Raw genomic sequence first — 57043 nt, forward strand, 5'->3', positions numbered from 1 at the left:
CTTCCAGCTCCGCTTCCAGCTCCGCTTCCAGCGATTGGAAGGTATCGAGAATTTTTACAATTTCTTGTTGTATCTCAATCGGAGGGCATGGTGTCATCACTTTTGACATTGCTGCTGAAGAAATACGACGAACTTTTGTTCCGGTAATCCAGCGTTCGATTGATCGATGGAAAAGTGAACTATTAAAGAAGTATGAAACAAACTTTGGATTCATACTGTGTCGGAAGATATAACCGTCTCCGCTTGTAACAATCTCCTCAGTGCCCAGCCAAGCCGTGGCTTTGCCCAAATCTTCATCGTTTTCAGAAGTGGTAGCGATAAAAACGTCACCAGGCAGCATCTTCCGCTTCTTCGCAGCGAAGTCATCGCTGACAAATGACTTAGTTTCCGTAGCCCAGATTCCGTAGTGGGTATAAATCTGGCCGTAGTGAATACAGCCGACACCGCTTTCGGTGAAGTCTTTCTTCTGGAGTCCGCCACCACGACTGAAAGTGCCAACCTCGCCCAGCGGTTTGTACTCCACACCATTCGGGCAGAGTTCCTCGATGAGTTTTTCGATCTGGTTCACTTCTGCTCCTTCGGTGGTTGCTGGATCTGCTTCTGAACTGCAGTGATTTCCTTGAGATAGTCCCGTTCCACACCACTCGGTTGGGTATCAATCACTGATTTGTACTTCTCGTATTCCGCATGGGCCTTCTGTATCGCTTGGCGGTGGGAAACCGTTCCTGCTCCCTCCAAGGACTTGCCACCCATGGCCGCAATCATTGTGGTGAGGTGATCCATCCAGTCCGCCATATACGTCGGCTGGTGCATCTGGGCACGGAACTCTGCCGCATCGAAGTAGGCAGAAACCAAGGTATTCAGGCGTTTTAGCTCGTCCTCGGCAAGGTAGTTTTTGGCAATCTCCACCTCAGCCTTGGTGATGCGCTCGCCCTTCCAATTGGTCAACCCCATGTTTGGCTTTGTGGCATCCGAACGCTCGAAAACCACCTCGGCTGCCGTGTGGCCGTGAGCACCAAAATGAAGTTTATTCTGGACCGTCGCAAAGAACTGCTTACTCACAGCGGCCCGCGGATCGTAATCCACGCTGGTGGCGTACAAATCTAGAACCTGGCGATGAATGACCTTCGCACTAGAGCGAATATCGCGGATGCGCTCCAGCAATTCACGCCAGTATGTTCCGCCACCGCCCTCTTTCAGGCGCTCATCGTCCATGGCGAAGCCCTTAATCAGGTATTCGCGCAAAACGCCTAGCGCCCACTGTCGGAACTGAGTACCCCGCAAGGACCTCACTCGGTAGCCCACGGAGATAATCACGTCGAGGTTGTAGTGCTCCCGCTCGCGCGAAACTTCCCTTGAGCCTTCGAGTCGAACTGTTCGGAATTTCCGAACAGTTGCCTCTGACCTGGGCAGCTCGCCTTCCGCAAACACATTCCTAATATGTTCGGAGACATTCGCCTTCGACGACTGAAACAGCTCCACCATTTGGGCCTGGGTGAGCCAGACGGTTTCGTCGACAAGCCGTACCTCAATGCGAGTAGCGCCGTCGTCCGTGCGGAACATCACCAGCTCGCCCGCAGACGCCATGCTCATGTCGCCGTTCGTGTCAGACATCGGTGCGGGTTCCCTCAAGATCTGCCACAATCTCATCGATTGCCTCGCGCAGCTGGCGCTGGCGCTCCACGATGCCAACAATCTGCTTATTCAGCTCTACGATGTCAATGACCTCGCGGGTGTCCTCGGGCTCGACATAGGAGGAAACTGCGATGTTGTAGTCGTTTTCTGCAATCTCCTCAGCGGGCACCAGCTTGGTGAAATACTCCACATCCTCGCGGGCAGTGAAGGCATCCAGAATCTTCTTCTGGTTCTTGTCATTCAGTCGGTTCTTGTTGCCACTGCGCTCAAACTCTGCGGAGGCATCAATGAAGAGAACCGAATTGTCCTTCTTCGACTTCTTCAACACGATGATGCAGGTCGCGATGGTGGTGCCGAAGAAAAGATCCGGCGGCAGCTGAATAACCGTATCCACATAATTGTTATCCACCAGGTACTTGCGGATCTTCTTCTCCGCGCCGCCACGGTAAAGCACACCGGGGAACTCAACAATTGCGGCTGTTCCATTCGTCGCAAGCCACGAGAGAATATGCATCGTGAACGCCAAGTCGGCCTTCGACTTTGGCGCAAGGACGCCTGCCGGTGCGTAGCGCGGATCGTTAATCAGCAGAGGATTATTATCGCCTTCCCACTTTATGGAGTAGGGCGGGTTGGACACAATCGCCTCAAACGGCTGATTGTCCCAGTGCGCAGGTTCAGTGAGCGTATTGCCCAGCGCAATGTCGAAATTGTTGAAGTTCACATCGTGCAAGAACATGTTGATGCGCGCAAGGTTATACGTGGTCAGGTTGATTTCCTGGCCGTAGTAGCCCTCGCGGACGCCGCCTTCGCCAAGCACTTTCTTGAACTTCAACAGCAACGAACCGGAGCCAACAGCCGGGTCGTACACCCTGTTCACGCTATCCTTGCCCACCACAGTGATCCGGGTCAGCAGCTCAGAGACCTCCTGCGGCGTGTAGTACTCGCCACCGGACTTGCCTGCCTGAGAGGCATACATGCCCATCAAGTACTCGTAGGCATCGCCGAATAGGTCGATGGAGTTGTCATCGGCTTTAACGGTGAGAGGCATATTGCCGATATGCCTCATCAGCTCGTAAATCTTGTTATTGCGTTCGATGACCGAGTTGCCAAGCTTGTTGCTGTCCAGGTTGATGTCGTCGAAAAGCCCTTGAAGATCGCTTTCGCTAGCGGTGCCTTTTGCAGATGCTTCGATATTTTTGAATACCTGCTGCAGTCGCTCATTGAGGTTCTCGCGGTAATGTTCGTCAGCCGCCTGCTTGCAGACATTCGTAAACAACTCAGAGGGCAAAATGAAGTAGCCCTTTTCCTCGACGATACTGGTGCGTCCCCACTCAGCATCCTTGTCAGAAAGGGAAGCGTAATCCGCGTCCTCATTTCCGGCGTCACGTTCGCCGTCATCGATGTACTCGGAGAGCTTCTCTGAGATGAAGCGGTAGAACATCATGCCGAGCACATAAGACTTAAAATCCCAACCGTCCACGCTGCCACGCAAGTCGTTGGCGATGTTCCAAATAGTCCTGTGCAGCTGTGCCCGGTCCGCGTCGCTCATAGTGAAAATCCCCGCTCAATCAGTAAAAATGCTTGAGCTCCCAGTCTAGTGGCAGACGATACGAAGTCAGGGGAGCACGCTCCGAGAGAAACTGGCCCCCTACCGCTTCCGCAGCACCAGCACCAGGTTCGACACCGCGAACTCGCGCAGCCCCGGTACGTGCACCATCCACCAGGCCCACCACGGGTGGTAACGCGGAAACGCGGCTAGCAGTTCACAGTCGCCAGCCTCCGCCGCAGCGCGCGCCCACTTCAACCCTTCACCGCAACCGACCTTGAACAGGGACTCGCCAAAGTAGTTCTTCGGTCGCTTGCCGTGCTTCTTCTCATACATGCGCCGCGCGCGGTCGCCGCCCAGGTAATGTGTCATCCCCATCTCGTGACCACCGAATGGGCCGTACCAAATGGTGTAGGAGTAGACGACCAGCCCGCCCGGCTTGGTCACACGCAGCATTTCCTCGCCCATCGTCCATGGCTCGGGCACATGCTCGGCAACGTTCGATGAGTATGTCAGGTCAAAAGCATCATCGCGAAACGGCAGTTCCAGCCCCGATCCGCGTACCGATGACTCCAGCTTGATACCCGCCGCCGCCATCTCGCCCACATCTGGTTCACAGGTGTAATATTCCACGCCACGCTGGGCAAATGCTCGGCCAAAGTACCCGGGTCCGCCGCCGACATCAAGGATGCGCTTGCCACGCAGTGCGGTATTCGTCGTAACGCTTGACGACGTGCCCCCTGCGCCCGGCGACTCCGCCGTACCGACGGTGCCCGTCGCATCCACCGCGCCCACTGAACCATCCGCGCCAGCCGCGATGCCTTCTAGGAGGCCGATGGTGTCTTCGGCAAGGTGCCCGTAGAAGATATCGGGATCGGTTTGCTCGTATTTGAAGTCGTTGAGCAGCCCAAATGAGCGCGACAGCGTAGCAAAGCTGCGCAGCTCTTTCAGAGCGGGCGGGACGATAAAAGCGGGAAAGCGAAAGCTGGTCACGTCAAACAATCTAATGGACTGGTTGGGTTTGGGAGTATGGATTTGAGCTAAAGCGGCAACGAAAGCCGCGCCGAGCGTTAGGCTCATATTGTTATGAAAATCTTACTGTTGTGTTGGCGCGACACTGGTCATCCCGAAGGTGGAGGTAGTGAGCGCTATTTGGAGCGCGTCGCAGGTTACCTTGCCGACCAAGGTCACACCGTGGTGTTCCGCACGGCCAACTACCCAGGCGCACCAGCCCATTCGCGTCGTGATGGCGTGACGTTCTCCCGCGCTGGTGGAAACTTCTCCGTCTACGTGCGCTCCTGGACTGCGATGCTGGGGGCGCGATTTGGTGTGGGGCCAATTGCCAAGGTGCTCGGCGGCAAGCCGGATGTCGTGGTCGATACCCAAAACGGTGTCCCCTTTTTCGCGCGGATTTTCTCCGGCGCACCGACGGTGCTGCTAACACATCACTGCCACCGCGAACAGTGGCCAGTGGCAGGGCCGATTATTAGCAAGCTTGGGTGGTTCATCGAGTCGCGTCTGTCGCCGATGATTCACCGCCGCTGCCGCTACATTACAGTTTCCGAGCCAAGTGCCGCTGAACTGGTAGAACTCGGAGTGTCGCCGGGGCGCATCGCGGTAATCCGCAATGGTGTGGACCCGATTCCGGAGGAGTTGCAGTCGACCGAAATCATGGCGGACCTATCCGAGTGCGACGGTCCAGCACCGCATTTAGTGACGCTGTCGCGATTGGTTCCGCATAAGCAGATTGAGCACGCCATCGATGTGCTTGCAGATCTTGTACAAGATCGTCCAGGTGCGATTCTCGATGTTATTGGTTCGGGGTGGTGGCACGACAACCTCGTGGAATATGCCCGTGACAAGGGCGTTTCGGACCACGTCGTCTTCCACGGCCAGGTCACCGAGGCGGATAAACACCGCATCCTCTCCAAGGCGTGTCTGCACCTGATGCCTTCGCGCAAGGAGGGTTGGGGGCTCGCCGTCATCGAATCAGCGCAGCACGGCGTGCCGACGGTCGGTTACCGCTCCTCGGCGGGCTTGCGCGATTCGGTCAACGACGGTGAAACTGGCCTGCTGGCCAGCGATGAAGCTGACCTGATTGCCAAGACACGACAGATTCTCGATAACGGCGAACTGCATCGCGCAATGTCCAAGGCCTGCGTCGCCCGTGCCGCGGAATTTGGCTGGGACAAGACCGGTGAGGCAGTTCTGAATGTCTTGGAAAACCCAACACTGGATAAGTTGCTACCTGCGGCGGGGCAGTAGCGCTTCCATTACTCCAGTCAGTAGCCCCGCCAGCAGCCCAGCGAGTAGGCAAAGAGTCCAGATTCCAAAGGCTGTCCACGCAGCTGCATAGGCCCCCTGGCTTGGTTGTGTGGCCGGCTCGATAACGCCGGGGACATGGTATAGCTGCAGGTCAGGTGTTTCATAGACGGGGTCTAACGCTGCCACAATGTCAGCGGAGTCGCCGAAGTTGCCGGGCGAATTCTCCACTAGGACCCAGCCAACGCCTTGGTCTCGAAGACTCTGGAGCGCAGACTCAAGCTCCTCGTGTCTCTTCGCACCACCGAGCAGCGTGCGCTCAACGGTTGTGGCTCCCTCGCCAGACACCGACTGCCCAGAGACAATCAGTTCGCCAGAGCTCACCACCGGAGCGGGCAAAATCTTCGTAGCCGGGTCGAGGACAGGACGCCCATTAATAATGCGGTAAGAACCGGCAGGTAGAACCGCAACGCGATCGTCGTCAAGCGCGACCACGCCGGAAACCGCCGACCAGCCCTCCCATGACGGAATGGGGCGAAGTGGAGCGACATCGGCGGGCAGCGTGGGGACAGCGGCGATGATGATGAGCGCGCTGACGCCAGTAGCCAACCACTGGCCGATATTGGCGGTGGCCCCGCGAGCGCGGCGTGCCAGGTATTCCGCACCGCTTGCGGCGAGGATGACATAGGCGGGGACGGCGAGCGCGATCCACTTTTGCGTATCACGAAGCAGGCCCGCGCCCGGGATGTGCTCCAGCGCCCAACCCATCATCAAAATGCCCGGCGTTGTTGCGGCGAGAGCGACGAGCATGATGGCTGTGGCGCCAGTGATAATCAGCCCCCGCCAGCGCTCTTGCGAATGCCAGGCACGACGGAATCCCAGACCCATAAGCACCAGGAGTGCCAGCACCATAATCGCCGAAAAACCAACCTCGCGCGTCAGTGGCACAGCCTGCTTATTCCAGATGCCACCCAATCCCAACAGGCTGCCGAGCGTGCCGACGTGTGCCTCTGCTCTGGCCGCAAATGCGGCAGCGCCAGCCGCATCGGAGGACCCAGCTGCACTCGGGTTCAGCAAAGATGCCACTAGCCACGGTGAACTGACCGCTACTGTTGTGGCCACAATCCAAGCGCGGTCGCGGTTATTGCGAGCGGTAACAATGCCGGTGATACCAGCTAAAAGGGCACCGGTCGGTGTGAGACCCGCAGCAGCAATGGCACTGGTGCGCCACAAGGCACTACCCATCTGCGTTGCCAGAACAACTGCCGGAAGTAGCAATACGGCGATGACCAGTGACCACTGTCCCTGGAGTAAACGCTCGACCACGAACGGGTTCCAGAGCAGCATCGTCGGTGCAATCAGCTGGCTGGCCAAGCTCGGAGTCATGGGTACAAGGCCCGCACCGGATGCGCTACTGGTGCCCGAGCCGTGGCGAGTGAACCTGCGGGCGAGCTCAGCAGCTGCAAGACCACCAATCAAACAGGCGCCCACCATGCCGAAGCGCACCCAATGGCTGGCATCCACAAAGTAGCCCAGTGCCCACAGTGCGGTGTCCTGCGGAACAGCTCGTGCCGCAGCGGGGCCGAGTCCCAGGGCCGCGTCGGTAAGCGGTGGGTGATTGGGGATGACCATGTCGCGCAGCAGAAACATCGGTGCCCCAAAGCGACCATCAGCCGGGGCCTTGTGAGGCACAAAGAGAGGCCAGCACACGGCAGTGGTCAGCAAGAGAATCCACGACAACACAAAAACCCAGGCGACTCGCTCCGAATGAGAGCGAGCCGACTGGGTCAGAGTAGTGCGGAAACGTTTTGTCACGTGCCCTATATTAAATTATTTTTCGCTTTCCTCAGTGAAACTTAGGGTAAGCGAGAGCCTGTGGCACCGTAGTTTCGCGTCTTAGGCGGACTTGCTGCGAACACGGAAGCCAATCACGATGAGAACCAGGCCGAGGATACCGAGAATCCACGGTGCGACAGTGCCACCGATAGTCAGCGACTTACGGGCTTCCTTAGCGCGGTCCATCTGGCGGCCCTTGGAGCCTTCGTCCCACTGAGCGGTGTACTTCATTGCGGTACGGTTCTGCTCCTTGGCCTCCTTTTCACGGCCAGCCTTGGAAGCAATTTCTTCCGCTTCCTTGTCGTCCTTGGCGTAGAACATGAACATCTCTTCAGTACCGTTGACGATCACGCCAGAGGTCGGCTCGACGCGGACAGTACGGACGTTGGTGTAGTAACGATCCAGCTCGACGTCGTCGTCACCCTCCAGGCCCCACTTGTGAGCCGGGAAGCTCAGGCGCATGGAAGCCAGCGAGGACTTGTCAGCCTCGGTGAGCTTGCGGCCGTCGCGAGTGAAGTGTTCGGTCAGGGACTCGTAGAGGTTCTGCGGCGGAATGGTCATGGAGTACTTGTAGACCTTGACGCCATCCTGAGTTTCCTCACCGACAAAGTCAATCTCGAAGTTACGCATCGCCTGGACGTCGTAGTACGGGTAGGACTTCTTCTCAGCGCCAAACGGGAACTGGTACTGGATGCCCGGACGGGTGAATGTCGGCGGCTTGGTGTCCGAACCACCCTGCGGTGCGTTAATAGCAACGCTGGAGATCGGGTCATCTACCGGGTACGCAGTGCTGCGGTCGACGGTGATGCGGTCGAGGGTCGCATTGATGAGGTTCTTCGGCTCTTCGCGGTCATCGCGCAGCAGAGTGGTACCGACCTGGAGGGTTGCAATCTTGTCGTCAGCCGGCTCCTCAATCTCAACGTGGCGCTTCGACTGCATCGGAGTCTTGTCGTTGATGAAGCAGTGGACCGGGAGGTCGCGCTTCTCTTCGTCCGTCTCTGCCTTGCAGCGCGGGTCATTCTTGCGGTTTGGCGTTGGCTCATTCTTGCCCAGCTGGCTGGAGTCCAACAGGGTGCCGTCGCGCACCTCCGTGATGGTGTCGCTCACAGTGTCAAGTGGGATGACCCGGAGGCGAGGCACCAGGAAGGTTGGCAGAAGGACGGCAATGACAATCAATGCAGCACCGATGATAATCAGTGCATGTCCGAGAGTTCTCTTCATCAGCGGATAGTCCTTTAACTGTACGTAACTTTCTGCTGCAAAACCTAGCAGGAAGTTAGGAGTTATGTGGTGTGTTTTTTAAAAATAACTTGTCGGGAAAACAAAAGAGTTTTGGAAAAACCGGCCTGAACAGGACTTATTTCATAATAAAATACAAGTGATTTTACTCATTCCGGTATCCGTGTAAGAAAGTACTATGACGTCCAAGGCATATGCGGCAGCGCCAAACGCTGGGCAAGACACAGTGTCGAGCTCTGTGCCGAACTCTACGCCGAACACTGCATCCAGCTCGGGATCCAACACTGCATCGAGCTCTGCCACCACATTCCGCCCAGGCTTCCTGCCTTCGCTGGAGGGCCTGCGAGCTGTGGCTTCGATGGGCATCATCGGCACGCACGTCGCATTCCAGACCGGGCATGATGTGGGAGCCCTGTGGGAGCGCATCCTCGGCCGCTTCGACTTCTTCGTGGCCGTATTCTTCGTGCTGTCCGGATTCCTGTTGTGGCGTTCTCACCGCTCGGGTTACGGCGGAATTCCCCGTCGTAAAGCATTGTCCGATGCCGACGGCGGACGGAAGAAGAGCTGGGCGAAGTACTACAAGAAGCGCGTCGCGCGCATTATGCCCGCGTACTGGGTGCTAGTGCTTATTGTGCTCATCGCACTGCCGGTGGGGCGCGGCGCGGATCTCAAGATTTGGCTAACAAATCTGACGCTGACACAGGTGTATTTCTCCGGCTCGCTGCACGGTGGGTTGACGCACCTGTGGTCGTTGTCGGTGGAGGTCGCGTTCTACATCTCGCTGCCGCTGTTTGCCATTGGGCTTAGCCGGTTGGACCCGCATCGCCAGCAGGGGTGGCGCATAGTGGCGATTTCCCTGCTCGCGATCTTGAGCTTCGGCTGGCCCTACCTGCCACTGCCGTACCCAGAAGGCGTTAACCCACATATTCAGCCGATTGCCTACTTTTCCTGGTTCGCAGCTGGCATGATTCTTGCCGAGCTGGAATCGCTCCAGGGCGTCGATACCGATGCCGCCCGCGCGAAGGTGGAGACCATGCAGCGCTGGGCACGCCGCCGTTCGCTGTGGCTGGCAATCGCCGTTGGTGCGCTGGTTCTGGCTTCCTACCTGGGGCCCGAAGGGCTAGTCGAGCTCACCAACTGGGAATTCACCCGCCGCCTGCTGTGCGGTCTGGTCTTCGGTGCCGCCATCATCGGCCCCTGGACGATAGCGCCGGAGTCTCGCTTCCTCGAACACCCCATCATGCAGGCGCTAGGGCGCTGGTCGTACGGTATCTTCCTCTGGCACGTGGCGATGCTCTCCATTGCATTCCCGCTGCTTGGCGTGAAGCTGTTCACCGGACATCTGCTCAGTGTCACCATTGTCACGGTCGCACTGTCGATTCCGGTGGCCGCCGCCTCCTACGCGCTCGTCGAGGAACCTGCCCGCCGCTTCTTCGCACGCGTCTGGGTCAACCGCTAACGGCTTTTAATCAGCGGTGTTGTCGGTGTCGTCATCAGCACCGCCACCGGAAAGCATCGAGCAGCACGCCACGATCGTCAGCGCCGCCGTCAGCAGTAACTGAAGCGGCCAGCCGGCACCGGCGTAGTCATCCTTTGGCCATGGGTTCGCCGCCAGCACCAAGCCCGCAATCGACATCGTCGCAGCAAGCGCCACAATTAGTGCATTTCGCACGTTCAGCCATGGCTTGACGACGTCCCCACGCTTCCGTGCCCAGAAAACCGCACCAAGGGTAGCGGCAACCACCACGAGGGCAACGACCACGCCAGGCCAGCTGGATACCAGGGTCACTGTCGCGGCAGCCGCAATGCCAATAGCCGCCCGCGGCAAGTCATTGCCCAGCGAAGATGCGGAAATCGGGGCGGTGAGAGCGAAGCGTCGCCAAGCGAAAGCCAGCCCCACAGCGACCAGCGCGTACACGGCTGCGAGTGCGCCGCCTGCGAGGATTCCAGTACGCCAAGTCTGCTGCGGTGGGTAGGTCAGCTCGACTGCACCGCCAATTCCAGCCGGAATTGTCCAACCCTGCTGCCAACCAGAGACCGTTACCGGCTTCATGGCGGCACCTCCGACACGAAGCTCGTGGCCGGCATTGACAGAGATTGGCAGCCACACGATGCGATCGTGGTCGGCAGCGTCAATCGGATTGTTCAGATCGATTGGCGTGACTTTCTGCTGCTCGGCTGACGGCGCAAAGTAGTCAGTCGAGGTGAGCGACACCCAATCGGACTTGGCGTCGATGCGCCATGGCCCCGGCGAGAGCTCAATCTCTTCACCACAGGTCAGCTCGCGGTGATCAGAACCGTCACCTCGTTGGAGGCTGGCCCACGGGTCTCCGATGCTGCTGCGGCAGGTATCAGCATCGACCTTCACCTTTACCGGCTTCGGAACGGTGAACAGGCGCACCAGCGTGCCCTCGTGAATCTCCTGGCCAAAGACCCAACGCTGAGCCAGCGACGAGGAATTCGGTACCACCGGGACACGAACCGGCGTGAGGTCCTCTGCTATATCCTCGGCGGAAAGTTCCGCCTCTTCATCGGAATCGGGGTTGCTGGATTCGAATGCGTCGAAGCCAGTGTCCCGCTTTGGAATCACCAGTCCTAGCTCGGAGATAGCAAAGCCCACAGGAGCAATCTTTGCTGTGATGCGCACAGATGTGGTCTTGCCGCCGGGCAGCGGAATGCGAGTCGTCTCACCCGGGACCAACTGTACGGAGCTGGAAGCCGTATCGGTCTGGATGCGCAGTTGCGCCGGAACGCGAGCACCGGTCAGGCTGAGCACTGCGTTGTCGGTCGGTTCCTTCCACGACAACTTGACCCACTCAGCCTGACTCTTGCCCGCCAGGGGTTCCCACCAGGTGGAGGTGTCGCCGTCGAGCATTGCGTTGACTGAGTGGTCAGCCGATGCACCACCGACGTTGTATGGCTCAGAGGCCGACGATGAAACCTCAATTGTGGCGCGACCCGTTGCTGTCTGCGTCAGTGGCAGTCCCGCGACGGGGTAGTCCGGAACGAGGTTGCGGACATATGAGTCCTCGTCTTCGGCCAGGATTGCCGACTCCGCTCCGACGACTTCACCATAGTTGCGGCCGCGGCGTGCGGGAGTGTCGGTGACAGTGCCGGCGTTCTTACCGGACAGGATGCGCACCGGGGCATCGGAATCGACCTCATCAAGCCGCGGGAGCACTTCAGGACCACCGGCGACCAGCGGCACCTGTGTAGTGTCCACCAACCGCGGCGAAAGGGCGTGATTGCGCAGCTCCTTCGGGCCCGCGCCCCAAATCTGGATAGCGGTATGGCCGTCCTCGTCCGTGAACTCCGCCACCTTTTCCATGGTCGGGGAGTCCTGCAGCGTGGAGGTGATGGCGCGCAGCGAATCGCCCCTCGAGGTAACTCTCAAGTCGTGGCGGACCAGCACATAGCCGATGCCATTGTTGCGCAGGGTGGCATCCAGTGCCGGTACCTCGCGGCCCCGAGTCAGCGAATTGCGCAGACCATCGAGGCCGCGAATCGCCTCTGGGGGTACTAGCGGCACGGTATCGCGGACGGCCCAGGGCACGTCGGCAAGCGGCTGGAGCGGTTCGTCGCGAGTATTGCCCCATGTCTGATCAGCAAACGGAGATGACGGCATCACCAGCGTGCGGGTGTCCTCGCCCTGCTCATTCAGCCAGTCGGCCGCTTCGTGCCAGTAGCCCGGAACCTCGGAAAAACCGCCTGCCGGAGCGAGACGGGCGCTCCACGCAGGTGCGGTGGCACTGGCGATAACCACCAGAACCAGCATCGATGCGATAGCGCGCGGGTGCTTCTCAGGGTGCAGCCACTGCTGCCAGCCAGTGGCTGCTGAATCGCTCGCCGTCTCGTTCTTGTGCTCGTTCGCCGGCTCTCGCCACGGCCATGGCAGCTGGGCTGTCGCATGAGCGAAGCCGATAACAAGTGGCAGGCGCACAATTGTGTCGAATTTGTGCAGGTTGCGTACTGCTGCGAGCGTGGAATCGAGCACCTCTCGAGCCGATTCCCACACCAGCCCGAATGGCTCCGTCCAGGCCGCCACGATGACAAGCCCGATCAGCAGCATCATCAGCCACATCCGACGCAGCGGCAGTGAGCGCATGACCAAGCCAAGCAGACCAATCGCCGCCACAGCCAGAGTGGCGTAAATGAGGATGGGCTCCGCGACCAGAGCATTTCCGCCGACTCGCTCGAAAGAGACAAACGGGGTCCACGAAGTGGAGCCGCGGAGCGTTTCGCCGAGACTCAACCAACGAGTGGTCACGCCGGAGGACTCAATGTAGTCCGTAAACGGTGGCGAGTACTTGCCCAGCAGTAGTAGAGGCACAATCCACCACATGCTGACCGCTGCACACGCAGCCAGCCAACCGCCGAGCATCGCCCACGCACGCCCGCGACGAGGCCCCGTAAAAGCGAAGAAGAGCAGCATTAGACCTGCGGGGATGCAAGCCGCCGCTGTACTGACCGCATTGACCGCGCCAGTGCACAGTACCGCTAGACCGGACAGCAATACGGCGCGGGCAGTCGCGCGCCAGGGCAGTTCCTCGCGCCGGGCCGCGACCCGCAGGAGCGGAAGCAGAATCCACGGTGCCAGCGCTACGGGCCAGGTCTCGGACGAAATCGCGCCCAACGTCGTAATCACCCGCGGCGACAACGAGTACAACAACGCCGCCAGTACGCGAGAGGTATGCGTGCCGACGCTTATAGCTTCAGCCACGCGATATGCGCCGGTAAAAGCCAAGCAGAGAGTAAGACTCCACCACAGCGCCTGGATGATCCAGCCGGGCGCTAATACATCGGGCAGCAAACTGAACAGGGCGAAGAATGCGCCCTGTGGAAAGAGATAGCCATATGCCTGGTTTTGAAGCTGTCCCAGCGGCATGGTGTCTGACCACATGTTGAGCGAGGCGGACAAAAACCCGATGGGGTCTTCTGTCAGGTCGTGCTTTGTGTCAGCGACAGTCTTGCCGGGGGACTGGATGAATGCCAGCAGGCACAGCAAAACCCACCAAGGTACAAGCACGCGCTTACGCGCTCGAACAAAGGTGGGCATAGCGTTAAAGGAGGGTTAGCGTTAAAGACTTAACGCTGACCGTACTCGACACCGCCAAGCAGAGCGTCATCGGTGGAAACAGCCTGTGCTTCCGGAATTCGGTCTTCGGTCAGAGCCTGGCCGATGCCGAAGATAGCGGCACCACCGAGAAGGGCGCCAATGAGCGCCGAGGCCAGGGCAGGGCCAACGCTACGACGCTGCTCGGAATCAGTTTCGTATGCCATGTTGAGGACTCCTCGTGTGCATTAAGTCAATACTGTTTATAAAACTACACTCTGTGACATCTGTAAACCAGTGAAACAGCTGGGAATCTCTCCCTGCCTTGAATTTTGGGTGGTTTCAGCGGTCATTGAGTTTCTTAGTTGAGAGATTAACCCATTTTCTATCAGCTAAGTAAGTTTTTAAAAATTTTCTAGAAATTATTCCTTTTCCCCGGGAACGACGAGGACCGGGCGGCCAGCATTCTTCAGCAACGCGTCAGAGGTCGAGGCGGTAAACAGACCACGCAAGCCAGTCACACCGCGAGTGCCGGAGATAATCACGCCCGCATCGAGGTCGTGAGCTGCATCGACGATGGCCGACCAGATAGTAGTTTCAGTCTCTACCAAGTAGGGCTCCGCGACGAAGCCGGCCTCAGCGGCAATCTGCACACCCTCACGGCAAATACGGACGGCCTCGTCGTGAGCGGGATCGCCGTCTTCAGTAGTGGCGTCCCAGTCGGGCTGCATCATGCCAGAGGCGCCAGCAGTGCGTGCTGCAGCACGCTGTAGAGGCTCCCAGGCCGTCAGAATGTAGGCCTTCTTAACGCGCAGCAGTTTTCCGGCGTAGGCCAGCGCCCGCTTGGCTTCGTCGGAGCCGTCGTAGGCAATGAGCATGGAATCAGAAATCGGTTCAACCATTTTCGAGTTCAATCCTTACGTCAGAGATAGCCGAAAAACTGTCAATAGATACAGAAAAAGAGATGTCGCTGTAATCCAGGATAGGACAACAGCGACATCGAGTACGTCAATCTTTAAAGCTACTCCGAACGAGCGGCTTGAATCAGCTAGAGAGTCATTAACAGGAAGCGGTAACGTCCATTGTTATGGCAGCAGAACAAAATCCAGGGCAACCTCAACCAAAAGCTTCTGGGGCCTCGAAGAATGTCATCGCGCTCAGCGTTCCCGTTCTTGTTATCGCCGTAATCGTTGCGGCGCTGAACTTGCGCCCGAGTATTGCGTCGATTGGTCCGGTGCTCGATCAGCTCCTCTCCGACCTCGGCGCATCCTCCGCCTTTGGTGGTCTGATTACGGCCATTCCGGGGCTCGCGTTTTTCGCGATTGGGTTGTCCGCGGTGTCCGTCGGCAAGCGGATGGGCTTAAGCGGCGCGCTTACACTGTCTGCGACGTTGCTATTCGTCGGCCTTGCGGTGCGCCCGTGGGTGAGCAGCATCTGGCTATTCCTGTTGTTTACCGCGTTGTCGGTTGCGGGCATTGCACTGGGAAATGTGCTGCTACCTGCGTGGATTAAGGTGCACGGCGGTCGCCAAACGGTCGTGCTGATGATGCTGTACTCCAGCATGCTTGCCCTCGGCGGTGGACTGGGGCCGGCGACGGCATTTTTGATTAGCGATTCTCCCGAGACATCTGCAGGTGGTATCGAAATGTGGCGCTGGGCGCTTGCCGCATGGGCAATCACCGCCCTGGTGCAGCTCGTCGTGTGGTTGCCGCTGTGTGCACGCATCGGATTCGACTACCCGAAGGCGCCGGTCAGTGCCTCGGCAAGCACACCAATCTGGAAGTCACCGACAGCCATTGCGCTGGCAGTTTTCTTCGGCGTGCAGTCGATGAACGCCTACGTGCTCATGGGCTGGATGCCGAAAATGCTTATCGACGCAGGCATCAGCGTAAACATAGCCACTGCAGCGTCCATGATTGTTCAAGGGCTGGGCATCATCGGCGGTTTGCTGATGCCGCCGCTGATTGCACGGCTCCGCACCATGTCCTACGTCGCCTTTGGTCTCGGCTGCCTTTTCTTCCTCGGCTATGTGTTGATGATTTTGATTGACCAGCGGGGAACGGCGGAAACTGGTGCTGGATACGCGATTGGGGCTGCGTTCCTGCTGGGTGTGGGTGGTTTTTGTTTCCCCATGGCCATCGCACTGATTCCGGGCCGCACGCGCAGCCACGAGCTGACCGCGCGACTGTCCGGCTTCGTGCAGCCAATCGGCTACATCTTCTCCGCAGTCGGCCCCTTCCTGGTAGGCGTGGCCGCCGGAACCGCGGAAACATGGACACCGATTCTGGTCGTGCTGCTTGGCACCACGGTGGTGCTAGCAGTGCTTGGGTTGATTGTCGGTCGGCCAACGTACATTGATGACGAACTGGCCGACCGTGGTATCGGCGAAAAGAAGCCGGGACGTATTCAGCTCGACTGAATTTAGGGGAGTTAGCTCCACTGTATTTGGACACGGGCCAACTTAGCTTTGAAACTATGACAAAGAAAAAGAATTTAATCGCGCTGGCCTGGAGTTTTATTCTCGGACTGCTGTTCATTCCGGGATTGATTGTCTCCGCTTTTCTTCTGCCCTGGATTCCGCTCATTGGCCGCGGTGCCGATTGGCTCTCCCGGTGGGCAGCATCGTGGTCCGGCACCCCAATCGCCAACCGCGTGACCAATCGCTGGTTCGACATCCGCAACTTCGTCAACCTGCTCGTGCAGTTGGCCATTGGCTTTGTCACCTTCACAGCGTGGGTCGGCGGCGGGTTCACTGTCGGAGTGCTCTTCGCTGCACCATTCCTGGTTGATGAAGTGCAGTTTTTCAGCTGGACTCTGACTGACCCCACACAGAAAATCGGGGTTGCCTGGGTTTTCGCCATCGTCTTTTTGGTGCTGACCATCGCCATCAACCTCGGTGCTGGCCTGCTGTCCATTTGGCTCTCTCGCGTCATCCTCGCACCATCCAGTGAGGAAGTCAGCCAGTCCCGCGATGTGCTCATCGACTCTTTCTCAGGCGAGCGCCGTCGCATTGAGCGCGAGCTTCACGACGGTCCACAGCAACACCTGACCGCCTTGAAACTCAACATCGCTGCTGCTCGCATGGGTAAGACTGAAGAAGAAGTAGCCGAGGCACTCTCCGCCGCCGACCGCAATGCAACGCAGGCTCTTGCGCAGCTGCGCTCCGTGGTGCTTGGCGTTGCCCCGCCAGTGCTTTTCGAAAATGGCCTAGTCGCAGCAGTAGAGGAATTGGCAGCGCACTCTGGCATGGAGGTTTCTGTTCGTGAGGACGGTGTCTCCGACTTCGGCCCGATTGATGAAACCACAGCGCTGCTCGCTTACCACTGCGCAGCGGAGGGGCTGACCAACGCCACCAAGCATGGCCATGCCGATCGAGCTGATATCACTCTCGCGGTTCAGACTCCGAAGAAGGCGCTCGTGTCCCATCTGGGTACGCTTACGGTCACTGTGCGCGACAATGGCGAAGGCCTGGAAAAACCAACGAGTGCAGACGCTGTAGACGTCGTAAAGCATGACAGTGGAACCGGCATTGCGGGCCTGCGCGAACGGGCGGCAGCGCTCGGCGGAACCGTATCGCTCGCCAACGCAGATAGTGGTGCCGAATTGCGGCTGGAACTGCCCGTTCGCCAAGGAAGGACACGATGAAAGTACTGCTGGCAGAGGACTCCGTACTCCTGCGCGAGGGGCTGACCGGTCTGCTGCGAGCGCTGGGGCACGAGGTCGTCGCCGTCGGCGATGCAGATCAGCTGCTCGCCACCGCCGAAGAGCAAGCGTTCGATGTCATCGTCACCGATGTTCGGATGCCGCCGAACATGCGTGACGACGGACTGCTCGCGGTCTCCACACTTCGCCAGGACAACCCTGACCAGCCGGTTGTGGTACTCAGTCAATACGTGGCGGCCAGTTACCTGGATCGCCTGCTGCAGCATGGTGGCTTTGGGTACCTGCTGAAAGAACGTGTCTCGGATGTCGAGCACTTTGTCTCAGCACTGGAAGAGGTACGAAGTGGCGGTACCGTAGTTGACCCTGAGGTGGTTGCGACTCTGCTTACTGCAAAGCAGGACGGGATCGCTGCGCTGACCCCGCGCGAGCGCGAAGTGCTCGACCTGATGGCGCAGGGGCTCAGTAATAAGGAAATGGAAAAGCGCCTGGTGCTAACCGCTGGTGCAGTGAGTAAACATGTGGCGAATGTGTTCTTGAAGCTTGGCTTCCAACCGGAAGATAACAACCGTCGTGTCAAAGCCGTGTTGCGGTGGCTGAGGTACACCGCGCCGTCGCCATCCTCGTAAACCGCGACCACGTAAAAGCCCCACGCCAACTCCTCCGAAACGGGAGTCGGCGTGGGGATTATGGGTAATTGGTGCTACTCGGATATAAGAAAGGCGAGGGTGGAAGCCTCGTCATCGACGAGACGCAGGCTCCGACCGTGCGGTTGATCTACCAGCTGTTCCTTGATGGGATAGCGATCAGTGAGATTAAAACCGAGCTCGCTGCCCGCAAGATTCTCACCCCGCGCGGGAAAGAAGTGTGGTCAACCTCGACAGTGTGCTCCATCCTGTCCAACGAAAAATACAAGGACGACGCCCTGCTGCAAAAGACGTTCACCACCGATTTCCTTACTAAGAAGATGAAGGTCAACGAAGGCGAAGTACCCCAATACTATGTATCAGGTAATCATGAGCCGATTACCGAACCGCGTATCTGGGATCAGATGCAATACGAACTCGCCACCAGGCATGGCAACATATAGTCAGCGAAAGTCGGGTTGTTCTCCACCCGGCTGGAATGTGCTCGGTGTGGGGCGTGGTATGGGCGTAAAACGTGGGCGTCGAACACGAAATGCAAAGACGCAGTTTGGCAATGCAACCATAAATACACAGACGAACATCCCTGCAGCAGCGCGACGGTGAAAGACGAGCAGATCGAAGCGCTGATTGCGGAAAACCAGCGGTGTGCGCTCGACCAGGACGCCTGCCAATCCGCGTACGCCGAACTCGATACTACCTACCGTAAGACGCTCGCACGTAGAACAAGCCTGGAAAAAGATATCGCAGCGAACACCGCCAAGCACGCCGCCATCACCACAACCCTGAATGATCTGACAGGGGAACCTGTGAGCGAGTTTCACCCCGCACAATGGAGCGCACTTATCGACCACGCCATTGTCACCGAGGACGCGATCCGGTTCGTGTTCCGCACCGGTGAACAGGTGAGGATTGCCCTGAAAGGGTGATGTTCGTATCAGTTGACGTGCACAGTAGACACACCTCCCAGAAATATAGTAAGGTTAGGCATGCCTAAGAAGGATGGTGCTTACGTGAACGAAAGTGCAACGGATCAGGTTGTTGAAGGCGAGTATGGGTCGGCGAAGGAAAAATCAGTCGCTGGCCAGAACGCGATCCGTCAGCTATCGCAGCCGGTGAAAGGCAAACTGTTTATCGCGCAGGCCTTAACGTTCGCCTCTGGGGTGTTGGCTATCGCACCCTATGTGGCTTTGGTGGAGCTGGGAGCTGCGCTGATGCAAGACCGGGTGGACCCGGCGCGGGTGAACTGGATCGTGATGCTCCTTGTTTCTGCTTACATGGCGCGGTTGACTTTGTATTTTGTTGCGTTGGGCGTGACGCATTTTATTGACCTGTCGTTGCGTAATCAGATGCGTCGGCAAATTGCCGCCCGAATGTCGACTGCTCCGCTGTCGTGGTTTACCCGCGAGGGCGAAGGGAAGATCCGCAAGACCATTCAGGATGATACGGCCACGGTGCACACAGTGATCGCACACGGGCCGATCGAGAAACTGAACGCAATCGTCTCCCCGCTCGCCTTGTTGGCCTATGCGTTCGTGGTGGATTGGCGGCTCGCTCTGCTGTCGATTGCAACGATTCCGGTTTATGTGGGCATGTATGGCATGTCGATGCGAGGGATGAATGAGAAGACCGCGGAAATGGACACCAAGCTCGCTCAGGTTTCGGCAACGATGGCCGAGTTCGTTGCCGGTATCTCAGTGGTGAAAGCGTTCGGCAAGGTCGGCCAAGCACATAAAGCCTATTTAGATGCAGCTAACGAGTTTTCTAAGTTCTACCGGGCGTGGTGTATGCCGCTGGTGTCGATGTCGGTCGCCTCATTTTCGTGGGTGTCGATCCCGGTGCTGTTGATCGTGAACCTTGGCGGTGGCGCGTTGATGATGAACGCCGGTTGGGTGAGCATCTACGAGGTGATAACGACGACGTTGATCGCCTTGGTGCTGCCGGGAGCGTTGATGGCAGTCGCAACCATCGCCTGGTCTTATCAGCTCGCAGGTTCAGCGGCAGTACGGCTGGTGAATGTCATGGAGCTACCGGCGTTGAGTCAGCCCGATGCGCCACAGACACCACACGGTCATGATATCGAGATTCGGGGTGTGTCGTATGCCTATGACGACACCCAGGCATTAGACGAGGTGAGCCTGAGCATTCCGGCAGGCACGGTGACCGCGCTGGTTGGCCCGTCGGGTGCGGGGAAGTCGACGTTGGCGAGTTTAATTGCCCGCTTCGATGACCCGGACGCTGGCACGATCACCATCGGCGGGGTTGATCTAAAGAGCATTTCCCAGGATGTGTTGTATTCGACGGTCGCATTCGTCCTGCAAGATGCACAGCTTATTCGCGACACCATCCACAACAACATTGCCCTGGGCGCGCGAGACGCAACCTTGGAGCAGGTGCGGCAGGCAGCGAGAGCAGCGCAGATCGACGAGTTCATCATGAGCCTGCCCGATGGTTACGACACTGTGTTGGGGGAGGACACCCACGTTTCGGGCGGGCAGGCAGCCCGTATCGCGATCGCCCGGGCGCTCATGGTTGATGCCCCAGTGTTGGTGCTGGACGAGGCGACGGCGATGGCGGACCCGGAATCGGAATCGAAAATCCAACAAGCTCTCTCGACTCTTGCCAAAGGCAGAACCGTGATTGTGATCGCCCACCGACTGGCCTCGATCAGAGGGGCAGACCAAATTGTCGTCATGGAACGCGGGGGCATTGCTGTGGTCGGTAAACACGACGAGCTGTTGGGTAATGCGCACTATCAGGCACTTCTTGCCCAAGGTGCATGCGAGGAGATGAAACGATGAATCAACTATTGCTGCCACGCTTTAAGCGTTTGATGGAACCCACCTCGTGGCGAGACCTCTCGGTCGGTCAAGCGTGGGGTGCGGTCTCAGGACTGTGTCACGGCTTTGCCCTGCTCGCGCTACTCCCTGCAGCAAGCGCCTTGGCGACCGGAATGCCGGTGTGGGGGCTGTCGTTTTGGGGCTGGCTCATCGCCTTGGCGGTGTTCGCGGTGCTGGGCGTGGGCACGGAGTTTTATGGCATGCGCACCGGCTATATCGGCGCGCTTGGATTCATTCACGACGTCCACCAGGCAGTAGGTAACAAAGTAGCCCGCCTACCACTGGGAGTGTTCGATTCGGGTAGCTCTGGCCGACTGTCGCGCATGGTCACCAAGGAAATGATGGACTTGGGCGAGTCGGCGGCACATTTCATTTTCTCCCTCGTCCAAAAACTCTCAGCCGTGCTCGTAGTCACTGTGGGAACCTGGTTCTGGGATTGGCGGCTGGGACTGACCTTGACGATCGCGTTCCCGATCATGCTTGCCTTCCTCCATATCTCCCGTGTGCTTCTCGATAAGGGCAAGAAGGTTTCCGAACCAGCCGAGTCAGAGTTGGCGGCTCGCATGGTCGAATTCGCCACCTGCCAAGGTGCATTGCGTTCCTGTCACGTCGCCGACGACTACCCGGCCCTTGATCAGGCTTTCGACCAGGCTGACCGCAAGGGCCGCAAAGCATTGTGGTTCGAAACACTAGCGAACCTGATTAATGGGATGTTCGTCCAAGCGCTCATTGTGGTGATGATCTGGCTCACCGCCCAACTCACCCTCGGCGGGCAGATGAATGCGCTGAACGCCTTGGTGACAATCGGCATGTGCCTGCGGTTCACCACCATGCTCCAAGACATTGGCGGAAATATATCTGGGCTGGAAGAACGCCGCCAGCAGATGAACCACGTCGACAAGGTCATGGACGCTCCCGAACTGTCCGAACCTGTCACCTCCACACCGGTGAGCGCTCCTGGTGATGTTCGCTTCGATGATGTGACCTTCGGCTACGATCCGGACACCCCGGTTCTCCGTGATTTTTCCTTCTATGTCCCGCAAGGCGGCATGTGTGCCCTGGTTGGTCCATCTGGGTGCGGGAAGACGACGATCGCCCGGTTGGTTGCACGTTTCTGGGATGTGCAGTCCGGCAGCGTGCGCGTTGGCGGGGTTGATGTGCGTGAGCAGACCACCGAAGATTTGATGCGCCAGATATCCCTGGTCTTCCAAGACGTCTACTTATTCAATGACACGCTTGAGGCCAACATTCGCCTTGGCAACCCAGAAGCTACCGATGAAGAAATCAGGTGGGCCGCTGACCTGTCGGGCGTGACGGAAATCGTCAACCGCCTCCCAGATGGCTGGAATTCATTGGCGGGCGCTGGCGGGCGTGCACTGTCAGGTGGGGAACGCCAACGAGTGTCCATCGCTCGCGCCTTGGTGAAGAAGGCCCCGATCGTGCTGTTCGATGAGGCCACCAGCGCATTGGACGCGGAAAATGAAGCCAACATTGTTGCGGCGATGAACGAGCTACGCAAGCACTCCACGCTGATCGTGATCGCCCACAAACTGGAAACCATTCGCCAAGCTGACCAAATTATTGTGCTCTCCCACGGTGGGCGTATCGCCCAGCGCGGGCCTCACGACGAGCTGGTCAACCAGCCGGGTCAATACCGCGATTTCTGGCAAGAGCGCATCAACGCAGGCGGATGGCAACTCGTCTAAACACAGCGCATATCAGCACATAAAAGGAAAAACTATGTCCACACGCACATCCTCGCGCCTCAACACGCGCGACTTCATCAACATCGGCGTCTTCACTGCCTTGATGTTCGTCATCGTGTTTGCATTCGGAATGCTCGGGTTCATCCCCGTCGCCATGTATGCCGGCTTCTTGCTTTCTATCCTCGTTAACGGCATCGTCTTTGCGCTGTTCACAGCACGCACTCCGAAGATGGGGGCATTGACCATCATGCTGATCCTCATCGAAATCCTCTTCTTCGTGACCGGCCACTGGGTGGGCGGCATCGCGATCGCCGCTGTATTCGGCCTGCTCGCCGACCTAGTCATCACCAAGGGGCCGAAGAGCGTGAAGGTTCGCGTTCCGCTGGCATACGCACTGTTTATTCTGCCGATCTACGTGTCACCGTGGATGCCGCTATTTATGAACCAAGAGGCATATATGTCGCAGATCGCCGAACAAATGGGCGCCGAGTATGCCGCGAAGATGGCCCAGGTTGTCACTATCCCGATTCTGTTGGGCTTCTTCGTCGTGATGCTCATCGTTGGCTGGCTTGCTGGTCTGTTGGGAACCAGGGTCGCGCGCAAACACTTTGAACGGGCCGGTCTTGTCTAAACTTCCCGACCCGCGCACGATTATCGTAGCGCTCGTCATCGTCTCCACCACGATCTACAGTTCCTACTCGCCGTGGTTCGTGTGTGCTCTGGGCGGATTCGCTGCCGTGATGCTGGCGAGCGCCTCGATCAACCCCAACACGCTCGTGCGCCCGAGCTGGGTGGCCGTCTACCTGGCCACGTTTGCGGTCCTCGGTGGGCTCGTTTATGTGATACCCCTGGTCTGGAAATCAACAGCCAGCGCATTCCTCGTGCTGTTTCTGCAGTGGATGTGGCGATTCAGCGTCAGCGCAGGCATGGGCGCATACGCGATCGGTGTAATCCGACCTGCCACCTTGCAAAAAGCACTAGCCAGCTCACGAATCCCGACTTGTTTGACGATCCCTATCTCAGTCGCGTTACGGGTGCTGCCCGTGATCGGCCACGAGGTTAAAGCGATCTCAGATGCGATGAAGCTTCGCGGGATGTCCGCGCTTTCCCTGCGCGCGGCCCAGTACTTCACGATCCCGCTGCTATCGACCGTGGTGCGAAGCGGGGACGAACTGGCATCTGCTGCCCTTGTACGCGGACTGGGCGGAACCGCAAAGCCTACCTCAGTCACGGTCGTGAAATTCCGGGTGGTCGACGCGGTCATTCTGCTCATCGTTATCGGCTTCGCGATATGGAGAATCACCCTATGACAACAGCCCAAGCCACCGGCGTCACCTTCACCTATCGGGGAGCAGACCACCCCTCAATCACAGACGCAACCATCACCATCACACCTGGAACCGTCACCTTGCTGTGCGGCGCGTCTGGGTCAGGGAAAACTACCGCGCTACGGCTGTTTAACGGGCTGATCCCGCACTTCCACGACGGCGACCTTACCGGAAGCGTCACAGTCGACGACATTGACGTGGCACGAGTAGATCTATCAGAGCTTGCCCACCACTGTTCGACAGTGTTTCAAAACCCGCGCACCCAGTTCTACACCACTCACGTGCGCCAAGAACTCGCCTTCGGCCCAGAAAATCTCGGCCGCGACCCGCAGGAGATTAGTGCCCGCATTGACGAGGTTGCCGCCGAGTTAGGTATCGCCGACCAGTTGGAATCCCGCGTCACACAACTGTCGGGTGGGCAGATGCAACGCGTGGCCTGCGCCGTCGCCATGTGCAACAACACGTCGCTGATCGTCTTTGACGAGCCGACCGCGAACTTGTCCGCTGACGTTATCGACCAACTCGCCACGCTCATCGCCCGGCTCAAAAAAGACGGGCACACCATCATCATCGCTGAACACCGGCTGAGTTTCCTCGCCGGGATTGTCGACCGCGTCTACTGCTTCGACAAAGGCAATATCGCCCTCACCGCAACCGGCGAAGAGTTCTACGCTACCTCGGATGAGGAGCGCAAACAGCTTGGACTGCGATCCCTTGTGCCCGTGCCCATGCCGCGGCTACCGCAACCGGCAGGAGATGGGCTCACGATCGACAACCTCACCTTCGCCTACCGCCACGGAAACACAGTCCTCAACATCGACCATGTGCTCTTCCCGGAAGGGAAAATCACTGCACTGTTGGGCCCGTGCGGGTCGGGCAAATCAACACTGGCACGGATCGTCTGCGGACTTGAAAAGGCCAAGCATACATCCATCACACTCAATGGACAGAAATTCACCAGCCGTGACTCCTACCTTGTGATGCAAGACCCTACCCGACAGTTGTTCTCGGACACAGTCATTGACGAAGTCACGCTCGGCACGACCAAAGCCGAAAAGCAACGCATCGATGCCCACGCGATCCTTGAAGAACTCGACCTTGCCGACCACGAGGCTGATCATCCCCAAGCACTCTCTGGCGGGCAACGCCAACGCCTGGTTATTGCTACAGCGCTTGCTGCGAACAAGAAAGTTTACATCTTCGACGAGCCCACGTCCGGTGTTGGCTACAAGCACCTTGTCGCGATTTCCCGGGTAATGCGTAAACTCGCTGACACTGGTGCCGTCGTCATTGTCATCACCCACGACGCTGAACTCGTTACCGAGGTCGCCGACCATAGCGTCCGCCTCGACCAAATCAACGCCTGCTAACGCAAACGCCTACTTATCATTTTCGACGTCATAGTGGAGCCGATGACGGGAATCGAACCCGCGCCGCCTGCTTGGGAAGCAGGAGTTCTACCATTGAACTACATCGGCACACAGTAGGCGGAATGATTAAAAGCACGCCACGAGATTGGCACAGTAGATGTGACATGCAGGCAATCAGTCGCCCTCTGTAACTTCAATGTAGCACTCTCGATTCGCGTCGAAAAAATTGGTTGGCAGCCGTTCCACTGAATTTAGTGGGGTTTATCCTGCAACCGACACACGCTGTGCATTACAGAGCGGTTAAGCTGGTCTATGTGTTGCTCTCAGATCGTGATATTCGTGCCGCTATCGATGCCGAAGGCTCCGACCACCTCGGCATTGATCCTTTCGACCCGAAGATGATTCAGCCTTCGTCTATCGACGTGCGTCTGGATAAGTTTTTCCGAGTTTTTAATAACTCGCAGTACACGCATATCGATCCGAAGTTGCCGCAGGAAGAGCTGACATCCCCGCACGAGGTTCCGGAAGGGCAGCCCTTCATTCTTCACCCGGGTGAGTTCGTCCTGGCATCGACTTTGGAATACTTCACTATTCCGCCAAACTTGGCAGGCCGTCTGGAAGGTAAGTCTTCACTGGGGCGTCTGGGCCTGGCAACGCACTCAACCGCCGGCTTTATTGACCCAGGCTTTTCAGGCCACATCACGCTGGAGCTATCCAACGTCGCAAACTTGCCCATTGCACTGTGGCCGAACATGAAGGTCGGTCAGCTGGCACTGTTCAAGATGTCCTCGCCGGCAGAGGTGCCTTACGGTTCTGGCAAGCTCGGTTCGAAGTATCAAGGGCAGCGAGGCCCGACGCCTTCGCGTGCATACCTCAACTTCCGCGATGAGGAATAAGGCATTGGGAACTCGGGGCATAAATGAATTGTGAATAGCCTCGAGTGAATTCTCGGTGAAGAAACGTAAACAAGTGTTCAATAAAGAGTTTCTGCAGGTCAAAGCTTTAAATATGGGCCTTTAGTTTACACCATTTAAGGGTTAAATCGGCTTGAAGGCCTTTTATCTTTCGATAAATAATAGCCCTTATGCGTATTACGGTTATTGGTACGGGCTACCTTGGTGCCACTCATGCTGCGGCGATGGCGGAGTTGGGTCACGAGGTTCTCGGCGTAGATGTTGATCCCGCCAAGATTGAGGCATTGTCCGCAGGTCAAGTTCCTTTCTTTGAACCCGGCTTGCCCGAACTGCTAAAGAAGCACGTTGAGTCGGGGCGACTACGTTTCACCACTAACTACGACGAAGCCGTTGAATTTGCGAACGTCCACTTCGTAGGTGTCGGAACTCCGCAGGTTAAGGGCTCGTACGCCGCCGATGTTCGCTATGTGGACGCAGCTATTACCGAATTGGCTAAGCGCGTCGTCGGCAAGCATTTAGTGTTTGGTAAGTCCACTGTGCCCGTCGGTACCGCACCGCGCCTGCAGGAGCTGGCTGCGAAGATGATCAGTGAGCGCGCAGCAGCTGGTGATGAGCAGTTGAAGAACACCAGCCTCGAAATCGCCTGGAACCCGGAGTTCCTGCGTGAGGGCTTCGCAGTAAAGGACACTCTCGAGCCGGACCGTGTGGTGCTGGGCACCCAGAAGCCGGGCATGATCCTCAATGGTGCGGGTCAGGAGGTCGAGTCAATCGCTGAGGACAGCCTGCGCGAGTGCTTCGGTCCTATCTTCGAGCGCGAGACGCCGCTTATCGTCGCGGACACTGCCACCGCAGAGCTGGTGAAGGTGTCGGCGAACGCATTCCTCGCCACCAAGATTTCCTTCATCAACGCGGTCTCTGAAATCTGTGAGGTCACAGGTGCGGATATCACTACGCTTGCCGACGCCATCGGTATGGACGCCCGAATTGGTCGCCGCTTCCTCAACGCGGGTCTGGGCTTCGGCGGCGGTTGCCTGCCGAAGGATATCCGCGCATTCATGGCCCGCGCCGGTGAGCTGGGCGTTGACCAGGCGCTGACCTTCCTGCGTGAGGTCGATGCGATTAACATGCGTCGCCGTGAAAAGACCGTTGACCTGGTGCGTGGTAGCTTCGGCGGCTCGCTGCTCGGCCACACCGTGACCGTGCTGGGTGCGGCTTTCAAGCCGAACTCTGACGATGTGCGTGACTCCCCGGCGCTGTCGATTGCCGGTTCGCTGTCGTTGGCAGGCGCTTCGGTGAGTGTTTATGACCCGCAGGCCATGGAGAACGCCAAGAAGAATTTCCCGACCTTGGAGTACGCACCGAGCATCGAAGCAGCTCTGGAAGGCTCGGAGATGGTTGTCGTCGCCACCGAGTGGCAGCAGTTCCGCGACATCGACCCGGTGGCTGCGAAGAAGCTGGTCAAACGCGCAGCAGTGCTCGACGGCCGCAACTGCCTGCCAGCCGACCAGTGGCGTGCCGCAGGCTGGGATGTCACCTGCCTCGGCCGCGGCTAAATGCTAGCCGCCCTCGAGCGCTTCGGAAACTTCATACCCTCCGGGGCCACGGTATAGGCGGCGATGAGGGTGGTAATCGGCACTGCGAGTACCAAAGCCACCGCACCGATGGTGGAACGCAGCAGCTCTGTGGCCACGACATCGGAGGTCAACGACTGCATCAGCGGCCGGTCGGAGACGCTTAACAAAATCGATAGCGGTAGTGCGGTGCCGAGGTACGCCAGTACCAGTGTGTAGACCATCGACGCGATGTGATCGCGACCGACGCGCATTGCCGAGCGGAAGACCTCCATAGGCCGCGACCGCGGAGCTGCTTCGTAAAGCTCCTGGACGGTCGAGGCCTGGGCGATGGTGACGTCGTTAAGCACGCCCAACGCGCCGATGATGAATCCCGCCAGAAGCAGACCTGTGACGGAGACGTCAGGCAGGTAAAGCTGAATGAGCAGGTTGTCCTCGTTGCCGAGACCACGTAGCTGTGACGTGGAGATTGCGAGGTTGGCCAGGCCCGCCGCCAACACCATCGTGGTGAGTGTTCCCGCCAGTGCGGAAGCTGACTTCCAATTGATGCCATGTACGAGGAAGAGCACCGGGAAGAGGATCGCCGCGCCCGCCGTGATGGCTAAGGCCACAGGATCGCCACCGCGTAGCAGTGCCGGAACCAGGAATCCCATCACTGCGGCCAGCGTGATGCCAAGACCAATGAGGCTCAAGACCCCGCGAGTCATGCCGACGAGGATGATGAGCAGCACCGCTGCGCCGAGCCACAACCAGATCGTCGTGGTGCGATCCATGTCCAGGAAGGTGTAGGTGTTCCCGATGCTAGCGGTGTCGACAACCTGATGAGGCGCGAGGTCGACGACATTAGTGTCGGTGGCAGGAGTCTCGGGAGCCTCGGGAGCAGGGGCAGCGGGGGCAGCGGGGGCCTCTGCGTCGGATTCAGGTGCTGGTTCCTGCTCCGGGGCTGGAGCTGGTGCCGGAGCCTCTGCATCAGGAGCAGGCTCACCCTCTGCGCCCTCAGGGGCAGGCGCGGGAACAACGCCGGGAGCCGGTGTCATCAACCCCGAATCCGGCACGGCACCATTGTCGACAGCTCCGGTACCGGCCGCGTTTGGACGGTGAATTGCCAGGACGACCTTGTCGCCCTCCTCCAGCTCAATCTCGCCGGGAAGGCCGGATGCCTCCAGAAGCGTCTTCTTGCCCTCGTCTGGACCCGAGGTCAGCTCAATGACCGAGAGCTGGCACTTCGGCGCCGCGGGGTCGTTGAGCGAAGCCGTCAGCCCTGGACGCGGCTGGTCGTCGAAGACGCGTCCGTTGTCAGGCGAATTGCACGCGCCGACGCTCTGCTTTACGACGGTTCCCTTAACCGTCTCTGCAGCTGACGTCTGTGACTGCAGGAATCCCGGCCCTGGGCTCGGAGCTTCACCCGATGGCCAGAGCCCAATCACTGCGAGGAAAGTGACAATGCCGGCAACTGTAAGAACTGTGGCCAGTAAGCGACGTGCTCTTGTGGGGTTGTGCCGCGGTTTCGTTGGTTTTGGTTTGGCTTGTGCAGGTTCGTTTTGCCGTACCGGTGCTGGTTTTGAATGTGCGGCTGGTTCTGCATGTCGTGCTGGGGCAGCCGAGGTTGCAGAGTTGGGTTGATTCGCGGTATTGACAGCCCGGAACCGGCCGGTAGGGGAGCCGCTGTTCGAGTTCTTCAGTACGTCGAGATGCGCACCTATGTCGGAACCCGGAGCAACGCGAAAAGGTTGCTGGTTGTCAGAGTTCATTGAATCTTTTGAATGCCTGCCCACCCTTAATAACCTAATCGCTGCACCAGCACCGGAAGGCGTACCGCCATTCCGGCGCGCCGGGCCGTAGTCATCAGCGCTATGGCCCACCTATCGATGCAATACTCACTCATCGATGCGCTCCAGTGCGGCCATAAGTGAATAGCGCATCGATATGTGAGAAGGGTAGAACCAGTAGCGTGCGCAACCTTAAGTACTGCTATTGCTTGTAGCTGACCAGGAAGTTGCCCAGGCGCTCGATAGCTTCCTTCAGGTCGCGTGCCCACGGCAGGGTGACAATTCGGAAGTGATCCGGCGTCGGGTAGTTGAAGCCAGAGCCGCCGACCATCAGGATCTTCTCTTCACGCAGGATGTCGAGCATCAGCTTTTCGTCATCGTGAATTTCGTAGACGTTCGGATCCAGCTTCGGGAATGCGTACATGGCGCCCATCGGCTTTACACAGCTCACGCCCGGAATTGAGGTCAGTCCCTCGTAGGCGACATTGCGCTGCTCCAGAAGGCGACCGCCTGGCAAGATCAAGTCCTCGATGGACTGGTAACCGCCAAGTGCCACCTGAATGCCGTGTTGAGCAGGAACATTCGGGCACAGACGGGTGCTGGCCAGCAAGTTGATGCCCTCGATAAAGCCCTCTGCGTGGCGCTTCGGGCCAGTCAGCACCATCCAGCCAGCGCGGTAGCCGGCCACACGGTAGGTCTTGGACAGGCCGTTGAAGGTGATACAGAGCAAATCCGGGGCCAAGGAGGCAGTGGAAATGTGCTCTGCATCGTCGTAGAGGATGCGGTCGTAGATTTCGTCGGAAAGCAGCAGGAGTGAGTGCTCACGAGCGATATCGACGATGGCTTCGAGTGTCTGGCGTGTGTAGACCGCGCCGGTCGGATTGTTCGGGTTGATGATGACAATCGCCTTCGTGCGATCCGTCACCTTCGAGCGAATGTCTTCGACATCCGGGGCCCAGTTATTCTCCTCATCACACGTGTAGTGGACGGCCTTGCCGCCGGCGAGGGTGGTTGCTGCAGTCCAGAGCGGGTAATCCGGAGCTGGAATGAGGACCTCATCGCCCTCGTTGAGCAGCGCCTGCGTGGTGATGGAAATCAGCTCGGAGACGCCGTTGCCCAGCCAGACGTCGTTGACGTCGAAACGGGGGAAGTCCGGGTCCATCTCATAGCGCGTGACGACGGCACGGCGTGCGGAGTAAATACCCTTGGACTCGGAGTAGCCCTGTGCGTGGGGGAGGGCGCGGACCATGTCCTGCACGATGGTGTCAGGTGCATCAAAGCCGAACTTTGCCGGATTGCCGGTGTTGAGCATCATGATGCGGTGGCCGTCGGCCTCCATCTGTTCGGCGAGAGTAGTCACCGGACCGCGAATGTCGTAGAGGACGTTCTGCAGCTTGGAGGATTGGTCCAGTGTCTTCAGTGGAGTGCGGCGAGGTGCCCTGATGTTTCCACGACGGGCGGCAACACGGGCAGCACGGGACTGCTCGGCCTGAGCGGCCTGCGCAGCCTGAGCGTCCTGCGTTGTCTCGTTGGTGGTTTCGGTGCCCTGGGAAGTGTCTTTACTGGAACTCACCTGTCTAAGCATGCCACTTTTTTGCTCCCGCACCATGCTTTTCTCACAGCGGGGGCAGATTAATTGCACATTGATTGCGCAAAAGCGCCCTGCATGAGGATGCAGGACGCTTTACTGGGGTGCGGGCAGCTGGGGTTCTGGCTGCTAGTTACTGCTTAACTGCGGAGCCGTCGATCTGCAGGGAAATCTCGTTGCCAAGGAGCAGGCCGCCAGTCTTAATAGGAGCGTTGTAATCGATGCCGAAATCGGTGCGGTCAATCTTGGTGGCTGCCTCGAAGCCAACGCGAGTCTGACCCCATGGGTCTTCAGCGGAGCCGAAAATGTCGACATCCAGGGTGACCGGCTTGGTGATGCCGTTGATGGTCAGGTCGCCGGTAACGGTGGCCTTCTCTTCGCTCTGGAGCTCGATAGCGGTGGAAACGAATTCGAAGGTCGGGTTTTCGTCGGTGCCGAAGAAGTCCTTCGAGCGCAGGTGGTTGTCGCGCTCTTCATTGTTGGTGTTGATGGAGTTCGCCTGAATGGTCGCCTTTGCCGTGGAATTCTCCGGCTTGTCGGCATCAAAATTAATAACGGACTCAAACTCAGTGAACTGACCGTGGACCTTAGTGATCATTGCGTGACGAACGGTGAATCCAACGGTGGAGTGCTGTGCATCAAGAACGTAGTTGCCAGACTGAAGAGCCATAGTGAATCTCCTAAAAGTTAAAAGTATCTCGAATGTTTCGAAGTATTTTTGTCCGCCGGAACCAACTTCCGGTGTTGACGTGTCAACGATAACTCTAGATGTGATGATGTGTCAACAAAGGTCAAAGAAAATGCCGAATATTTTTTAGAAGCGCACATCCGGTCGGGCGATCGGTTCGGGGTTTTGTCATGGCTGGGCGAGGCTCCTTTGGTTGGAGACGGTTCATATGGAGTCGTTTTAAGTGCTTATGCCCAGCATAACAGGCGTTGACATGTCAACAACTGCTATTTAGGATTGAGAATTATGCAATTCGGAATTTTTACAATTGGCGACGTCACAAAAGATCCCACGACTGGACAAATCCCTACTGAACATGAGCGAATTAAGGCAACTGTCGCGCTAGCGAAGAAGGCCGAAGAGGTCGGCCTCGATGTATTTGCTACTGGCCAGCACCACAATCCACCGTTTGTGGCACCGGCGAACCCGCCGATTTTATTAGCCAACCTCGCAGCACAGACCGAAAATCTGATTCTGTCGACCTCGACAACGCTGATTACCACCACCGACCCCGTGCGCATCGCCGAGGATTACGCCTACCTCCAGCACCTTTCCGAAGGTCGCATTGATCTCATGATGGGCCGCGGCAACACCGGGCCGGTTTATCCGTGGTTTGGCAAGGATATTCGCAAGGGAATTCCGCTGGCCATCGAGAACTATCACCTGCTGCGCACCCTTTGGCGTGAGGAGAATGTGGATTGGCAAGGTCAATTCCGCACTCCGCTGCAGTCATTTACGTCCACACCGCGCCCGCTCGACGGTGTAGCACCTTTCGTGTGGCACGGCTCAATCCGCTCCACTGAGATTGCTGAGCAGGCCGCCTTCTATGGGGACGGCTTCTTCCATAATCACATTTTCTGGAATATCGAGCACACCACAGCCATGGTCAACCTCTACCGCCAGCGCTATGAGCACTACGGTCATGGTGCTGCTGATCAGGCAATCGTCGGGCTTGGCGGTCAGGTCTTCGCCGCTGAGACGGAGAAGAAGGCCAAGGAGATTTTCCGCCCATACTTCGACAATGCCCCGGTCTATGGACATGGGCCATCTCTGGAAGAATTCGAGAACATCACTCCACTGACCGTCGGCACGCCTGAGCAAATCATCGAACGTTACCTGGGCTATGCAGACGCCGTTGGCGACTACCAGCGTCAGCTCTTCCTTATCGATCACGCCGGCCTGCCGCTGGAAATGGCGTTGGAGCAGGTTGAAATCCTGGGAACCGAAATCGTTCCGGTCCTGCGTGAAGAGTTCGAGCGCCGCCGTCCGGCGCACGTGCCTTCCGACCCGCCGACTCATGCCTCGCTGGTTGCCGAGGGCGCAGATTCCCCGCACCTTCTCGTCCGCCCGGCTGAAAGGAATCAGTAGTGAAAAAGCTCGTCGTCGTAAGTGCCGGTGTTTCCGATCCATCAACCACGCGCATCCTTGCCGACCGCATCGCGGAGGCCGTCGAGGCGCAGGTCTCCAAGCGTGGCGAGGGGGTCCAAGTTGAGTACGTCGAGCTGCGCGAACTCGCTGTCAGCCTCGGCACTGTGATGTCCACAGGGCTTTACGACGAAAAATTGCGCGCCGCCCTCGATACTGTCAGCGGTGCTGATGGATTGATTGCCGCGACCCCGGTGTTCGCAGCGTCCTACTCTGGGTTGTTCAAGATGTTTTTCGACGCCCTGGATAAGGATGCGCTGACTTCCATGCCGGTCATTATTGCTGCGACGGCTGGCACAGCACGACATTCGTTGGTGCTGGAGTATGCGATGCGTCCGCTGTTTAGCTACCTGCGCGGCACGGTTATGCCGACTGCTGTATTTGCAGCCACTGAGGACTTTGGTGCTGGCGATGGTGCCGGAAATGGCGCCGGCGGAGTGTCCGGCGCGGAGATGAATAATCGCGTGGTGCGTGCAGCTCGTGAGCTTGCCGAGTACCTTGTCGGTGTTCGCTCGGCCGTAGTCGGTTTTGGTCCAGATTTTGGGAACGAAGCTGAAGAAAAGGGTGCGGAGCATTCAGCGGGCGGGGCCAGCGAGGGGAATCGGGGTGTTGGCGAGCCGAACCAGCGACGCAGTACAAACACGCGGGTGGATACTAATGTCACGGATTTTGCCACACTGCTAGAGGGGCTCGACGGCACCGCGAAGTAGCCGCGCTCACGTGAAGGGGCGGCAGAGGAGGGGTAGGGGGTCAGCGCTCTTTAGCGGCACCACGGGAGGTTGTAGTAGTCGCAAGAGAAGGTATCGGAAAGAGCGTATTCCTTAACCTGCAGGTCGTCGCTGCTGGTTGTAGCTGTCGGTGCTGCGGTAGCGGCCGGAGCGCCGGTCAGCGCGCTCAGGGAAAGTGCTGCGGATGCAATGGTGGTAGCAAGAACGGAAGTGCGTCGAAACATTAGGTAGTACTCCGAAAGATATCTGCCTCGGCAAAGTGTCAGGGCTTTGTGGACTGCTGGACTTCGCCAGTGATTAATAAAGAAATCATAACTATTTAATCAAGAGTGTGAAGTGTGGAGGTCTCTCTACCTGCCCGCGCCTGGGGGTGGCCATTCGGCTACTCTCTGGTGTCTTTATGTAGGTGGGCTAGTGGCCGAAATGTTGATTGTCTAGTACCAAGTGGCCGACCGAGGCATTTTTGAATTGGTTCAAAAGGCGTAGTTCTAATGCGTTTAAATTGATCGACGAAATCTTATTGTTGCGCCCATAATTGCTGGTCAGGGTCAATTAGATGTCGTATTTTCGCGTGACAGAAATCGGTGGGATTCCATTTTTACTATGTGGATAATCGCTGCGGCCGTCGTAAAGTCAGTCGAAAATTTTCCATTACAAAACGCTGAATTTCGACTTACCTTTGCAGGTGTCAGTTCAAGTATTTCCTTACGAGTTGCTCGTCACATCCTGAAAGGATTTCGCCGTGAAGAAGACCCTGCTCTCCGGCTCCATTGCAGCCCTGGTTACCATGTCCTCGCTGGCTGTCGCCCCGATGGCGGAAGCTGCCCCAGCCCCTACCCCGGGCACCGTCGGTGGCACCTGCTCCGTTGAAGGCCAGTCCGGCCAGTCCCTGAAGATCACCGGCTCGAAGTTCGAGGTCGAAGGTACTGCGACTGTCGCTAACTACGGCGACACCGACCTGCCGCTGACCCAGACCCTGAAGGAGGGCAAGACCAAGTCCTGGAACGTCGGCGGTTCGGTCGACTTCGACCTGCTCAAGCTCTTCCATGTCACCTTTAGCGCCGGCTACCAGTCCACTCAGACCTGGGAAGTTGGCCAGACCCTCGGCCCGTACCCAGTCAAGCCTGGCTACACCGGTGTTCTGGAGTATGGCTTCCTGAATCAGTCCTTCGAAGGTACTCACCTGACCTGTAAGGGCGGAAAGTGGATTGACGCGGGTCGTCCGTACTGGGGCACCATCCCGAAGGAGCGTCACATTCGCGTTTCCATGCGCGCCAACGAAGCTGATCGCTCCGTCGACGGTGCTGCTCCGCAGGTCAAGGAGTACGCCGTTTAAGGCGGCCAGAGCCCCTAAAGCCTCGAAGTAGAAGGAAGTTTCTCCATGTTGAGCGTGAAAAAGAAGGCCCTGGCCTGCGCGGTGATGGGTGCAAGTCTTCTTGCGCCAGGCATCGTTGGACAGGTCGCGGCGACCCCGCTGACCCAGACCCCTGACCAAGATGAGCACCACACCGGTTTCACCAACACGGATAAGTGTGACCCGGTCAAGGATGCCAAGCGTCACCCCTGGGAGCAGTGGATTACCGACGAATGGGACCGCTACAACGGCACTAACTCATTCACCAACCGCACTGACCGCCCTATTCAGTACACCCTCGAGGTGACAGAGGGAGTCAACGAGTCTGTGAAGGCCATGAGCTCCGGAAATATGTGGGACGTGTTCCTCCACGGGGTGAAGAACAAGTACGGCATCGTCGAGGTCAGTCAGTGGTCGGTTGGCGACAAGCTGGGCCCGGTGACCGTCAACCCCGGTGAGACTGTTCGCGCAGACTACGGCGTGCACATGAAGTCCTTCATTGGCCGTGTTCGCACCTGTGACCAGAAGACCGGCCTGTGGCGCGGTGAGCCCTACTTCGGTGAGTACAACGGCAAGGGGCCGTCGACTCGCTTCGTGGTCTGGCACAAGACCACCAAGGAGGGCGAGCACCGTCAGCAGTGGGCGCCTGTCAGCGGTAACTCCGGTGACGGCGGCCCGGCATCCGCCACGATTAACGACTAGGAGCAGTTATGAAAAAGCGTGTTGTCGCCATGTGCTTGACGACGGTCTTTGCGCTCGGACTCGGTGCTCCGACAGCGGTGGCCGCCCCGAATCCAGGAGCCGGTGAACCGTTCGCGCCGGAGGAGTGGGTACCAGTGCCCAAGCCGGCGGCAGTTGACCGCGGTCCGGCACCGGGAACCACTTGTGAAGCTCCGGGTTCGGTGGCTGAGTTCGTGGAAATCACCGGCTCTCGCTACGACGTTGAGGGCGTTGTCTCTACGAAGAATGACATCGGTGATGAGCCGATTCCGCTGACGCAGACCATCAAGGAGTCCAAGACCAAGAAGTGGTGGACCAATATCTCTGTCAGCGTGAAGGTCAGTAAGGAGCTCAACCGCAAGTACTCCTGGGAATACTCCCGAGAGATGGTTTGGAGCCTCGGGCAGAAGATCGGACCATACGAAGTGCGCAAGGGTGAAACTGGTCGTCTGAGCTGGGGATTCCTGGTTGACGAGTTCGCCGGACAGACAGTTCGCTGCAACGCCAACTCGAAGACGTGGGAGCCAATTGGGCGCAGCTACTTCGGTGTGGCTCCGCGCGAGCGACATGTCGAGGTGACCATCCAGTAGTTACACAGTTCTCTCTCCACACTCAGCACGGGTAAAAGGGGCATATTCACGAAAGCGAATATGCCCCTTTTTGCTATCTATCTCGGGCTTGCAAAGGCTCGATTCAGAGCCGCTACCCGGCCAAATCTCAGAGCCTCTGGTTATTCTGCGGCAGCGGATGCCGGCGGGTGGAAGCCCGCATCTATTGCTTTCAGCGCCAGGTCCAGGCGAGAGGTAGCTCCAAACTTATTGAACATGCTGGAGAGGTGCTTCTTGATAGTGCCCGGCGACTTGCCGAGTTCCTTGGCGATGTCGTGGTTTGACTTACCGCGGCAGATTAGGCCGAGAACCTCTCGCTCGGCTTGAGTGATCTTGTACGAGGAAATGTTGCGGGACGGCAGAGTTTTAATCAGCCGAGTCGCAGAAATCGGCGAGATGACGGTGCCACCCTGGAAGACATCTTCAACGGTGCCAATGACAGATTCCGGGCGGGCAGTTTTGAGAATGTAGCCATTTCCGCCGAGACTCAAGATTTTCAGCATTGTTTCATCGGTATCAAATGAGGTGATAGCGATGAATTTCGGTGGATTCTCCACCTTCTTAATGCGCTCAAGTAGCTCAACGCCGTCCATGTTGGGCATATGAATATCGGTCAAAACTACGTCAACGCCACCACGGGCAATAATGTTGAGAGCCTCGTGGCCATCGCTGGCTTCATCGACCACGGTGATATGCGGTGCCTTCTTGAAATAGGTTCGCAGCGTCGAGAGTACGAGTGGGTCGTCGTCGACAATGAGAACCTTAATGTCAGACATCCGCGAACCTTTCATAGAAGTTATAAAAACCGAACAATATCTGTCATCGTGTGATATTACTACGCTAACCAGGACTTTTCGAGAGATATCTTCGTCACAGGCGGCTACTACATCAATCTTACGCTAGCGTAACCTACTGGTTGGTAGGTGGCATGTGGAGTTTGCAATTCCACACATTTCCTTCTCGTTCTGACGTGATGGAACCGTCCCACGGTCGCACTCGCCGATGCAGTGAGGAAAGCCCCAAACCGCTCGAGAGCATCGCCCGCGGCAGAAAATGCGGTAGCGCCTTCGATACCTGATTGCTGATGTCGAGCGTGAAGCCATCTTCCTCGTTGCTCAGCGCCAGAATGTGAACGTTCGTTTGCGGTTCGCCGTACTTCTGAATGTTCGTGCAGAACTCCGACAGCGCCGGCGAGATAACCTCTGAAATCTGCGTCAAAGAGGGCTCGGTTTCGATCCTCGTGGCCAGCGAAACGTTAAACCCAGCTTCCTGTAGTTCATCTTTGGCCTGTTGGAGCACCTTGTTCATGCTGGGAACTCGCTCATCCTGGCCGATAGCTGAGGTCAAAGAACTCTCGTCGTCAGCGGATTTCAGCAATGAAAGCAACTGGCGAAGTTGCAGCAGGCCTTCTCGGGAGGTCTCCGCGATGTCCTCCAGGGATTCCTCAAGTTTTTCATCGGTCCCTTCTCGCTCGATGGCGAGCGCCTGCGCCAGCATGGTTACGCGAGTAAAGGACTTGGCGGTGGAGTCGTGCAGTACGGTCGCCAACTCAAGGCGTTGTTCTTCCAGAGCGCGGTTAGATTCAATCGTTGCCCGCCGGCGTTGCTCTTTGTAGCGGCTGCGCATCATGCCGATGGCGTAGGCAATTACAAAAAGCAGTGTTGTCACAAAGGTCGCGACATGGTCGCGTGCGAAAGTACTTGTGTTTACGTCGTAGTTTGAAATCACCAACAAGAGCAACGCAGTGATTCTCGCCGGCATCTTGTTGTTGTTAGCACGCATCACTTCCACGATGAGAAGCGCACAGAAAATCTGCATTGGAGCTTGCTCTGTTGGGAGGAAGGTCAACGCCAAGAAATTCGCTGGGACAACCACCATGGCAAAGAGCGGCAAATACGTGGCCACTGCAACAAGAATGACCTGAAGGCCACCGATAATGGTCGGCAACAATAGATCAGAGTTGCTCTCGCGGAAAATTAGCGCATCGAGAGCCGTGAGAACCAGCGCAATGACCATCTCCACTGACCCCGGAGTCCTCAGAAAGTCCCTTATCTGTGACAGCGATTTCTTAATCACTACGCCAAGACCTCTTTCCACACCACAACGCGGTCATCTCTAACGGGATGCAGTAATCAATATGCAGTAATCAATATATTGTCAGTGCGGTTGAGAGTGCCATTTGCATGATTAATGCCGTGGCGCAGGGATCGTCGTAAAGCACAAAAAATCCGCCCGGGAAGAATAACCTCTCGGGCGGATTCCTGCTTACTTAGCGAGCGCTACTTACGTCGCGCCGATCCTGGCAGCGGAACTCCGTGCTGGTTGCGCGGAAGGTTCTTAGCGCTTGCCGACGGCGCCTGCGTCTCCTCGGCTGGGGTCTCAGTGGCCTGCTCGGTGGAGGTGGCATCTTCCGCCGACTGCTGTTCGGTAACCTCTGGTTGCGCCGGAGCCTGCTCTGCCTCTGGCTGAGCAGGAGCCTCCTGAGCTTCGGTTTCCTCTGCTGCCGGGGCAGGGGTGCTGGCGACTGGCTTGACCTTGCGTGCGCCACCCGGGATTGGAGCGCCCTTGCGTGCGCCGCCCGGAACCGGAGCACCGGATGCGGTCTTCGGCTGCTCAGCTGCTGGCTGCTCAGCTGCTGGCTGCTCGGACTCGGTGGCCGCTACTTCAGCAGCGGTGTCCTCGGCGGGAGCGGTTTCCTCGGCCTTCGGCTTGGCGGCCGGGGCTGCCTTCTTAGCACCACCTGGAACCGGGGCACCCTTGCGTGCGTCACCCGGAATCGGAGCGCCCTTGGTTGCCTTCGGAGCCTCAGCCGGAGCTTCGGTTTCTGCAGCTGCTGGCTCTGCCTGCGCGGCCGGCTTAGCGGCCTTGGCGCCGCCCGGAACTGGAGCGCCCTTCTTAGCGCCACCTGGAACCGGTGCGCCGGCCTTTGCTCCGCCTGGCTTCGGAGCGCCGCCCGGAGCTGGAGCACCCTTCTTGGCACCGCCTGGGGTCGGGGCGCCGCCCTTTGCACCACCTGGAACCGGGGCGCCGGCCTTGGCACCGCCTGGCTTCGGAGCGCCACCCGGAGCAGGAGCGCCCTTCTTGGCGCCACCCGGAGTTGGTGCGCCGGCCTTGGCACCGCCTGGCTTTGGAGCACCACCCGGAGTCGGAGCGCCCTTCTTGGCACCACCTGGGGTCGGTGCGCCGGCCTTGGCACCACCCGGCTTCGGAGCACCACCCGGAGTCGGAGCGCCACCCTTGGCGGCAGCGCCTGCAGCAGCACCAGCAGCTGCGGCACCAGCGCCGGCAGCGGAAGCCTTCTCTGCCTTCTTCTTCTCGGCAGCCTCAGCCTTCTTGCGCTTAGCTTCCTCTTCCTCGAGGCGCTGACGCTCTTCCTCTTCAGCCTTCTTCGGATCGACCCAGCCACGCTCCGGCTGCTCAATCCACTCCGGTTCGCGTGCCTGCGGCAGCTCGCCGTCGACCTTCACGGAGTCGCGGAGCATCTGGGCGATGTCCAGGACCTCCGGCTTCTTCTCGTCGTCCTTGATGACGTTGTTGACGCCATCGTTCATCATCGTCTTACAGAACGGGCAGCCGATGGCAATTGCCTCAGCGCCGGTTCCGACAGCCTCTTCGGTGCGGTTTACGTTGATGCGCTGACCGATGGTCTCTTCCATCCACATGCGAGCGCCACCAGCACCACAGCAGAAGCCGGTGTTCTTATTACGTGGCATTTCGACGAGGTTGGCGCCGGACGCGCCAATCAGCTCACGCGGAGCTTCGAATACCTTGTTGTGGCGGCCCAGGAAGCATGGGTCGTGGTAGGTGACCTGGCGGCCCTGACCCGAAGCAACCGGCTGCAGGCGGTTAGCACGAACCAGCTTGTTCAGCAGCTGGGTGTGGTGGACAACTTCGTACTGCCCGCCCAGCTCCGGGTACTCGTTCTTGAAGGTGTTGAAGCAGTGCGCACAGGTGACGACAATCTTGCGCTGCTTAGGCGGCACACCGTCGAAGACCTCGTCGAGCTGCTCGATGTTCTGCTCAGCCAACATCTGGAAGAGGAATTCGTTACCAGCACGGCGAGCGGAGTCGCCAGTACAACCCTCGGCCTGGGAGAGCACAGCGTACTTCACACCTGCGGTGTAAAGCATCTCTGCAACAGCCTTGGTGGTCTTCTTCGCATTGTCGTCGTAAGCACCGGCACAACCGACCCAGAACAGGTACTCGGTATCGTCGAAGCTCTCGACATCCTCGCCCCAAATCGGGACAACGACGCCTTCCTTGCGGACCTCATTGATCCAGTCGGCGCGAGTGGAAGCGTTCTGGCCCCACGGGTTGCCCTTGGTCTCAAGGTTCTTGAACAGGCCAGCCAGCTCGGTCGGGAAGTCCGACTCCACCAGGACCTGGTAGCGACGCATATCAACGATGTGGTCGATGTGCTCAATGTCAACCGGGCACTGCTCAACACAGGCACCACAGTTGGTGCAGGACCACAGAACGTCCTGGTCGATGATGCCCTCGTCGCCGTCGCCAACCAGCGGCTTGGTCAGGAGTGCTGCGCCAGCACCTTCGCCCTCGCGAGCGGTTTCGATGGTCTCGCCAGCCAACAGGTACGGGGCAGAAGCGTAAGCGTGGTCACGCAGCTGGTTAACCAGCAGCTTCGGGGACAGCGGCTTGGAAGTGTTCCATGCCGGGCACTGCTCCTGGCAGCGACCACACTCGGTGCAGGAGGTGAAGTCCAGCAGAGCCTTCCAGGAGTGGTCGGTGACTACGCCGGTGCCCATGGAGTCAACCTCCGGGTCAGCCTCTTCCAGGTTCAGGATTTCGCCGTTAGAGGTCATCGGCTTAGCCCCAGCGAGGGCGTTGTAGCCGTCAGCGTTGCGCTTGAGCAGGATGTTGGCGAACGCCAGGAAGCGGTGCCATGCGACACCCCAAGTGAGGTTGCGGCCAACAACGAAGAGCCAGACCATACCGGACAGCAGCTTAATCAGCGCGAAGATGGACACCATGACTTCGGAGGCCGGCAGAATCTGTGCGATACCACCGGTGACGAAGTTCGCCCAGGTCCAGACCTCGGCGCCAGTGTGACCGTGGTCGCCGTAGGTAGCCAGCTTGGCAGCCTTGACGAACATCATGCCCAGGCCCTCGATGAGGACGACGGCCTCAACGAAGTAGGCAGCCTTGGCGTTGGATCCGTAGAAGCGGCTCAGACGCTCCTTGCCCAGGTTGGTCTGGCGGACGAGAATCAGTGCCAGGATGCCCAGGGTGGTGCCCAGGCCGAGCAGTTCGTCGATGAAGTGCCAGGCGGTCAGATTCCTGAGGATTGGCCAACCACCGGCTGGCCAGAAGGTCTGAATGTACGCCTCGAACCACACTAGGGAACCGAGGAGGAAGCCCACCATGACGAACCAGTGAGCCACAGCAACGCCGGGCTTCTTGGCCATCTTGGTGTGACCGACGATCTCTCGGATCATGGTCCAAATACGGGTTCCCCATTCACCGGTGTGACCGTACGTCTTTTGGCCCACCATGATGGTCTTCACCATATGGGTGAATCCCTTAATAAAGATGAACCAGCAGGGCAGGGACAACAGGACGCCAATAACGCCGACTGCGACGGTGAATCCGGTAGATTCCGGAATCGCCGTGTCAGCCGTCGCCGCGGCGAGGTTGAGCACGCTCATAATGTTCCTTCTAGGCTGGCTCAGCCAGGGTGATGGCTGAGTGAAAATAGTTCTCTTGTGAGTTCTATCACGAGCCGCGGACGCTTACCTAACTAATGTGCAAAATAGTGCTGAATTCATCGATACACGGTGTAACCAGCGGTTATTTGACGAATTACGCAAAAAAATCGTTGTTTTATTCGAGAGGGTTTCGACGGGTTTTAACGTCTTCGCTTAACGACGGCGCGCGACACTTTCGTCGTCACGCTTTTATGGGCGGAAGTGGCGGTGGCGTTGCGTGTATGTAGTTGTCGAGTGTTGCCGATTCGATGTTTTGCGGACGCATTGCGGGGGTGGCGCTGGAGCGTCGGGACGGGGCTGTGTCGCGAGACGGAGAGGGTGCTCGGTGGTGTGTTGGCCTTCGAAAATTGACTGAAGCAGACATGTATTCACATGCGTTACATTCTTAACATAAATAACAATAGTGACTTCTGTACCTGTGTTTTGGTCGATAATTTGCTATTGGATCCCGGGATTTGCTGGCAGTTAACGAAAAAGTCATTAAATGTAACTCACTTTTATGAATCCCAAGTGGATTTAAAAGCCTCTACGTCCGCAATTTACCTGGTAGGCGGCGTGCTATTTTGGTGGCGAAGAGAGTGCCTGGCCACCCCCGCGTAATTCTTATGTAGGCGCCATTTTGTGTAGCGCCTAGTATTAGCGGCGTGATACTGCGGATTTATCCGCCTGATTCTAAATGGCATGTGGGGTATGGATTTCTCCGTGCCACTTTTTCTTGAGAGGGACTTTAATGGCGCGATCTTTCCGTGCAATCGCTATGGCTGGAGCAGGCCTTATTCTTACTGCGAGTGCGGTCTTTGGCTCGGGTGTAGTGGCAAACGCCAATCCGGTCAGTGCCGTCGCAGTCAAGGCGTTCAATAGCTCGCTTGCGACTCCAGTGGTGGTTTCCCCGGTCGGACGTGCAGCTGCGGAGACTGCGTTACTTGATCCTCAGGTGCCGATTATTGTGCTCGGGGCCCGTCTCAATCCCGACTGCAGTGCTCCAGCTGTTTTGACGTCCCGATTGGAAACTGCACGTTCGCTGGCGCTGCGTCATCCGCTTAACCCGGTCGTCGTCACGGGTGGTCGTACTCAGCCGGGCTGCCAGACTGAGGCTGAGTACATGCGTGATGCGCTTGCATCTATGGGAGTGTGGAAGCGACGAATCACGATGGAAACAAACTCAGACTCCACCGTTGAAAACGCGGCAGGCACTGCATACCTTGCAGGATCGGGAGCCCGTGGCGTTCGTGCTGCTGTCATTGTGACTTCTCCAACGCACACACCGCGTGCACGAGACACCTATGCTGCCGCCGACAACTCGGCTCTGTGGCTGGCAGTCCCGTCGACTGTGAACTAGCAGTTTCTAGGAATTGGTGAAGTTTGCCTCGCGCTTTTCAGTGAAAGCGGCCATGCCTTCCTTCTGGTCATTGGAGGAGAACAGGGAGTGGAAGGTGCGACGCTCAAAGAGCAGTCCCTGCGACAGCGTCATTTCGTAGGCCTGGTTGATCTGTTCCTTAATCTGGGTAGTGGCAACCAGCGACTTCGACGCAATGGTGTCGGCGACCTTCAGGGCCTCGTCGAGAAGCGCGTCCGGCTCGACGACGCGGGCGACCAGACCTGCGCACTCAGCTTCCTCGGCACCCATCATGCGGCCGGTGAGGCACATCTCCATTGCCTTAGCCTTGCCGATTGCGCGGGTGAGACGCTGCGAGCCGCCCATGCCCGGAGAGATGCCGAGGTTAACCTCAGGCTGACCGAACTTGGCCTTAGCGCCAGCGATGATGAAGTCTGCCATCATAGCGACCTCGCAGCCACCGCCCAGGGCGTAGCCGTTGACGGCGGCGATAACTGGAGTGCGGACGGAAGTCAGAACATCCCAACGTGCGAACCAGTCAGAGACATACATCTCGGTGCCGGACTTGTCCGCCATCTCCTTAATGTCCGCACCTGCGGCAAACGCCTTCTCGGAGCCGGTGATGATAATCGCGCCGATTCCCGAGTCGTTGTCGAAAGCGGTGGCTGCTGCGCCGATCTCTTCCATGGTCTTGTGGTTCAGGGCGTTCAGTGCCTTCGGGCGGTTCAGGGTGATAATGCCGACGCGACCTCGGGTTTCGGTAAGGATGTTGGTGTACTCGGACATATTCGTGTCTCCAAAGCGGTAATAGAAATCAGGTTGTAAGCGAGGTTACCCGTGGGGCCGGATTTGGGTGGGGCTTTACGACGATTACATCGGTGCTTTCCTGGATGGGAAAGCGACGGCAGGGTAGGTCAGTGTGATCGGGAATCTGTGTTTGTGGCGTTTTGTGGCCGGAGCTGGGCTAACGACGTTATAAGAAAGTGCCGAAAACTTATTCACCTTTTGATGCCGAATGGAAGGTTTCTTCTTATACTTACGACGAAGCTAGCAGTCCAATCGCGACAAAAGCTCATCAAATGACCGAAAACCTACGTAAAAGTTTGCACTCGCGGGCATATGTGGGTCCATCGATCGAAATGACTTAAGCGTCACAGGAGTATTGATATGAATCCGGAAATGGAGACACGCTCGCTTACATCATCGAGTGTCGGTTTGGTCACCGAGGGAAGCGGTAAGAGGGGCAAGTCATTCAAGCGACGAGTTTGGGCTTCCACAATCGCGGCTTTGCTGGCAGTGGGGTTGAGTGCATGCGATGCAGATTCTTTGAAAAACGCTATGGGGGTCGGAGAAAGTTCTTCAACATCAACTTCGCAGGAAGAAAGTGCAGGGCAGTCTCAGGGGGATGACAGCCAATCTTCGACTAGTGCGCCCAGTTCGGGGATGGAAAAACCCGATGATAGTTCCGATAAATCGGACACCGGTTCAGCGGAATCGGGCACCGATGTTGAGGGAATGGGTGATGGTTCGACCAAACTGGAGCCTAGTAATCCAGAGAATGAGAAAATCTACCGCAATAGTCAAGGATGGGAGTTCCTCGAAAACTCAGCGCTTATTGCGCCGGGAGCTCGTTTTCTTGTGAAGGGGGCTGGTGATTCGACTTCATCCTGTTCCTTTGCGTGGTGGGTGTACAACAAGGATGAACCCCAGCGGCACTACATCACAAGTGCTGGGCACTGCGGGAATAAGGGAGACAGCGTATACGTAGAGGATGAAAAAGGGAAGTTCTATAAAGTCGGACAATTTGTCTGGAGGTCGTTTGACCTGGAGGCTAAGAACAACCCGACAGATCATGCATTGATTGAGTTGACTGTTAACCCTAAGAATGTTTACGGCACTCCCATGCTTAAGGGGGCGGAGTTAGCTGGCTGGGCAAGTCCTCAATGGCTCGAGCAAGAACAACCTCGCGTTTGCCGTCTTGGGTACCGTAGTGGGCTTTCATGTGGCCCCTACAAAGAGACTGTGGGGAGTTACATGTTCGGATTCGGAAATATTTCGGACCATGGCGATTCTGGCGGGGCAGTTTGGGCTGTGGATCCAGAAGACCCAAACCGGATTTATGCAGTGGGGATGACAAGTTACGGCTTCCCTCATGACGCAATTTCAAATGGTGCTGCAGCTCTATCTCCGTTGATTAAGCAGTTTAATTTGACCATTCTCCAGTGACTCGCGCGCTAGGTTGAGCTGCTCTTGATGGGTTGGACCGGAGGTCCGGCAGCTTTCTAGCGGAGGGTGTTTGGTCGCGGAATGACGAAAGGGTCTGGTTCCAATTAGCTATCGGAAACCAGACCCTTGAATCCTTATTCGCTTAGAAAACCGTTTCAAAACCTCAATGGTTCGTCCGTGCCGGGTAAAGGCGGGAAAACTGTTCAAGAAATGTCAAAGCGATTTAACCTCGCTTACGCAGTGAAATCACCAATGCGGCAATACCGGTCAGTGCGCCCACGAGGCCGAGTCCCAGGCCCCAGCCACCAAGCGTGCTGCTTGAGTCCTCGCTGGTAGTAGCTGCGGAATGCTCCACGTTGCCCGAGTGGTTATCGCCGTGCTCTGTCTCGCCGGTGCCATGACTGTGGCTGTGGTCGTGACCGTGGCTATGTTCATCGTCTGCCGACTTCTCAATCAGCTCCACGGTTGGAACCGGGTAATCGCTATCGTGGTCCTTTTCAGCCCAGTTCATCGAACCCTTTTCACAGGTTTGCAGCGTCGGCACCTCAACCGTCGACGGCTTTGCATCATCAGCCACCTTCACGCTGAGCGTCAGAGAATCCTTCAGGTCCGACGGCAGTGGAGTCTTTGCGGTGTAGATGACCTTCTGCACCTTTTCATTCTCGCCAGAGCCGGTCGACTCCTTCGTGACATCCCAGTTCGCGTTCATGTTCGGCGTAACCTTTTCGAACTCCTCCGGGATGGTGAACTCGACCTTCGTCGTCGGCGAACCGTCGCAGCCATGGCCGACCCCGAAAGCCAGATCCGCGTAGCCGCCAATCGGGGCAGACGACGGGGTTGCATGCACATGTGCGGATGCAATGGCAGGGAAGGCGAGGGTTAGTGCAGCGCTTGCCGACGCTACTGCGAGCCCACGGAAAAAGGGGAGATGGTGTCGCTGTGCATTCTGAGGCACGAAAAACTCCTAAAAAAGTGGGATGAATTCTTGGCTCAATCGCCCCGTAAATGGGGAGAATCTAGACATGTATTAGTGGAGCCGCCAGAGCTGATTCGGTGTCAGGCCATGGGGTAACAAGGACATGGCCTGTTGATGAGCCGGTGGCTGCAAATCACGTCAGGGGATTAGTCGGTTCGCTTTGCAGGAAAGTTCCCAGGGCTAGTGCTAAGAAATTCCCCCTGGAGGCCGAAGACAGGATTCTGTATAGAAAATTGCGCTGTCGGCTACCGTGAGTGGCTTTAGCGCATAGTTTTACAAAAATCTTTCATCGCGGTGACCTGGGGTGATGGAGATTTTTCTAGAAAAGTTGAGTCGGGTTGGAATAACTTTGTCCCATAGTCCGTTGCATAGCATGACAAACATTGAGTCGGACACACTCAAGTTTGCTTGACAGATTTTCTACGGCAATGCAGACTTGAGCGCGTAAGACTTAAGGGCAATTCTTTTACTCTTCTAGAAAGGTGTTCATCATGGGACGCGCTGTTGGTATTGACTTGGGTACGACGAACTCCTGTGTCTCCGTCCTCGAGGGCGGCGAGGCTCAGGTGATTGCGAACGCTGAGGGTTCGCGCACCACTCCGTCGGTGGTTGCATTTGCAAAGAATGGTGAGGTCCTGGTTGGCCAGTCCGCTAAGAACCAGGCTGTCACTAACGTTGATCGCACTATTCGTTCGGTCAAGCGCCACATGGGTACTGACTGGAGCATCGAGATTGATGACAAGAAGTACACTCCGCAGGAGATTTCCGCTCGTACGCTGATGAAGCTGAAGCGCGACGCTGAGTCTTACCTGGGTGACGACGTCACTGATGCGGTTATTACCGTTCCGGCTTACTTCAACGACGCTGAGCGTCAGGCAACCAAGGAAGCGGGTCAGATTGCTGGCCTGAACGTCCTGCGCATTGTCAATGAGCCGACTGCTGCTGCACTTGCTTACGGTCTGGAGAAGTCCGACAAGGAGCAGACCATTCTGGTCTTCGACCTCGGTGGCGGTACCTTCGACGTCTCCCTGCTGGAGATTGGCGATGGTGTTGTTGAGGTTCGCGCAACTGCTGGTGATAACAAGCTCGGTGGCGATGACTGGGATCAGCGCATCGTTGACTGGTTGGTTGAGAAGTTCCAGTCCAGCAACGGCATTGACCTGACCAAGGACAAGATGGCTCTGCAGCGTTTGCGTGAGGCTGCTGAGAAGGCCAAGATTGAGCTGTCCTCCTCGCAGCAGGCATCTATCAACCTGCCGTACATCACCGTTGATGCTGACAAGAACCCGCTGTTCCTGGACGAGACCCTGTCCCGTACTGAGTTCCAGCGCATCACCTCCGATTTGCTTGACCGCACTCGTAAGCCGTTCCAGCAGGTCATTGCTGACGCTGATATTCCGGTTTCCGACATTGACCACGTCGTGCTGGTCGGTGGTTCCACCCGTATGCCGGCAGTCTCTGAGCTGGTCAAGGAACTGACCGGTGGTCGTGAGCCGAACAAGGGCGTTAACCCGGACGAGGTTGTCGCAGTCGGTGCTGCTCTGCAGGCCGGCGTTCTGCGCGGTGAGGTCAAGGACGTGCTGCTGCTCGACGTCACCCCGCTGTCGCTGGGTATTGAGACCAAGGGCGGTGTCATGACCAAGCTGATCGAGCGCAACACCACAATCCCGACCAAGCGTTCGGAGACCTTCACCACCGCTGAAGATAACCAGCCGAGCGTTCAGATTCAGGTCTTCCAGGGCGAGCGTGAGATGGCTGCAGCTAACAAGCTGCTGGGCTCTTTCGAGCTGGGCGGTATCGCTCCGGCACCGCGTGGTGTCCCGCAGATTGAGGTCACCTTCGACATCGACGCCAACGGCATTGTCCACGTCACTGCTAAGGACAAGGGCACTGGTAAGGAAAACACGATCACCATCCAGGACGGCTCCGGCCTCTCCAAGGAGGAGATCGACCAGATGATCAAGGACGCTGAGAAGCACGCTGACGAGGACAAGAAGCGCCGCGAGGAGCAGGAAGTCCGCAACTCGGCTGAGTCCATGGCTTACCAGACCCGCAAGTTCGCATCGGAGAACGAGGACAAGGTTTCCCAGGACATCCGCGACCGCGTTGAAGAGGCTGCCAAGGAAGTTGACGAGGCTCTGAAGGGCTCCGACATCGAGGCCATCAAGTCCGCCGTCGAGAAGCTGTCCACCGAGAGCCAGGAGATGGGTAAGGCTATCTACGAGGCTCAGGCAGCTGAGGGTGCAACCGCAGCCGAGGGTGCTGAGGCCGCTGACGCTGACGACAACGTCGTTGACGCTGAGGTCGTCGACGAGGACGAGAAGGACAAGTAAGAATGACTGACCAGGATCAGGGAAACCAGCCCACCCCGGAGGAGCCGGCCAACCTGGCCGATCAGGTCAATGAGGTCTTCGAGCAGGCCAAGCTTGACGACGACGTGGAGCCGGCGACCGAAGGTGCCGCCGGCGACACCGCCGCGGAGGAAGCTGCAGACCCAGTTGCAGCCATCCAGCGTGAGTTGGATGAGCGCACGGAGGACCTGCAGCGCCTGTCGGCGGAGTTCGCAAACTACCGTCGTCGAGTTGACCGAGACCGTGAAGCCGAGCGCGTACAGGCGAAGGCAAAGCTGGCTGGAGAACTGCTGGTTTTGGCTGATGACCTCGACCGGGCTGAAGAGCACGGCGACTTGGCAGACGGCACCCCGCTGAAGGCTTTCGCGGATAAATTCCGCGGCGTGCTGACCGCACAGGGTGTTGAGGAATTTGGTGCCGCAGGAGAGGAGTTCAACCCGGACATCCACGAGGCTGTCCAGGATCTCTCCGAAGGGGATGACAAGGTTCTAGCCAATGTGCTGCGCAAGGGCTACCGAATTAATGACCGTGTCATTCGTACGGCGATGGTAATCATCGGCGATCCGCAGTAGCGGAGACACAAGTGACGCAGATTTCTTTGAATTAGTTTTTCTGAAAGGAGGAGATGCACCATGACTCAACGGGAATGGGCAGATAAGGACTATTACGCTGACTTGGGCGTCTCTAAGTCTGCGTCACTCGACGAGATTAAAAAGGCCTACCGCAAGTTAGCCCGGGAGAACCACCCGGATAAGAACCCGGGTAACAAGGCCGCTGAAGATAAGTTCAAGCGAATCTCCGAGGCATACTCGGTGGTCGGTGACGAGGACAAGCGCCGCGAATACGATGAGCTGCGTGCAGCTCTCGCAGGTGGTTTCCGATTCCCCGGTGCCGCAGGTGCCGGCGGAGCCGGTGCTGCCGGTGCACGTGGATTCGACTTCGACGTGTCGGATCTCTTCGGCGGAGGTGCCGGATTCGGTGGCAATGCTGGTGGTGCAGGTGGCCTAGGTGATTTCCTGGGTGGCTTCGTAAACCGCAATGGTGGCGCTGGTGCTGCCGGGCGGCAGAAGGCCCGCCGTGGTGCGGATGTGGAGACAGAGATTACGCTCGATTTCCGCGAGGCTGCCCAAGGTGTCACCATCCCGCTGCAGCTCACCAACCCGTCGCCATGCACGAACTGCAATGGTTCGGGTGCAGCGCCGGGAACCTCACCGGTGACGTGTACCACCTGTCATGGTTCGGGATATGTCAAGGAGCAAAAGGGGGCCTTCGGCTTCTCCAGTCCGTGTGCGGACTGTGGTGGCCAGGGCACTCGTATCGAGAACCCTTGCTCGCAGTGTAACGGCACCGGTGTGACCACCCGCCGTCGTACCATCACCGTTCGCGTCCCCGCTGGTGTGGTGGACGGCCAGAAGGTCCGTCTTGCGGGCCAAGGTGAAGCGGGACTGCGGGGGCGTCCGGCCGGTGACCTCTTTGTCACCGTTCATGTTCGTCCGGATGAAGTCTTCACCCGCAGCGGCAACGACCTTGAGGTCACGGTGCCCGTGAGCTTCGGCGAGCTCGCGCTCGGCGGCACTATTACTGTGCCGACGTTGGGTGACAAGATTCGCGTGCGTGTCCCGGCTGGCACAGCCGATGGCCGAACACTGCGTGTGCGCGGTCGAGGAATCCCGAAGCGCAATGGCACTCCAGGTGACCTGTTGGTAACCGTGCGTGTGAAGGTGCCGACCAATTTGGACGACAATGCCACTTCGGCATTGCGCTCCTACGTCGAAGCGGAACGTGCCAGCGGGTTCAATCCTCGTGAGGGTTGGGCAGGTGCGAAATAATGTCCGACAACACTGAGGTCTATGTCATATCCGTAGCCGCGAATCTCGCGGGCATGCATGCGCAGACGCTGCGTAATTATGACCGACTCGGGTTGGTAACTCCGCAGCGAACCTCCGGCGGAGGTCGGCGCTACACCAAACGCGATGTGGCGCTGCTGCGTGAGATTCAGCGTCTGAGTCAGGAAGACGGCGTCAACCTGGCCGGTATTAAGGCCATCATCGACCTGACTGAGCGGGTGGATTCGCTTGAGCAGGAAAATGCAGAACTGCGAGAGCAGCTCTATCAAGCAAAGGCACAGGCTCGTCGTTCGCGAGGCGAACTGGTCCACGTCCCACGCTCTACGGCAGTGGTGATGTGGGAGCCGCGCACACGACGCCGGCACAAAGACAACCGCGGTGGGGAAAGGTAATCCCACACGGCTGAGTGAATGGACTAACCAGCGTCGCCTGGTTAGTCCGTTTTCTTTTGGCTTGTTAATTTGGGCCGTGGATTCGCAACCGCTGATCTGAGAGACCGGTCAGCTGTCAGTTAGCCACCGGTTGGCCTCGCGTGTGAAAACTTCGTCGTCAAAGTAGTGTTCGATGTGTGGGTTGCCCTGGATGTGCCGATACTTTTGAGGAATATCCTGCACGGGAGTGACCATGAAATCGGTCAAATCTCGCATGGACAGGCCACGCTCACTCAGGTTGAGTGTGTACGCGCCGAAATCCTTATCCGCTGGGTTTTTCCCATGAATCCCCAGTTCGGCAGGTATACGAATGGGGTCCATCGGGGACGTCGCCACTGCCACACGGTGGCTATTCTCATATTCGGGTCGGACTGTGCCGTCCGGCTTGAGTAGTTTCATGTCGTTTGCGCGCTCCAGTCCGGGGCCAACACCTGGCGGAGCTATGAGCAGCACCCTATCCGCGTAGAGGCCACTACCAAGGGAAGCCTGCGAGACCACCGTCGCCCCATAGCTATAGCCGGCAACAACGTGCCGCTGAGTAGAAGACGTGCCGTGGCTAGTAATGCCACCGGCAATCGCAGTGTCACCACTATCGACACCACCGGAACGTTCAATCAAACCAGCTTGCAAATGCTGCAGCCGCTCAGCGGCAAAATTGTGATACTCGGTGCGTATGGCCTCACGGAGGTCGGGCGGCGCGTCATAGGAAAACAACACCACCGCCACATCCTCCGGATCTTCACCGGCGGCGTGGAAGGTCGCGGCTACGCGCTCGAACTGCCTGCTAGCGTCCTCCGCGCTAGAGCTGGTGCCGGGGACGAGAGTAATCACAGTCGATGCTCGCTCAACGTCACCGAACGCAATCGCAGAATGACCAGGCGAGGACTCCAATAGTTGTCCAGGAGGCAGGCCCAAAGCCCGGGCGCGAGCGGACATGGCGGCATCTATCTCCGATAGCGGTCTACTCGAATACGCCCCAGTCAATCCGCTCCCAACTTCCAAGTCCCAACCACCGTCAAGCCCTCTGCCTGCAGGGTTGCCAGTACCGCCGCCAGCCTGTGATGGCTGCAATCTACCCGAGCCGCTAACTTCGCTTGCCACCAGTGGTGAAAGAGCTGAGATAGCGCCCGCCGCCTTCTCATCGAGTCGGTTGAGTTCAGCCAAAGCCGACTGAATCCGAAGCTGCGAGGTTGCACGCCATTCGGCCATGGTGAAAGGCCCGGAAGGAATTTTGGGATGAACGAGGCTGCGCGCAATCGTGGACAGCATGCCCTCTGGCGGAGTCACCGCACCAGAAACCAGGTTCACCTGAAACCCCAGGTTGGTTGCCTGGTTTACCGCGGCGGTAAGTTCGCGGATGACGTCGTTAAGCATGGCGGCGGTGTCGCTGCAGCAGGCGGCGAGACGTTCGAGCGCGACGCTGCTCCGGCGCAGACGCGTGGCGCTGTGGGTGACAGAAATCTCGGCGGCGCTGCGGTTGTCGCCGGCGAAGTCGTCCTCTGAGAGCGCGTTGAGTGCGCCCTGGGAACTGTCGGCGGAATCGGCGAGGGCGCGCGCCCCGGAACGCAGTGCCCGGGCAAGCGTCTCCAGCGAATCCACACGCCACAGCAGCGCTTCGCCTACCGTGACCATGACAGCTTTTCCAAGGCGGCGGACTGGTCATGCTCGTGCGCGAGAGCGCTGACAGCGAGGGCATCGGCAGCCTGCGCAATAACGTCGATGTTTGTGCACGCAGCAAGCAATGATTCCGACCACTTCCCACAAGTAGTGGAGGCAGCGGGGACGATCCGTGAGCCGGGCAGGGCAGAGGTGAGCTCGGCGCTTCCCGGGGCAGCTGCGATGATGGTGGAAAGACCATCAATACGAGTGGAAATCTGCTGGTAGGAACGACTTAAGGCGGATAGTTGAGCTGGGTTGACTGTGATGTCTTCGGCCATGTTTTTGATTCTGCTGGGTGGAGTAAGGCAGCGGAAGACCATCTTCAGCGAACTGTGGATAACTCTGAGCGGAAGCAACGCAGGAAGCCGCGCTGTGGATAACTTCAGGGCGGTCAATCCGGGGTAGTCGGTAGCATTTAGGCATGCGTATTGCACTGGCTCAGTTGGAATTGTCAGCGTCGGTTGAAGAGAATCTGGACGCGGTGAAGGTGACTATCGCGCGGGCAGCACAGGACAACGCCGATTTGGTGGTTTTCCCCGAGGCCACGATGAAGGCGTTCAATTCCGGTCGCCTGGATGTCGTGGCGGAGTCCAGCAGCGATAGGTTCGTAGCGGAGGTCTCGCAGGCCGCTCACGATGCCGGAATCAGCGTGGTGGTCGGCATGTTCCGGCCGGCAGATGAAGTGGAGCGCGACGGTAAGACGATGCACCGCGTCTTCAATTCGCTGCTTCTGGCTTGGCGTGATGAGGACGGCCCCGGTGTCGAGTTCTACGACAAACTCCACCTCTTCGACGCTTTTGGGTTTCGCGAATCGGATACTGTCGCGCCGGGCAATGCGCACGTGGTCTGTGATGTCCCGCTTGCCGACGGATTGTCGGTCGCCCTCGGTCTTGCGACATGCTTTGACATCAGGTTCCCGGAGCAATTCATTCAACTGGCCAACCTGGGCGCAGAGGTCATCGCGCTGCCTGCATCGTGGAATGATGGCCCGGGCAAGGTAAGGCAGTGGCAGACGCTGGTGTCGGCACGCGCACTGGATAGCACTTGTGTGATTGCGGCAGTCGATGCAGCCCGGCCTGGTGGGGCGAAGGCCGCGGGGAAAGATGAGGGGCCGACCGGCGCGGGGCACTCCATGTTGGTCAATGCGGACGGCGGAGTCATTGCCTCGGCGGGCTACGACCCGCAGTTGCTTGTGGCCGATGTGGATATAGCGGAGGTGGAGCGGATTCGCCGCTCGATTCCGGTGCTGGAGATTCGCGATTAGGGCTAGCCGGGAAGCAATGAAGCGGGCCGAGCCGAGGGGGCGAAGATTGCGGGATATTAGCCTATAGTTCTACCGATTCGGGCGAAGTCATTTATATTTCTTATCATGCTGCTCCACATCCTCTGGGTCATCGGAATTACGGCTGAAGGCGTCACCGGCGCACTAGCGGCCGGTCGAATGCGCATGGATCTCTTTGGAGTTTCAACAATTGCGTGCATGACTGCTATCGGCGGCGGTACCCTGCGCGATGTCATTCTCGGTCACTATCCGTTGGTGTGGGTTGCAAGCCCGCAATATTTGCTGGTTATCGTCGGTGCAGCACTGATTACGGTGCTGTTGGCCGACTTCCTGATGAAGCACTTTCGGGTCGTGTTCTTGGTCGCTGACGCAATCGGCTTGTCGGCGTTTTCCATCATTGGTGCCCGCGTGGCCATGGAAATGGGGCACGGCGTCATCATCGCTATTGTCGGCGCCGTTCTTACCGGTGCGTTTGGAGGTGTGCTCCGCGACCTGATGTGTGACCGAGTCCCGCTGGTGTTTCAAAAGGAGCTCTATGCCTCCATCGCAGTCGTCGCGGCGACGCTTTACTACGTGCTCGACATGGTAGGTCTGCACGAGAACATCAACATCATCTGTGCTGTGTTGTCCGCACTGTTCATTCGACTAGCGGCGCTTTGGCGTGGCTGGTCGCTGCCGGTATTTGACTATCAGGGGCGCGATTAAAACACAGTACCCAGAAAAACTCTCAGCAAAATACTCTAATTAGCTCAGCAGAATCGATAGTTGTTGCTGAAAAGATTACCGTTATGGATTTTTCTGGATTCCTCTCCGGTATCGGAGACCCCGAAGCTCTACTCCAGGGGTTTGGTCCTTGGGTGCTTGCGGGGCTTGGACTCATCATCTTTATTGAGTCCGGTGTGCTCTTTCCTTTTCTGCCCGGTGACTCGCTGTTGGTCACTGCTGCCGTCTTAAGGTCAGAGCTAGATGTCCATACCTGGCAGGTGCTGGTTATCGGTATTATTGCCGCGGTGCTGGGTGATCAAGTCGGTTACTTCTTAGGCCACTCCTTCGGCCGCAAACTGTTCAGCGACAATGCCAAGGTGCTGCGAACTAATCGTCTGGAAGCGGCCGAGAAGTTCTTTGCCAAGTACGGACCTCTGTCGTTGGTGCTGGGGCGATTTGTTCCCATTGTGCGCACCTACGTTCCGCTGGCGGCGGGCACTGCGAATATGCCCTACGGAAAGTTCATCGGCTGGAATGTCACCGGTGCGATTGGCTGGGTCGCCAGTATGGTCGCTGTTGGTGTGCTGCTGGGCAACATTCCGGGAATCACCAGCTCCATCGACAAGATTATGTTGCTGGTCATTGCAATTTCCGTGCTACCGGTTGTCATTGGTGGTGTGAATGCGCGTCGTAAAGCAGCTGTTGCGAAGCGCTCGGTGTAGGACGGTGCTGTCGTAAGGGCAGAGGCGCCGACAGAAAAACTCCCGCACCAGGTTTTCTTGGTGCGGGAGTTTTTAGTTGTGCTAGCGACTATCTAGAGGTGCGCACAAGCGCAGATGCACAGCGCGGACGATTAGGAAATCGAAGCCTCGTAGATGCCCTTGACGGACTCAGCCATAGTTGCGTTGAAATCTTCGTCGGACTGCTGAGCGGACAGGCCCTCAGACAGTGCACGGGAGAAGGAAGCAATCATGCCGTGGTTGCGGGACAGACGCTCGTTGGCGTCCTCGCGCTCGTAGCCACCGGACAGGGCGACAACGCGCATGACCTTCGGGTGCTCAATCAGCGGCTTGTACAGGTCATCCTTGGTCGGGATGGAAACCTTGATCATGACCTTCTGGTCATCAGCCAGGTCATCCAGGCCAGCGAGCAGCTCGCGCAGGACGATGTCCTCAGCCTCTGCCTTGTCAGCAGCGTTGATGTCGACCTCCGGCTCCAGGATCGGAACCAGACCGTGGGACAGAACCTGCTTGCCGAACTCGAACTGCTGGGCAATGTTGGCCTTGATGCCCTCTTCGTTTGCCTCGGCAATGAAGGAACGCATCTTGGTGCCGAAGATGCCCTTAGCGACAGCGCGCTCCAGCAGCTCATCCAGGCCCGGGCACGGCTTCATAAGCTGAACGCCGTTTTCCTTGTCTGCCAGGCCCTTGTCAGTCTTCAGGAACGGGACGATGCCCTTCTTTTCCCACAGGTACTGAGCGGTCGGGATTCCCTCAATGTCGCGATCCATGGTCTGCTCGAAGAGAATCGCGCCAATAATCTGCTCAGAGTTGAAGGACGGGGAAGTGATGATGCGGGTACGCATCTGGTGAACCAGGTCGAACATTTCATCTTCGTTCGAGTACTGATCCTCGTTGATGCCGTACAGGCGCAGAGCCTTCGGGGTAGATCCACCGGACTGGTCGAGAGCGGCGATGAAGCCCTTGCCCTCAGTCATCTGACGTGCCTGCTCGATGTTCATTCGAGTCCTTTCGTGAGAATGAAGGAATGTCATCTACCAGGGTAACTAAAACAGTATGAGTGCGCTGCCCGCCCATCACTCACATGGGGGAAGTTGAATCCGGCGGGAGTGCGCTGGTGAGGGCGTCGGGCGGTGTGTCGGAGTGTGCTAGCACGTGGTTTCTGGATCTTTCCAACGTTTTCTAGTGCTTTCCGGCGCGCTACTACGCATAACGACGCTGCTGAGCTCAATCCTTTTTGCTAT

The 57043-nt window shown here is 57.9% G+C and carries 49 protein-coding genes and 1 tRNA gene; 28 read left to right on the plus strand and 22 right to left on the minus strand.

Annotated features, from left to right (window positions below):
• The 4 genes from HMPREF2787_RS06460 to HMPREF2787_RS06475 form a co-directional block, all read right to left on the minus strand.
• A partial coding sequence (locus tag HMPREF2787_RS06460) for a restriction endonuclease subunit S (RefSeq protein WP_141763275.1) occupies positions 1-568 on the minus strand: 568 nt, incomplete at its 3' end.
• Positions 565-1614 (minus strand): virulence RhuM family protein, encoded by a 1050-nt coding sequence (locus HMPREF2787_RS06465; RefSeq protein WP_070546541.1) that lies wholly within the window; start codon positions 1612-1614, stop codon positions 565-567. The genes HMPREF2787_RS06465 and HMPREF2787_RS06460, both read right to left, overlap by 4 nt.
• The gene (locus HMPREF2787_RS06470; protein ID WP_070858826.1) at positions 1607-3184 is read right to left on the minus strand and encodes a type I restriction-modification system subunit M; all 1578 of its coding nucleotides are present in this window, start codon (positions 3182-3184) and stop codon (positions 1607-1609) included. Before HMPREF2787_RS06470 ends, HMPREF2787_RS06465 begins: the two co-directional genes overlap by 8 nt.
• 99 nt (positions 3185-3283) lie before the next feature.
• Positions 3284-4174 (minus strand): class I SAM-dependent methyltransferase, encoded by an 891-nt coding sequence (locus HMPREF2787_RS06475; RefSeq protein WP_224784015.1) that lies wholly within the window; start codon positions 4172-4174, stop codon positions 3284-3286.
• A 93-nt stretch (positions 4175-4267) separates the two neighbouring features.
• On the opposite strand from HMPREF2787_RS06475, the gene HMPREF2787_RS06480 reads away from it, so the two are divergent.
• Complete coding sequence (locus HMPREF2787_RS06480) at positions 4268-5446, plus strand: glycosyltransferase family 4 protein (protein WP_070858828.1); 1179 nt, start codon at positions 4268-4270, stop codon at positions 5444-5446.
• Here HMPREF2787_RS06480 and HMPREF2787_RS06485 read toward each other — a convergent pair.
• Together HMPREF2787_RS06485 and HMPREF2787_RS06490 are read right to left on the minus strand one after the other, a co-directional pair.
• Positions 5426-7258 carry an MmpA family trehalose lipid delivery protein gene (locus HMPREF2787_RS06485; RefSeq protein WP_070858830.1) on the minus strand — a complete coding sequence of 611 codons (1833 nt, stop codon included), beginning with the start codon at positions 7256-7258 and terminating at the stop codon, positions 5426-5428. The genes HMPREF2787_RS06480 and HMPREF2787_RS06485 overlap by 21 nt on opposite strands.
• 81 nt (positions 7259-7339) lie before the next feature.
• Positions 7340-8500 carry a cell envelope lipid trafficking protein PgfA gene (locus tag HMPREF2787_RS06490; RefSeq protein WP_048734381.1) on the minus strand — a complete coding sequence of 387 codons (1161 nt, stop codon included), beginning with the start codon at positions 8498-8500 and terminating at the stop codon, positions 7340-7342.
• A 196-nt stretch (positions 8501-8696) separates the two neighbouring features.
• Between HMPREF2787_RS06490 and HMPREF2787_RS06495 the strand changes: the two genes are divergently transcribed.
• Positions 8697-9977 (plus strand): acyltransferase family protein, encoded by a 1281-nt coding sequence (locus HMPREF2787_RS06495; RefSeq protein ID WP_049193188.1) that lies wholly within the window; start codon positions 8697-8699, stop codon positions 9975-9977.
• A gap of 6 nt (positions 9978-9983) precedes the next feature.
• Here HMPREF2787_RS06495 and HMPREF2787_RS06500 read toward each other — a convergent pair whose 3' ends face one another.
• The 3 genes from HMPREF2787_RS06500 to HMPREF2787_RS06510 all read right to left on the minus strand — a co-directional run bounded on the left by HMPREF2787_RS06500 (position 9984) and on the right by HMPREF2787_RS06510 (position 14473).
• Entirely contained in the window at positions 9984-13574 is a 3591-nt protein-coding gene (locus HMPREF2787_RS06500) for an alpha-(1->3)-arabinofuranosyltransferase domain-containing protein (RefSeq protein ID WP_070858831.1), read from the minus strand.
• A 29-nt stretch (positions 13575-13603) separates the two neighbouring features.
• On the minus strand, positions 13604-13798 hold the full coding sequence (locus tag HMPREF2787_RS06505; RefSeq protein ID WP_005510537.1) for a DUF2613 domain-containing protein: 195 nt from the start codon (positions 13796-13798) through the stop codon (positions 13604-13606).
• A gap of 195 nt (positions 13799-13993) precedes the next feature.
• Positions 13994-14473: a universal stress protein gene (locus HMPREF2787_RS06510; RefSeq protein WP_005510532.1), complete on the minus strand. Its 480-nt coding sequence runs from the start codon at positions 14471-14473 to the stop codon at positions 13994-13996.
• 185 nt (positions 14474-14658) lie between these two features.
• On the opposite strand from HMPREF2787_RS06510, the gene HMPREF2787_RS06515 reads away from it, so the two are divergent.
• From HMPREF2787_RS06515 to HMPREF2787_RS06560, 10 genes are all read left to right on the plus strand, one after another.
• Positions 14659-15990, plus strand: a complete 1332-nt coding sequence (locus tag HMPREF2787_RS06515) for an MFS transporter (RefSeq protein WP_083326669.1) — start codon at positions 14659-14661, stop codon at positions 15988-15990.
• A gap of 56 nt (positions 15991-16046) precedes the next feature.
• Positions 16047-17216, plus strand: coding sequence for a sensor histidine kinase (locus HMPREF2787_RS06520; RefSeq protein ID WP_070858833.1), 1170 nt, complete (start codon positions 16047-16049; stop codon positions 17214-17216).
• Positions 17213-17860 (plus strand): response regulator transcription factor, encoded by a 648-nt coding sequence (locus HMPREF2787_RS06525; RefSeq protein WP_070858835.1) that lies wholly within the window; start codon positions 17213-17215, stop codon positions 17858-17860. Before HMPREF2787_RS06520 ends, HMPREF2787_RS06525 begins: the two co-directional genes overlap by 4 nt.
• Before the next feature lie 71 nt (positions 17861-17931).
• Positions 17932-18321 carry a recombinase family protein gene (locus HMPREF2787_RS11260; RefSeq protein WP_070429408.1) on the plus strand — a complete coding sequence of 130 codons (390 nt, stop codon included), beginning with the start codon at positions 17932-17934 and terminating at the stop codon, positions 18319-18321.
• Between the two features lie 15 nt (positions 18322-18336).
• The gene (locus HMPREF2787_RS11270) at positions 18337-18804 is read left to right on the plus strand and encodes a recombinase zinc ribbon domain-containing protein (RefSeq protein WP_224433374.1); all 468 of its coding nucleotides are present in this window, start codon (positions 18337-18339) and stop codon (positions 18802-18804) included.
• Between the two features lie 84 nt (positions 18805-18888).
• Positions 18889-20676: an ABC transporter ATP-binding protein gene (locus HMPREF2787_RS06540; protein WP_070429427.1), complete on the plus strand. Its 1788-nt coding sequence runs from the start codon at positions 18889-18891 to the stop codon at positions 20674-20676.
• Positions 20673-22421, plus strand: a complete 1749-nt coding sequence (locus HMPREF2787_RS06545) for an ABC transporter ATP-binding protein (RefSeq protein WP_070858837.1) — start codon at positions 20673-20675, stop codon at positions 22419-22421. Before HMPREF2787_RS06540 ends, HMPREF2787_RS06545 begins: the two co-directional genes overlap by 4 nt.
• A gap of 34 nt (positions 22422-22455) precedes the next feature.
• Positions 22456-23052 carry an MptD family putative ECF transporter S component gene (locus HMPREF2787_RS06550; RefSeq protein ID WP_016421585.1) on the plus strand — a complete coding sequence of 199 codons (597 nt, stop codon included), beginning with the start codon at positions 22456-22458 and terminating at the stop codon, positions 23050-23052.
• Positions 23045-23731 (plus strand): energy-coupling factor transporter transmembrane component T family protein, encoded by a 687-nt coding sequence (locus tag HMPREF2787_RS06555; RefSeq protein ID WP_070429406.1) that lies wholly within the window; start codon positions 23045-23047, stop codon positions 23729-23731. The genes HMPREF2787_RS06550 and HMPREF2787_RS06555 overlap by 8 nt, the downstream gene beginning before the upstream one ends.
• Positions 23728-25119, plus strand: coding sequence for an ABC transporter ATP-binding protein (locus tag HMPREF2787_RS06560; RefSeq protein WP_070642676.1), 1392 nt, complete (start codon positions 23728-23730; stop codon positions 25117-25119). Before HMPREF2787_RS06555 ends, HMPREF2787_RS06560 begins: the two co-directional genes overlap by 4 nt.
• Positions 25120-25153: 34 nt before the next feature.
• Here HMPREF2787_RS06560 and HMPREF2787_RS06565 read toward each other — a convergent pair.
• A tRNA-Gly gene (locus tag HMPREF2787_RS06565) sits at positions 25154-25227 on the minus strand.
• Positions 25228-25433: 206 nt separating this feature from the next.
• On the opposite strand from HMPREF2787_RS06565, the gene dcd reads away from it, so the two are divergent.
• Both dcd and HMPREF2787_RS06575 read left to right on the plus strand, forming a co-directional pair.
• A complete protein-coding gene (gene dcd, locus HMPREF2787_RS06570) occupies positions 25434-26015 on the plus strand; it encodes a dCTP deaminase (protein WP_042388964.1) in 582 nt (193 codons plus the stop codon).
• Positions 26016-26203: 188 nt separating this feature from the next.
• Positions 26204-27586, plus strand: coding sequence for a UDP-glucose dehydrogenase family protein (locus HMPREF2787_RS06575; protein WP_070858839.1), 1383 nt, complete (start codon positions 26204-26206; stop codon positions 27584-27586).
• Here HMPREF2787_RS06575 and HMPREF2787_RS06580 read toward each other — a convergent pair.
• The 3 genes from HMPREF2787_RS06580 to HMPREF2787_RS06590 all read right to left on the minus strand — a co-directional run bounded on the left by HMPREF2787_RS06580 (position 27583) and on the right by HMPREF2787_RS06590 (position 31631).
• Positions 27583-29031, minus strand: a complete 1449-nt coding sequence (locus tag HMPREF2787_RS06580) for a YibE/F family protein (RefSeq protein WP_070858840.1) — start codon at positions 29029-29031, stop codon at positions 27583-27585. The genes HMPREF2787_RS06575 and HMPREF2787_RS06580 overlap by 4 nt on opposite strands.
• Positions 29032-29575: 544 nt before the next feature.
• Positions 29576-30946 carry a pyridoxal phosphate-dependent aminotransferase gene (locus HMPREF2787_RS06585; RefSeq protein WP_370449407.1) on the minus strand — a complete coding sequence of 457 codons (1371 nt, stop codon included), beginning with the start codon at positions 30944-30946 and terminating at the stop codon, positions 29576-29578.
• Positions 30947-31094: 148 nt separating this feature from the next.
• The gene (locus HMPREF2787_RS06590) at positions 31095-31631 is read right to left on the minus strand and encodes a YceI family protein (RefSeq protein WP_016421578.1); all 537 of its coding nucleotides are present in this window, start codon (positions 31629-31631) and stop codon (positions 31095-31097) included.
• Positions 31632-31934: 303 nt separating this feature from the next.
• Here HMPREF2787_RS06590 and HMPREF2787_RS06595 point away from each other — a divergent pair, with 303 nt between their 5' ends.
• Positions 31935-33056, plus strand: a complete 1122-nt coding sequence (locus tag HMPREF2787_RS06595; RefSeq protein ID WP_049171747.1) for a CE1758 family FMN-dependent luciferase-like monooxygenase — start codon at positions 31935-31937, stop codon at positions 33054-33056.
• Entirely contained in the window at positions 33056-33823 is a 768-nt protein-coding gene (locus tag HMPREF2787_RS06600) for an FMN reductase (RefSeq protein ID WP_049171746.1), read from the plus strand. Before HMPREF2787_RS06595 ends, HMPREF2787_RS06600 begins: the two co-directional genes overlap by 1 nt.
• Positions 33824-33873: 50 nt before the next feature.
• Here HMPREF2787_RS06600 and HMPREF2787_RS06605 read toward each other — a convergent pair whose 3' ends face one another.
• The gene (locus HMPREF2787_RS06605; protein WP_049191052.1) at positions 33874-34065 is read right to left on the minus strand and encodes a hypothetical protein; all 192 of its coding nucleotides are present in this window, start codon (positions 34063-34065) and stop codon (positions 33874-33876) included.
• A 518-nt stretch (positions 34066-34583) separates the two neighbouring features.
• Here HMPREF2787_RS06605 and HMPREF2787_RS06610 point away from each other — a divergent pair.
• From HMPREF2787_RS06610 to HMPREF2787_RS06620, 3 genes are read left to right on the plus strand one after another with little or no spacing between them, the layout of a single operon-like run.
• Positions 34584-35177 (plus strand): hypothetical protein, encoded by a 594-nt coding sequence (locus HMPREF2787_RS06610; RefSeq protein ID WP_016421574.1) that lies wholly within the window; start codon positions 34584-34586, stop codon positions 35175-35177.
• A gap of 45 nt (positions 35178-35222) precedes the next feature.
• Positions 35223-35897 carry a hypothetical protein gene (locus tag HMPREF2787_RS06615; protein WP_070595699.1) on the plus strand — a complete coding sequence of 225 codons (675 nt, stop codon included), beginning with the start codon at positions 35223-35225 and terminating at the stop codon, positions 35895-35897.
• Between the two features lie 8 nt (positions 35898-35905).
• The gene (locus tag HMPREF2787_RS06620) at positions 35906-36505 is read left to right on the plus strand and encodes a hypothetical protein (RefSeq protein WP_005511781.1); all 600 of its coding nucleotides are present in this window, start codon (positions 35906-35908) and stop codon (positions 36503-36505) included.
• Between the two features lie 140 nt (positions 36506-36645).
• Here HMPREF2787_RS06620 and HMPREF2787_RS06625 read toward each other — a convergent pair whose 3' ends face one another.
• The 3 genes from HMPREF2787_RS06625 to HMPREF2787_RS06635 form a co-directional block, all read right to left on the minus strand.
• A complete protein-coding gene (locus HMPREF2787_RS06625; protein ID WP_016421571.1) occupies positions 36646-37299 on the minus strand; it encodes a response regulator transcription factor in 654 nt (217 codons plus the stop codon).
• 133 nt (positions 37300-37432) lie between these two features.
• A complete protein-coding gene (locus HMPREF2787_RS06630) occupies positions 37433-38539 on the minus strand; it encodes a histidine kinase (RefSeq protein ID WP_246824236.1) in 1107 nt (368 codons plus the stop codon).
• A gap of 263 nt (positions 38540-38802) precedes the next feature.
• Complete coding sequence (locus HMPREF2787_RS06635; RefSeq protein ID WP_070858842.1) at positions 38803-42186, minus strand: heterodisulfide reductase-related iron-sulfur binding cluster; 3384 nt, start codon at positions 42184-42186, stop codon at positions 38803-38805.
• A 790-nt stretch (positions 42187-42976) separates the two neighbouring features.
• Here HMPREF2787_RS06635 and HMPREF2787_RS06640 point away from each other — a divergent pair.
• Positions 42977-43585 (plus strand): YdcF family protein, encoded by a 609-nt coding sequence (locus tag HMPREF2787_RS06640; RefSeq protein ID WP_048734430.1) that lies wholly within the window; start codon positions 42977-42979, stop codon positions 43583-43585.
• Positions 43586-43591: 6 nt separating this feature from the next.
• Here the strand turns inward: HMPREF2787_RS06640 and HMPREF2787_RS06645 are convergent, their stop codons facing one another.
• Complete coding sequence (locus tag HMPREF2787_RS06645) at positions 43592-44368, minus strand: enoyl-CoA hydratase (RefSeq protein ID WP_070602401.1); 777 nt, start codon at positions 44366-44368, stop codon at positions 43592-43594.
• Positions 44369-44749: 381 nt separating this feature from the next.
• On the opposite strand from HMPREF2787_RS06645, the gene HMPREF2787_RS06650 reads away from it, so the two are divergent.
• Positions 44750-45808 carry a chymotrypsin family serine protease gene (locus HMPREF2787_RS06650; protein WP_016421566.1) on the plus strand — a complete coding sequence of 353 codons (1059 nt, stop codon included), beginning with the start codon at positions 44750-44752 and terminating at the stop codon, positions 45806-45808.
• Positions 45809-46031: 223 nt separating this feature from the next.
• On the opposite strand, the gene HMPREF2787_RS06655 is transcribed toward HMPREF2787_RS06650, so the two are convergent.
• Positions 46032-46763, minus strand: a complete 732-nt coding sequence (locus tag HMPREF2787_RS06655) for a YcnI family protein (protein ID WP_070858843.1) — start codon at positions 46761-46763, stop codon at positions 46032-46034.
• Positions 46764-47275: 512 nt separating this feature from the next.
• On the opposite strand from HMPREF2787_RS06655, the gene dnaK reads away from it, so the two are divergent.
• Genes dnaK through HMPREF2787_RS06675 form a run of 4 tightly spaced genes read left to right on the plus strand, consistent with a single transcriptional unit; the run spans position 47276 to position 51374 of the window.
• Complete coding sequence (dnaK, locus tag HMPREF2787_RS06660; RefSeq protein ID WP_070858844.1) at positions 47276-49117, plus strand: molecular chaperone DnaK; 1842 nt, start codon at positions 47276-47278, stop codon at positions 49115-49117.
• Positions 49118-49119: 2 nt separating this feature from the next.
• Positions 49120-49707, plus strand: a complete 588-nt coding sequence (grpE, locus tag HMPREF2787_RS06665; RefSeq protein ID WP_016421563.1) for a nucleotide exchange factor GrpE — start codon at positions 49120-49122, stop codon at positions 49705-49707.
• Between the two features lie 60 nt (positions 49708-49767).
• The gene (gene dnaJ / locus HMPREF2787_RS06670) at positions 49768-50964 is read left to right on the plus strand and encodes a molecular chaperone DnaJ (protein ID WP_005511752.1); all 1197 of its coding nucleotides are present in this window, start codon (positions 49768-49770) and stop codon (positions 50962-50964) included.
• On the plus strand, positions 50964-51374 hold the full coding sequence (locus HMPREF2787_RS06675) for a heat shock protein transcriptional repressor HspR (RefSeq protein WP_016421562.1): 411 nt from the start codon (positions 50964-50966) through the stop codon (positions 51372-51374). Before dnaJ ends, HMPREF2787_RS06675 begins: the two co-directional genes overlap by 1 nt.
• Positions 51375-51482: 108 nt before the next feature.
• Here the strand turns inward: HMPREF2787_RS06675 and HMPREF2787_RS06680 are convergent, their stop codons facing one another.
• Together HMPREF2787_RS06680 and HMPREF2787_RS06685 are read right to left on the minus strand one after the other, a co-directional pair.
• The gene (locus HMPREF2787_RS06680; protein ID WP_070858845.1) at positions 51483-53045 is read right to left on the minus strand and encodes an alpha/beta hydrolase; all 1563 of its coding nucleotides are present in this window, start codon (positions 53043-53045) and stop codon (positions 51483-51485) included.
• Positions 53033-53350, minus strand: coding sequence for a hypothetical protein (locus tag HMPREF2787_RS06685; protein ID WP_070858846.1), 318 nt, complete (start codon positions 53348-53350; stop codon positions 53033-53035). Before HMPREF2787_RS06685 ends, HMPREF2787_RS06680 begins: the two co-directional genes overlap by 13 nt.
• Before the next feature lie 143 nt (positions 53351-53493).
• Here HMPREF2787_RS06685 and HMPREF2787_RS06690 point away from each other — a divergent pair, with 143 nt between their 5' ends.
• The 3 genes from HMPREF2787_RS06690 to HMPREF2787_RS06700 all read left to right on the plus strand — a co-directional run bounded on the left by HMPREF2787_RS06690 (position 53494) and on the right by HMPREF2787_RS06700 (position 55781).
• A complete protein-coding gene (locus HMPREF2787_RS06690) occupies positions 53494-54336 on the plus strand; it encodes a nitrilase-related carbon-nitrogen hydrolase (protein WP_070549986.1) in 843 nt (280 codons plus the stop codon).
• Between the two features lie 105 nt (positions 54337-54441).
• On the plus strand, positions 54442-55059 hold the full coding sequence (locus HMPREF2787_RS06695; RefSeq protein WP_016421558.1) for a trimeric intracellular cation channel family protein: 618 nt from the start codon (positions 54442-54444) through the stop codon (positions 55057-55059).
• 83 nt (positions 55060-55142) lie between these two features.
• Positions 55143-55781 (plus strand): DedA family protein, encoded by a 639-nt coding sequence (locus HMPREF2787_RS06700; protein WP_016421557.1) that lies wholly within the window; start codon positions 55143-55145, stop codon positions 55779-55781.
• A 131-nt stretch (positions 55782-55912) separates the two neighbouring features.
• On the opposite strand, the gene HMPREF2787_RS06705 is transcribed toward HMPREF2787_RS06700, so the two are convergent.
• Positions 55913-56800: a fructose bisphosphate aldolase gene (locus HMPREF2787_RS06705; protein WP_048734469.1), complete on the minus strand. Its 888-nt coding sequence runs from the start codon at positions 56798-56800 to the stop codon at positions 55913-55915.
• Positions 56801-57043 lie beyond the last annotated feature (243 nt).

The sequence above is a fragment of the Corynebacterium sp. HMSC061H03 genome (assembly GCF_001838215.1).
In the GTDB taxonomy this organism is placed as follows: Bacteria; Actinomycetota; Actinomycetes; order Mycobacteriales; family Mycobacteriaceae; genus Corynebacterium; species Corynebacterium jeikeium_D.

What these genes read in the sequence shown, in the direction of transcription:
- HMPREF2787_RS06465 (WP_070546541.1), bottom strand. Translation starts at nt 1,614, where the DNA reads ATGTCTGACACGAACGGCGACATGAGCATGGCGTCTGCGGGCGAGCTG.
- HMPREF2787_RS06470 (WP_070858826.1), bottom strand. Translation starts at nt 3,184, where the DNA reads ATGAGCGACGCGGACCGGGCACAGCTGCACAGGACTATTTGGAACATC.
- HMPREF2787_RS06480 (WP_070858828.1), top strand. Translation starts at nt 4,268, where the DNA reads ATGAAAATCTTACTGTTGTGTTGGCGCGACACTGGTCATCCCGAAGGT.
- HMPREF2787_RS06490 (WP_048734381.1), bottom strand. Translation starts at nt 8,500, where the DNA reads ATGAAGAGAACTCTCGGACATGCACTGATTATCATCGGTGCTGCATTG.
- HMPREF2787_RS06495 (WP_049193188.1), top strand. Translation starts at nt 8,697, where the DNA reads ATGACGTCCAAGGCATATGCGGCAGCGCCAAACGCTGGGCAAGACACA.
- HMPREF2787_RS06500 (WP_070858831.1), bottom strand. Translation starts at nt 13,574, where the DNA reads ATGCCCACCTTTGTTCGAGCGCGTAAGCGCGTGCTTGTACCTTGGTGG.
- HMPREF2787_RS06505 (WP_005510537.1), bottom strand. Translation starts at nt 13,798, where the DNA reads ATGGCATACGAAACTGATTCCGAGCAGCGTCGTAGCGTTGGCCCTGCC.
- HMPREF2787_RS06510 (WP_005510532.1), bottom strand. Translation starts at nt 14,473, where the DNA reads ATGGTTGAACCGATTTCTGATTCCATGCTCATTGCCTACGACGGCTCC.
- HMPREF2787_RS06515 (WP_083326669.1), top strand. Translation starts at nt 14,659, where the DNA reads ATGGCAGCAGAACAAAATCCAGGGCAACCTCAACCAAAAGCTTCTGGG.
- HMPREF2787_RS06520 (WP_070858833.1), top strand. Translation starts at nt 16,047, where the DNA reads ATGACAAAGAAAAAGAATTTAATCGCGCTGGCCTGGAGTTTTATTCTC.
- HMPREF2787_RS06525 (WP_070858835.1), top strand. Translation starts at nt 17,213, where the DNA reads ATGAAAGTACTGCTGGCAGAGGACTCCGTACTCCTGCGCGAGGGGCTG.
- HMPREF2787_RS06545 (WP_070858837.1), top strand. Translation starts at nt 20,673, where the DNA reads ATGAATCAACTATTGCTGCCACGCTTTAAGCGTTTGATGGAACCCACC.
- HMPREF2787_RS06550 (WP_016421585.1), top strand. Translation starts at nt 22,456, where the DNA reads ATGTCCACACGCACATCCTCGCGCCTCAACACGCGCGACTTCATCAAC.
- HMPREF2787_RS06560 (WP_070642676.1), top strand. Translation starts at nt 23,728, where the DNA reads ATGACAACAGCCCAAGCCACCGGCGTCACCTTCACCTATCGGGGAGCA.
- HMPREF2787_RS06575 (WP_070858839.1), top strand. Translation starts at nt 26,204, where the DNA reads ATGCGTATTACGGTTATTGGTACGGGCTACCTTGGTGCCACTCATGCT.
- HMPREF2787_RS06590 (WP_016421578.1), bottom strand. Translation starts at nt 31,631, where the DNA reads ATGGCTCTTCAGTCTGGCAACTACGTTCTTGATGCACAGCACTCCACC.
- HMPREF2787_RS06595 (WP_049171747.1), top strand. Translation starts at nt 31,935, where the DNA reads ATGCAATTCGGAATTTTTACAATTGGCGACGTCACAAAAGATCCCACG.
- HMPREF2787_RS06605 (WP_049191052.1), bottom strand. Translation starts at nt 34,065, where the DNA reads ATGTTTCGACGCACTTCCGTTCTTGCTACCACCATTGCATCCGCAGCA.
- HMPREF2787_RS06615 (WP_070595699.1), top strand. Translation starts at nt 35,223, where the DNA reads ATGTTGAGCGTGAAAAAGAAGGCCCTGGCCTGCGCGGTGATGGGTGCA.
- HMPREF2787_RS06620 (WP_005511781.1), top strand. Translation starts at nt 35,906, where the DNA reads ATGAAAAAGCGTGTTGTCGCCATGTGCTTGACGACGGTCTTTGCGCTC.
- HMPREF2787_RS06625 (WP_016421571.1), bottom strand. Translation starts at nt 37,299, where the DNA reads ATGTCTGACATTAAGGTTCTCATTGTCGACGACGACCCACTCGTACTC.
- HMPREF2787_RS06630 (WP_246824236.1), bottom strand. Translation starts at nt 38,539, where the DNA reads ATGGTCATTGCGCTGGTTCTCACGGCTCTCGATGCGCTAATTTTCCGC.
- HMPREF2787_RS06635 (WP_070858842.1), bottom strand. Translation starts at nt 42,186, where the DNA reads ATGAGCGTGCTCAACCTCGCCGCGGCGACGGCTGACACGGCGATTCCG.
- HMPREF2787_RS06640 (WP_048734430.1), top strand. Translation starts at nt 42,977, where the DNA reads ATGGCGCGATCTTTCCGTGCAATCGCTATGGCTGGAGCAGGCCTTATT.
- HMPREF2787_RS06645 (WP_070602401.1), bottom strand. Translation starts at nt 44,368, where the DNA reads ATGTCCGAGTACACCAACATCCTTACCGAAACCCGAGGTCGCGTCGGC.
- HMPREF2787_RS06650 (WP_016421566.1), top strand. Translation starts at nt 44,750, where the DNA reads ATGAATCCGGAAATGGAGACACGCTCGCTTACATCATCGAGTGTCGGT.
- dnaK (WP_070858844.1), top strand. Translation starts at nt 47,276, where the DNA reads ATGGGACGCGCTGTTGGTATTGACTTGGGTACGACGAACTCCTGTGTC.
- grpE (WP_016421563.1), top strand. Translation starts at nt 49,120, where the DNA reads ATGACTGACCAGGATCAGGGAAACCAGCCCACCCCGGAGGAGCCGGCC.
- dnaJ (WP_005511752.1), top strand. Translation starts at nt 49,768, where the DNA reads ATGACTCAACGGGAATGGGCAGATAAGGACTATTACGCTGACTTGGGC.
- HMPREF2787_RS06675 (WP_016421562.1), top strand. Translation starts at nt 50,964, where the DNA reads ATGTCCGACAACACTGAGGTCTATGTCATATCCGTAGCCGCGAATCTC.
- HMPREF2787_RS06680 (WP_070858845.1), bottom strand. Translation starts at nt 53,045, where the DNA reads ATGGTCACGGTAGGCGAAGCGCTGCTGTGGCGTGTGGATTCGCTGGAG.
- HMPREF2787_RS06685 (WP_070858846.1), bottom strand. Translation starts at nt 53,350, where the DNA reads ATGGCCGAAGACATCACAGTCAACCCAGCTCAACTATCCGCCTTAAGT.
- HMPREF2787_RS06690 (WP_070549986.1), top strand. Translation starts at nt 53,494, where the DNA reads ATGCGTATTGCACTGGCTCAGTTGGAATTGTCAGCGTCGGTTGAAGAG.
- HMPREF2787_RS06695 (WP_016421558.1), top strand. Translation starts at nt 54,442, where the DNA reads ATGCTGCTCCACATCCTCTGGGTCATCGGAATTACGGCTGAAGGCGTC.
- HMPREF2787_RS06700 (WP_016421557.1), top strand. Translation starts at nt 55,143, where the DNA reads ATGGATTTTTCTGGATTCCTCTCCGGTATCGGAGACCCCGAAGCTCTA.
- HMPREF2787_RS06705 (WP_048734469.1), bottom strand. Translation starts at nt 56,800, where the DNA reads ATGAACATCGAGCAGGCACGTCAGATGACTGAGGGCAAGGGCTTCATC.